This window comes from Marseilla massiliensis (assembly GCF_016899955.1).
GTDB lineage: Bacteria > Bacteroidota > Bacteroidia > Bacteroidales > Bacteroidaceae > Prevotella > Prevotella intestinigallinarum.
Genome location: NZ_JACJJL010000013.1, coordinates 1 through 57,671, shown reverse-complemented (window position 1 = coordinate 57,671; position 57,671 = coordinate 1). Strand labels below are relative to the sequence as shown.

Genomic DNA, 57,671 nt, shown 5'->3' with positions numbered 1-57,671 from the left:
CTCGCAAGTGTTGTCGTATGTCTGGGAAATTATCTTTGGCGACATCTCTTTTACAATGCGCATGACCGAGTTCATCATCACATACGGGAAACTGAATTTTACCAGCTCTTCAACCTGCCTGGTAACTATGGTTGAATCTGCAATTGCGGCGGCGGCGGCCGTGCGGTATGCCACTATCAGTCCGCCGGTTCCCAGGTTCACCCCTCCGTAATACCTGATGACGACAACAAGAACGTCGGTCAGTTCATTGCTGTTAATCTGGCCCAGTATCGGCTTACCGCCTGTCCCGCTTGGCTCTCCGTCGTCATTGGCCCTGAACTGCAGCCGCTCTGCACCCAGCATATAGGCATAACAAACATGTCGGGCATCAAAATATTTTTTCCGATATTGCTCAATGATGCCTTTGACCTCGTCAACGTCGGACACATGATGGGCGAAAGCGAGGAACTTACTCCGCTTTTCGGAGTAATATCCCTCGCCTATTTTCGCATCGTCGATTGTCAGATACTCATCTACCATCACGACAATTTATGTACAACCAGCCCCGAACGAAGCTTTGGCTCAAACCATGTAGCTTTCGGGGGCATTATTTTACCACTGTCGGCAATGTCCATTATCTGCTTCATTGACACAGGATACAACGCCAGCGCTATCCGCATCTCACCGCTATCTACACGGCGTTTCAGCTCATCGAGTCCACGCAGGCCACCGACAAAGTCGATACGCTTGTCGCTTCTCAAATCCTTTATGCCAAGTATTTTGTCGAGTATGAGACGGCTTGATATGTCAACGTCGAGCACCCCTATCGGGTCGGCATCGTCGAACGTACCCGGCTTGGCCACAAGACTGAACCAGTGGCCGTCGAGGTAAAGCGAAAACTCATGCAACCGAGACGGACGGTAGGCGTCGGTGCCTTTGTCTTCAACTACGAAATCTACAGACAAAGCCTTGAGGAACTCATCTGCAGTAAGACCATTCAAGTCTTTTATCACGCGGTTATAGTCAAGAATGGTAAGCTGCGATGCCTGGAAGCACACCGCCATGAAGTAATTGTATTCCTCATCGCCCCTGTGGTTGGGATTCTGGCGAGCTTTCTCTGCACCGACCAATGCCGCAGCTGCCGACCTGTGATGACCGTCGGCAATATACAACGACGGCATCTTGGCAAACTCCGCCGTAATGGCTTGCATGTCGGCAGGGTCGCTAATTACCCAGAACTGATGGCGGAAGCCGTCGATGGGAGCAATGAAATCATACTCCGGCTCTGTGGCAGCATATCTGTTTATCAGTTTGTCGAGCACCTCGTTGTCGGGGTATGCAAAGAACACGGGCTCCATGTTGGCGTTTGTCGCACGCACATGCTTCATCCGGTCTTCCTCTTTGTCACGCCGTGTAAGCTCATGTTTCTTTATCACACCGTTGAGGTAATCGTCTACATAAGCCCCGACCACAAGCCCGTATTGGGTCTTGCCGTTCATAGTCTGGGCATAGATGTAATAGTGCTCGTCCTTGTCCTGCACAAGCCATCCGTTGTGTTGGAATGCCTCGAAGTTCTCGGTGGCCTTACTGTAAACACGAGGGTCGTATTCACTCGTGCCGGGTTCAAAATCGATTTCGGGCTTAATAATGTGGTAAAGGCTCATTGCGTTGTCGCCGGCCTCTGCCCTAGCCTCTTCTGAATTGAGCACATCATACGGACGCGACTCTACTTTCTCAACAAGTTCCTTGGGAGGGCGCAATCCCCTGAATGGTTTTATCGTTGCCATAAGCCTGCTATTTATTTACCTGGAAACGGGTGTCACCTGTCGCAAAGAATGCATTTATCTGGCGTGCAGCAGCGATGCCGGCATTGGTGTTTGCCTCGGCTGTCTGGGCACCCATCTTTTTCGGCGTGCTGAAATAGCGGCCCTCAAACTTTGCAAAGTCTGCATCTGCATCTGGCTTTATGTCTGTAATGTACTTCAAGTCGGGGCGCTCTTCCATAAGTTTCAGCAATCCGGCCTCGTCGATCACTTCCTTACGGGCTGTGTTGACCACAATGCCCCCCTTCCTCATCTTGCCTACAAGGTCATGGTTTATGCTGCCCTTTGTCTCAGCCGTAGCCGGGATATGGAGCGAAACGATGTCGCACAGCTCAAACAACGCCTCCTGGCTGTCAACAGCCTTCACGCCTGCGTCTTCAATTGCAGACTTGGGGCAATAGGCATCATAAGCATAAATGTCCATGCCGAAGCCCTTGGCTATGCGCGCCACGTTGCGCCCGACATTGCCAAACGCCAGTATTCCCAACTTCTTGCCAAGCAATTCGGTGCCCGACTTCCCGTTATAGAAATTGCGGACTGCATAGACCAACAGTCCAAAAACAAGCTCCGCAACAGCATTCGAGTTCTGTCCGGGAGTGTTCTCAACCACTATATTCTTTTGCTTGGCGTATGCAGTGTCAATTGAATCATAACCAGCACCGGCCCTGACCACAATCTTCAATTTCCCGGCGGCATCGATTACAGCCGGCGTAACCTTGTCGGAGCGCACAATCATAGCGTCGGCATCCTTGACAGCATCCAACAGCTGAGACACGTCAGCATACTTTTCCAACAACACACACTCGTTGCCTGCACTTTCAATTTCTTCCTTGATGCCTTTCACTGCCTCAGCTGCAAAAGGCTTCTCTGTTGCTACCAGTACCTTCATAGCATTTGTGTTTTGAAATTAAACTATAGTGGAGCCGCAACAGTCACATATCCCATGCCATGTCCTGCCGCGACTCCACATATTTTATATTGCCCGTATCGGGCCGGTGAGTCAATGGCTTGCCTCAAATTCCTTCATGCACTGCACAAGCGCATTGACGCCCTCTATGGTCTGTGCGTTGTAGCAGCTTGCACGGAATCCGCCCACACTGCGGTGGCCCTTGATGCCTACCATGCCCTTTGACATGGCATACTCCAAGAACGGCTTCTCGAGTTCGGCATACTCATCGTTCATAACGAAGCAGATGTTCATAAGCGAGCGGTCTTCCTCCTTAACCGTTCCGCGGAACAGCTTGTTCCTGTCTATCTCGCCATACAATATTTCTGCCCTCTCGTGTGCGAGCTTGTCCATAGCCTCGAGGCCTCCGTTGTTCTTCAACCAGCGCAGGGTTTCGAGAGCGCAATATATCGGCACCACGGGCGGAGTGTTGAACATCGACCCCTTCTCAACGTGTGTACGGTAATCAAGCATTGTAGGTATCTGGCGCGGAGCGCGGCCCAACTTCTCGTCCTTAACGATGACAAGTGTCACGCCGGCCATTGCCAGGTTCTTCTGTGCGCCGGCATAGATGCAGTCATACTTGCTTACATCCACCGGACGGCTAAATATATCTGAAGACATATCGGCTATCATCGGCACCGGAACATCGAGATCTGTGCGTATCTCGGTGCCGAAGATAGTGTTGTTCGTAGTCACGTGCAGATAGTCAACGTCGGTAGGACACGACCAACCTTTCGGAATGTAGGTAAAGTTACTCTCTGCCGACGAGGCCACCTCGACCACCTCACCGAAAAGCTTCGCCTCTTTTATGGCCTTCTTCGACCAAGTGCCTGTATTGAGGTAGGCAGCTTTCTTAATGAGGAAGTTGTAAGGCACCATGCAGAACTCCAATGAAGCGCCACCGCCCAAGAACAAAACGGAATAGCCCTCAGGTATCTGGAGCAACTCCTTGATAAGTGCTACAGCCTCGTCTACTACAGGCTGGAAATCCTTTGCCCTATGGCTTATCTCCATGAGCGACAGACCAGAGCCGTTGAAATCGAGACATTGCTTAGCTGTATTCTCAATAACTTCCCTCGGAAGTATTGACGGACCGGCATTAAAGTTGTACTTCTTCATGTTGCTGATAGTTTTTTAGTTAATGACTACTTTGATTTCTATCTGTGTGCGAAGATACGCTTTTTATTTCATTCGGCAAAATTATTTCAGAAGAATATTAACATACTGCGAGCTTTTTATTAGTGTCTTTGTAACCTCTCACCCTGCTGTAGCGACTGTGTGCGCATACAAAAATTAATATTTACAACGTGCTTATGCACAATGTCAAAAATCTGGCCTTAAATCCTCAAACAGGCCACTTTGATAGACCAAACGGCACGAACGTGCAGACGAAACGGGCCGTATGGCAGCATAAAATGACCCGAAACACAACGCATTGTGGCACAAGCTGTTATGCCAACAGGCCGGAATGGTAATAATATATTACAACAAACCCAGGCTAGACCGCACGGCCTGGCCTGGGTAAAACATGCAGCGGGCAGGGGCTTACCTGACCACCTCGACTATAGTCTTGATGCCTTTAATCTTTTCTCCACCGGCCATTGAGAGCACTTGGCCCACCTTTTCACGGCTGACGGCCACATAGCAGTAGCGCTCCTTGACGTCAATCCTACCGATGGCGCTGCTGTCCAATCCGCCTTTCTTGCAAAGGAACCCGACGATGTCTCCCTTGCTTATCTTGTCTTTCTTGCCTTTCCCTATATATAATGTCTCCATCTTGGGCTGTGGCACGCCGGGCATTTGCTCGGGCAACGTAATAGGTGAGCACTCTTTTTCCACAAAATCGGGCAAGCTCTCGTCGGGCGACAGAATGAAAAACGACTTTCCCGTAGCATCCCAACGGGCCGTACGGCCAACCCTGTGTATGTACGACTCCCTGGTAAGCGGCATGTGGTAGTGTATGATATTGTCGACATCGGGAATGTCCAACCCTCTCGATGCCAAGTCGGTTGACACAAGCACATTTGCACTCCCATTGCCAAACCTGTACAAGGCGGCCTCACGCTCGGGCTGTTCCAATCCTCCGTGGAACGCGCTCACGCCAAAGCCCCGGCCGCGCAAATAAGACGCCACGCGCTCAACGCTGTCGCGGTAATTCAGGAATACCATGCTGCTCTGCCGCCCAATCGTGCACAGCAGGTTGCCCAAGGCCTCCAACTTGTCCTTGTCGGCGCTCTTGAGACAATACTGCTCTACGCGCGAAGATATCCCTCCCTCGGAATAATCAACCTTCGCCACGTGGCGCGCGTTTACGAAGTCGGGTATCCTGTCGGCGTCTGTGGCCGACAGCAGGAATCGCCTCCTCACCCCCGAGAGCCTTTTTAGCAGCTTTGCCATCTCATTATGGAAGCCCATTTCAAGGCATTTGTCAAACTCGTCAATCACAAGGAAGCGCGCAGTGTACGGCGAGAGGTTGCCTTTGTCAAAATGATCGTTGAGGCGGCCCGGTGTGCCAAACACCACATGGGGCGCCACCTGCCTTATGACGCGGTGCTCGTCCATGGCCGGGCGGCCGCCATAGCAGCACACCGTACGTATGTGCAGGCCGAAACGGCCCATTACTTCAGCCGACTGCAACGCCAGCTCTCGGTTGGGCACTATGACCACAGCCTGCACCGCGTCGGACGACACATCTATCATACCGGCCAACGGGAGCATGTATGCAAGCGTCTTGCCCGAACCTGTTGGCGACACTACCACCACGTCGGCATCGGTACCGTTCACCTCCCGATAGGTGTCAAGCTGCATCTGGTTTAGCCGGGCCATCCCCAGCCTATCCAGTATCTGTTGTATTTCATTAGTCATATTCTATGCTTTTACAGTTCAAGTTCGTAAATCCCGGTCGGTGTCTTTCGCTTCAGCACCACGAGTTCGGCCTCGGCTGCCGCATTGCACGGGCTGTTCTTCAAAGCTGTCTCCACAGTCTTCCGCGCCAGCTCCGGGTGGTTGTTTTCCTCACTCAGATGGCAAAGCCATACGGCGCGCAACTTCTCGGTGGCATTTTCAGCAAGGGCACATGCGCAGTTGCCATTGCTCAGATGGCCGGTGCCGCTCGATATCCTGTGCTTCAAGTACTGAGGGTATGGCCCACCCATTAGCATGTCGTCGTCATAATTGGCTTCCATCACAATATAGTTGGCATCGCCAATCTGGGTTTTCATCTCTTCTGTGACACGCCCTGCATCTGTTATGATGCAAAACACGGTGTCGCCATAAACGATACGGTAGCCAACGTTGTCCAAGCTGTCGTGGGGCACCTCGAAAGGGGTTACCTCAAACTCGCCTATCTTGACCGTCTGGCCTTTCTCCAGGCAACGCACCATGCCGCGAGGCACTTTCTTCTGCACGCAATAGTTGCGCTCTATGCCCTCATGCACTTTCTTTGTGGCATACACCGGCACCTTAAGGTCGATGCTCATGGCACCGACAGACTTTATGTGGTCGGCATGGTCGTGTGTCACAATTATATTATGTATGTTTGCAAGACTAAGCCCATATTCCCTGAAATGTTTCTTCAGGGTGCGAAGCCCGAGCCCGACGTCAATAACCAAGCCATCGGTAGGGGTAAACAAATAATAGCAATTGCCACTGCTACCACTACCAAAGGATATGAATTTCAGCATTTCCAATCAATTTAATACAGATTATCATGAATGTGTCATCAAACAAACTGCGCCGTATTGCCCACCTCACGCCTTTGCAACCATCGCCATACAATCAAGTGTGCGATTGCTTACAGCATACAGTCAGAGACACAGCCATATCAAATGCAAAATTAATCAAAAACGCTGTAATGGCCAAATTAATTTACAAACTTTCCCTTAAAGATGTTTTTCTCGACGCCTACAATCAAATAAACCATAAAAAATGCGTATATTTGCACTATGACTTCATATTTTGACAAGGCAAAGGCAGTCGTGGCGATGGCCATTGCTGCGGGGCTGCAGCTATCATGCAGCGGCATCTCGGGAGACGAAAAGGAAATGATTGAACACGATGTGCTTGGGTTCTCCGAGGCATATTTCAACTTTGACCTTAAGGGAGCGGCAAGCTACTGCACTGACGACAGCCGGAAGTGGATTAGCTATGTGGCATCTAACATACAAGAAAGCGACATTGAGGCTATGCGGTCCAAAGAGTCTGACGCAACGGTAAGCATCGTCGACATAAGCTTCAACAATAGCGACTCCACCGGCACTGCGCTTATAAAGGTAAACAACGCCTTGGTGCTCGATACGATTGGAAAGCCCGGGCACACCGTCGACGAGGCGCACTACAGGCTTGACTTTATATGCAAAGAAGGCAAATGCCTCATCAGAATGGCAGGCCCACTGCGAAATGAAAGGTGAGGTCGCGGCTTAACTTGGGATAGGCTATGGGATAATGGTCCTTGCCCTCGTAAGCTGGGTTTATAGCTTTCATTCCAAAGTCGAAGCGAAGTATGAAGTAATCAAAGTTCAATCGCAACCCCAAGCCATAGCTTACAGCTATCTGCTTCCAAAACTCGTCTATCTTGAATTGCCCTCCCGGCTGGTCGTCATAGTTGCGCAAAGTCCATATATTGCCTGCGTCAATGAACAAAGCCCCATTCAGTTTCCAGAACAGATGGGCCCTGTACTCCATGTTTATGTCTATCTTCATGTCACCGGTCTGGTTAATGAAGTCGATGTTACCGTCGCGCCCGACAAACCGGCCCGGCCCCAGGCTTCGCACACTCCACCCCCTCACGCTATTGGCGCCACCCGAAAAGTAGCGCTTCTCAAACGGAAGGATGGTGCTGTTGCCGTAAGGATAGGCTATGCCAAAGCCAAAATGCCACACCAACGAGTTGTTGTAGTCAAACCGTATGTTGCGAGTGAAGTCGAAATCGCCCTTTACATATTGTGCGTAAGCGATGTTGAACAACTTGTATTGGCCCTGTTCGTTCTTTGAAAACCCGAATGCCTTTGCCCCCAGCCCCAGCACATTGCCAGCGCTTTCAATGTTAGCCTTAATGGCATAAAGCCCGTTATTGTATGTATACCCAAGCCCGAAGCGCATTATGAACAGGTCTTCATAGTTATACCTAAGTATCGCGTTCCTGTTGCTTTCATCCTCGAGGTAGTCGCGCCGGAACGTGTCTGATATCCAAGGCATGAAGACATAGTTGAGATCAATGAGGTCAATCTGGTACCGGTCGTGGTGGTTGGCATCGCTCCACTTGTACCGCCACGCAACGGAAAGGACGCGGCGGTGGTATTCGGGTCGGTTTTGCAGGTCGTAGAGGAATGACACTTCAGACGTGGCCGTTGTGCGGCGGGTAAAGTTTCCCGACAGGAAGGGGGCTATGAACCGCGGGAACAGCAGGCGCGTCTCAACGCTATACTCTTCGAAATTCTCGTTGGCATAGCCCTCCAAGCCCCGTATGGCTTCGTAAGCCCCGCGCAACTCAACGCTCAACACCTCGGAGCCACGGAACAGATTTCGGTTCTGGTAAGTCAAAGAGGCCGCGGCGCCCAAGTCACCCGCCGTGTTGGTTCCTTCGGGCTGAAAGCTTATGGTGCTCGGCTTGTTGGTGCTCACCTGAATGTCGCAATCGAGCAACAGGCTGTCTGCATTCTCGCGAAACCCAATGTTTGTATACTTCACGGCCTGCAGTCGCCCGAAATGCCCGTAAGTCTTCTGCAAGTCTGCCGCTGAGTAATATTCTCCTGTGCGTATGAAGGTATTGTTTTCCAGCACCGACTGGCGCAGGCGTATGCGCTCACCGTCTGCGTTGCCACTGTAAAAGTTCACACTGCGCACCTTATACCGAGGGTGCAAAGAGTCTGTTCCGGCCGTCCCCCTATAGGGATGCAGCACCAGCGTGAGGTCTATCGAGTTGGCGCCGCCCACTGTATCAGCCTCATAAGTGATGTAATCCTTGTTGAACTTGTAAAAGCCATTGTCCACAAGCATGTCTGTGATGCGTTTCCTTTCGTTGTCAAGGCTCTCGACCCTAAACTGCATGCCGGGCTTAAGGCCTTGGTTAACGCTGTCTTCAAGACAAAGCAATTGCGACACCACGGGGTCTTCGACCACATACTTGATGTCCTTTATGTTATAAGGCTGCCCGGTGTGCAATATGTATGTGACGTCTATCTTCTTGCGTTTTTTCTTCGTTGCCACTTCAACGGATGCGCCAAGGTAGCCTTCGTTGTTGAGCTCCGCCTTTAGGTCGGCAGCCGAACGGGCCGTGCGAAGCGAATCGAAAATGACCGGCGGCTCGCCCATCGACTTGAGCACACGGTTTATCCACTTTGTGGTGTCGCGCCCGGACAACGAATATGTAGCCAAAGGTATCTTTACAGTGGAAAACCATCTTGAGTTTCCGTTCTGCCTTACTCGCGCCTTCATCTTGCCCATATCGATGCTGCCATGATTGCCGTCGACCTCTACCTCAACCTTGTCAAGCAGATAACTTCCTTCAGCGACATACTTTATCTCTGAGCATGAGCATAGAGCGGCAAACAGAAGAATATAATATATGTGTACCTTACAGCGCATTAAAAAAACGATTGGAGTTGCAAAGTTAAAACATTTATCGTAACTTTGCTGAAATTATTTGTTTATTTTTTGTAAAGCTGACAATTATGTTGGAAAAGAACTTGGTTAAGCTCATACGCTCGCTCGAACAAAAGAAATACCGCAAACGCCACAACATGTTTGTTGCCGAAGGCCACAAAGCCGTGGGAGACATGATGAAACGGATTGCCCCCTACAAGATACTGGCCACCGACGAATGGGTATGCCCAGTGGCGCAGACAAGGGCAAACATAGTCAGGATAAGCGAAGAGGAACTCTCGAAGGTCAGTTTCCTGCAACACCCGCAACAGGTCATCGGGCTATTCCCAATTCCGGAGGAAAAGGGAACCGGGGCGCTCGACCCGGAAAACAAGCTGACGCTGGCTCTCGACGGGGTGCAAGACCCTGGAAACCTTGGCACCATCATCAGGCTGGCCGACTGGTTTGGCATCGACGACATCGTTTGCAGCCAAACCACAGCCGACGCCTACAATCCCAAAGTTGTGCAGGCTACCATGGGAAGCCTGGCCCGGGTGAACATCATCTACACCGACCTTGGCGCGCTGCTAAGGCAATATGCAGGCCGGGTGCCCATCTACGGCACGCTGCTCGATGGCGAGAGCATATACAAGGCAAGCCTCGGGAGGCATGGATTCATTGTAATGGGGAACGAAGGCAACGGCATCTCCGAGGACATACGCACCTGTGTCAGCGAAAAACTGCTAATACCCAACTTCAGCAAAACCGACACGGCAGAAAGCCTAAACGTTGCGATTGCAACGGCCATAACGTGTTCGGAGTTCATGAGAAGGCAATAAAAAACGATTAATTGTCTCACGACAACTAATCGTCTATAACCTTAATAATCTAATACCATGAAAAACACATTGCAAAGATAAGTATCTTTTTCAACATAAACAAACGTTTACTTCAATGGTTCCCCATGCCTTAACACTATTTAAATGATGTTCCATCCCAATTAAGCGTTATTGACTTATCAAGTGGTTTTACCTCAATCTTACGGTCTGTGAGGAACACCGGGATGGTCATTTTTATTGTCATGGAGTTGCTTGAGGGCGACAATTCTGCCTCTTTGCAAACACTTGCCGACACGGCCGGAAAGCCATCCGACACGAGCGAATCTGATGATAAGCAATTATTTACCTTATCTGATTGCAACGGGTCGGGCAAACCATCCACCGCTTTCCATCGGGTGGTATAATAACTGACCACGCTCTCCCTGATGCTGTCGCCGTAGGTGGCTACGAGGCACACCAATGTGCTGTCGGCCCCGCCATTGCCTGAAGCGCAAGGCAAAAGGCGCATCTCGACCGTGGATGCCGGAGTGAGCGTCAATCTCAGGTAGTCGGTGGTTATGGTGTCGAGCCTCGACGTGCCACCAAGGCCATTCTCTACTTTTGCCTGCATCTTGGAATCGATGAAGTCTATCATGTCAAGACGATTGTTCTCCGACAAATATCCCAAAACGGAATCGGGCATGTGCTTAAAGACGTCTCTCATGTCCTGTCGTTGTGCCGCTGCATCGAAAGTGGAGAGCACAATGGCAACAAGAACCAAAATGTATTTCATACCTAAATGTCTTAATTTTCAATTAATGTTGTCGGGCCGATGGCGCATCATGCTGATTTACAACAGCTTGCAAAACGGCCCGTTTCGTGTCTCAATATGGGCCGAATCGGAGTGCCAAACAGCCCGTATTGCCGGCCCAAACGGCTTGTATGGCTGCTGTGGGCCACTCTGCCTGCATCGAAAACGTACCGCGGCAACGCTGTTCAACGGCAACGCTCATTCGCCCGCAGAAAGATGCATCATCATCACGGCCACCATGGCGGCTGTCTCTGTGCGCAGACGGCTCTGTCCGAGATGCACCGGCACATATCCCGCATCGACAGCCATGCGCACCTCGTCGGGAGTGAAATCGCCCTCGGGCCCTATGAGCACGGTCACAGCTTCCGACACATCGCGACCGCAAAGCTCGTCGTACAAGTAAGTGCGCGGTATCTCCTCGTAGCAGTGGGCTATGAACTTCATGCCGCCACGAGGCTCGGAAACGAATTTGCGAAACGCTGCCATGTCGTTCAACACCGGCTTCCATGCCTTGCGGCTCTGCTTCATGGCCGACACAAGAATCTTTTCGAGCCTGGCCGGCTTTGCCACCCTGCGCTCCGAATTGTCGCAGTTTAGCAACGACACCTCGTCGACCCCAATCTCCGTCACCTTCTCCAGCATCCATTCGGTGCGGTCCATCAGCTTTGTCGGGGCCATCGCTATGTGGTAACGCCCATGCCATTGCGGGAGCTGAGGCATCTCTTCCACCACCCTGTATACACAATGATGGGGCGACGCCACAGCCACCTCTGCCTTGAAGAAAGTGCCCACCCCATCCATCAGCACCATTTCGTCGCCGGGCTTCATGCGCAAAACGCGCACGGCGTGGGATGCCTCGTCAGCCGGCAACTCGGTGGCAGAGGCAGCGTCGGGCACATAAAAATATCTTGTCTCTTTCATATTGTCACTCTACGTCAATGCCGGTCTCTTTCCGGCGGTTAAGCTCGTCCTGTATCTGCGAAGCCAACCGGTAGTCTTCTTCCGAAATGGCCTTCTGCAGCTCTATGGCCAACTTTTTCGTGTCAAGAGTGTTTATCGGTATGGCCAACCTGTCTGCATGGCCCGCATAGGGCATGCTCTGCACGATGAAAAGACTTTCCTCCATCATCATGGGTATGTCGCCAACCAACGACAGCAGTATGGCGTCGCTTATCCGTATCGGGTATTCCCGCAGCGTCTCGGTGTCCTGAACCACAGTCTTGTACTCACCGTCTGCCAGGTTGTAAACGCAAATCTCAAACTTGCCCATGCCCACATTGTCGCGTAACAACGACACAAGCACTTCGGGCAACAGGCGCTCAGACACACCCGGCAAGGCTTGACGCAAACCTATCTGATACTTCATCATGCCGTCGCAAACCACGCTTAGGGCCCTGTGCTTGCCTGCGTCGGCCAACTGAACCACGGCCATGCCTTTGCCACCAACCACCTCGGATATGCCGCAATAAACCAAACGCACCTTGTTCATCGGGCCGTCTTATTGCTTTCGGGGTGGAACACCAATGCGAACATGACGCAGACCACAAGGGCATAGCCGGCAAAGATGAACCAGCATGTCTGCCAGTCGCCCACCAGGTAGCCGTCGGGCGTCCAAGAACAATAGCGGTTTATTATGGCGCCGGCAGACAGGGTGCCGATGGTAGCGCCCAGCCCGTTGGTCATAAGCATAAACAACCCCTGGCCCGAAGCCCTCATGTCGGGTGGGCATTCGCTGTCGACATACAGTCCGCCTGACACATTGAAGAAGTCAAATGCCACCCCATATACGAGGCAGGACAGTATGAACAGTATGACGCCGGGGAACGACGGGTCGCCAAGGCCGAAAAAGCCGAAACGCAATACCCATGCCACCATGGCTATGAGCATGACTATCTTTATGCCGTAACGCTTAAGGAAAAACGGTATGAGCAGTATGCCCAACGCCTCGGCAACCTGAGAAAGCGAAACGAGCATGGTGGCATTGTTGGCGCCAAAGGTGCCGGCCATCTCCGGTATGCCCTTGAAACTGGTTATGAATGGTGTCGCATAGCCGTTGGTTATCTGCAATGACATGCCCAAGAGCATTGAGAAGATGAAGAAAAGGGCCATGCGCCTGTCCTTGAACAGGCGGAACGCGTCGATGCCGAGCATCTCGGCCACCGAGCGCGATGGCTTTTTCTCTATGGGGCATTGCGGCAATGTCATGCAATAAAGGAACAAGACAACGCTCAGCAAGCCGGATACGAGAAACTGCATATATGTGTACTGGAACTTGCCGGGATTCTCGTCGAGGGTGAAATGGAATCCGTTGGCATCAATGGCTGCGCAATTCACAAACCACATAACGACAATGAAGCCGACTGTACCCAAGACTCTGATTGGCGGGAAGTCCTTGACCGTATCCAGGCCGTGCGACTTCAGTATGCTGAAAGCCGTTGTGTTCGACAATGCCAAGGTGGGCATATAGAAAGCAACGCTCAATGAATAGACTGCTATGAACGTGGCCTTGTCGGGCATGACGTCGTTTCGCCCGATGAAAAACAGGGCTATCATGCTCACACCGGCAAACAAATGGCACAGCCCAAGCAGACGCTGAGGCTGAATGTATTTGTCGGCCACGATGCCCATTATCGTAGGCATGAAGATTGACACGATTCCCTGAATGGCATAGAACCACGAAATCTCGGCTCCCATGCCTGCCCGGCCAAGATAATTACCCATGCAGGTAAGGTAGGCGCCCCACACTGCAAACTCGAGGAAATTCATGATGGCCAATCTTGTCTTTATTCTATCCATATCCTTATTCTATTGGTTTTCCGTTGTAATATGCTCTCAACACGCCATGTGCGTCGGTCTTTATGACGGCCGTCCCGCCAAGCCATTCGGTGTATGCCAGCTCGCCGTCAATCTCATAGCAGCCAACCACCACTCCTCCTGCAAGCTCTATCGCGCACAACCCAAGCTCGCCTGCATCGGTGATTGCCTTGTGCACCGCTATGCGCCTGCGTCTTCCTGTCATCGCGCTCTCAGTGGTTGGGCTTTCAGCAGGGCTGGCCTCTTGGGCATAGTGTCGGCCAGCTTGGCGCCGGTTGGCACTGCCCTCACCTGCATAGTGTCGCGACTGGCCCGCACACTGTCTGTGGCCACGGTGGCCACAGACACTTCTTCCGGGTGGAAGCGCACCAACTGAATCTGGCTGATGAACATCAGCTTGAGCGTATGCGAGTTGTCGTCACCCCTGTTTAGGTAAATAAAACCTTTCATGGACTTTATGCCGTGGTTACGGTCTCCCGGAACCCGCAACTGTGATATGCCCGAAACACCCACGTGGCATGAATATGCCGCAGTGCTGTCGTTGTCGTAATGCACGGCAATGTAGGCCACGCCGTCTTTCGTGCCCGACTGGTAGAGGAAGTCGGTCATGAAATTAAACAGAAACGAATCGCCGCGCTTGAATGTCGAATCGGCCTTCAACTCGAAGGAAAGCCTGTTATACGGCGCCACTGGCATGAGCACGGCCGACGGTGACTCGCGCCAAATGTCGGCCGTATCTCCGTCTGCCTTGAGCTTTGAATACTTGTTTATATCGCCGACCGAGGCCCCAAGGCTCATGGCTTCGTTGCCAATACGCTCCGACAACTGGACGTAAATGCCATACAAGCGGTCGGCGTTGGAATAATAATATACCAACGACGAGTCAAACTCGGCCTCGGTGACGCCATGCTTCTTGAGCACGGCGTAATAATAAACGTTTTTGTTATAAGAGTTCTTGTCATAGCTCAGACCTTGCCCGGCCATTGCCTGCGTGATATAGTAATCGTACAAGATGTCTTCCATCTCGTCGGGCTGGATATACTCATCAGGCACTGTGGGCTTGCACGACAGCACTAAAACCGTCAGCAACAAGCACATGGCTAAATGCGCCAACGGCTTACGGGATGCATGTTCACGGCTGGTCTTCATCTATTTACATCCTTAGGCTTTAACGAAATGTGGCTGATTTCACGGCGATAAAACAGGAGCAACCATACCACCCCCACGCTGATGCTTGCGTCGGCAACGTTGAACACGGGGCTGAAAAACACGAAATCCTCTCCACCAACCATCGGCATCCACTGCGGCCACGTGGAAACTATCAGCGGAAAATAAAACATGTCGACCACCTTTCCGGTAAGGAACGATGCGTAACCCGAACCGAATGGCACGAAGTAAGAGGTGTAATCCACTGATGATGCATTGAAAATCAAGCCGTAAAACATGCAGTCGATGATATTGCCGATGGCCCCGGCCATTATCATGGCAAGGCAAACGACATAACCGGTGCGGGCATGCTGCCTGACCTGAAGATGCAGATAATAACCTATGAACGATATGGCTGCAATCCGAAACAACGAAAGGGCGACTTTGCTGCCTATCTCCATGCCATACGCCATGCCGTTGTTCTCGATGAAACAAATCTTGAACCAATCGGTTATCGTGATGGTCTCATGAAGTGTCATGTGGGTTTTGACCCAGATTTTCAAGACCTGGTCAACTAAAAGAATGGCTATAATGATAAGTATAGCCATTCTTCCTTTCGTCAATACACCTTTATTTTCACTCATTTCTTACGGTTCTGCTTCGACTCGACACTAAGTGTTGCATGAGGCACAGCACGCAAGCGTTCCTTGGGGATGAGCTTGCCTGTAATCCTGTCGACACCGTAAGTCTTGTTTTCAATACGTACAAGCGCAGCCTCCAAGCCCTGTATGAACTTCTGCTGCCTGCTGGCCAGCTGGATGAGCTCTTCCTTGGTCTGGGTGGCACTGCCCTCTTCAAGTATCTTGTATGTTGGGGAAGTGTCGTCCACATCGTTTCCATCCTGATTCATAAGCACGCTCATCATCTGCTCATAGTCGCGGCGAGCCAATGCAAGCTTGTCGTTAATGATAGCCCGGAACTCTTCAAGCTCTTCGTCGCTATAACGTGTCTTCTCTGCCATAATAGTATTGTTATGTTTGTTAAGAATCTAAACTTTCTCCACCTTTATATTGGCTTTAAGGTCGTCAAGGTCGAACTCAGCACCGTCATTGGGCGCCAATGTTATGCCGTCTGCCAGCACCTGTGTCCTGATGTAATCGGAATACTCGCCTACCGAGGCCTCTATCCTGGTGTCTGGAGATATGAACACATTGATTCGGTCGGTAATTTCCAGGCCGTTGTCTTTGCGGAGATTCTGGATGCGGTTGATGAGTTCGCGGGCCAATCCTTCGTTGCGCAACTCGTCTGTAAGCTCAACCTCGAGGGCAACGGTGACATTGCCATCGTTGCTGACGAGCCAGCCCGGGATGTCTTCGCTTATGACCTCGACGTCGGCAACGTCGATATTAACGCTCTGGCCGGCCACCGACAGTTCAAGATACCCTTCGCTCTCAAGGCGGGCTATGTCGTCCTGGCTCAATGTGCCCATGGCTGCCGCAATGTCTTTCATGAGCTTTCCGTATTTCTTGCCCATTGTCCGGAAATTGCACTTCACCTTCTTGACAAGCACACTCGAGCCTTCTGCAAACTTCAAGTCCTTTACATTGACTTCGTTGAGAATCAAATCCTTGACCGCCTCGATGTGTTTGCGCTGCTCATTGTCCACCGCCGGTATCATAATCTCCTGCAGTGGCTGGCGCACTTTTATGTTCACCTTACGCCGCAAGGCCAATACCATCGACGTAATCTTCTGTGCCAGGCCCATGCGGGCTTCCAGTTCCTTGTCGATGAAGCGCTCGTCGGCCTCGGGGAACCTTGCCAGATGGACAGAGCAAACGTTGTCGCGCTTTGTCACTGCTATCAAGTCAAGATACAACTGGTCGGCATAGAACGGAGCAAACGGGGCCAGCAACCTTGCCACGGTTTCAAGGCAAGTGTACAGAGTCTGGTAAGCGGACAGCTTGTCACGGCTCATCTCCTTGCCCCAGAAACGCTTGCGGTTGAGGCGGACAAACCAGTTGGACAAATCGTCATTAACGAATGAATCTATCATTCGGCCGGCCTTGGTCGGGTCGTAGCCGTCGAGCTCTGCCGTAACGTTCTTTATCAACGAATGCAACACCGACAATATCCATCTGTCAATCTCCGGACGGTCGCACAAATCTACGTCGGGCTGCGAATAATCGAAGCAATCCACGTTGGCATACAGGCTGAAGAAAGAGTACGTATTATACAATGTGCCAAAGAACTTACGGCGAACCTCGTCGACGCCCTCGGGCGAAAACTTGAGGTTATCCCACGGTTCTGAATTGGTCATCATATAGAACCTCACCGGGTCGGCGCCATATTTCTCAATCATCTCGAAAGGATTGATCACGTTGCCGACATGCTTGCTCATCTTGTTGCCTTTGGCATCGAGAACAAGACCGGTGGAAATAACATTCTTGAATGCCACACTGTCAAACACGAGGGTGGCTATGGCATGCAATGTGAAGAACCATCCGCGGGTCTGGTCTACGCCCTCATTGATGAAATCGGCGGGGAAAGCCAACTTCTTATCAATCAATTCCTTATTCTCAAAAGGATAATGTATTTGTGCATAAGGCATAGAACCGGAATCGAACCACACGTCGATAAGGTCGCTCTCGCGCTTCATCGGCTTGCCGGTGCTGCTCACCAGCACAATATTGTCAACGTAAGGACGATGGATGTCAATGCGGTCGTAGTTTTCCTTTGAATAGTCGCCGGGCACAAAACCGTTGTCCTTAAACGGGTTCGACTTCATGACGCCGGCCTCGACGGCCAGCTCCATCTCGTCATACAGTTCCTGCAGGCTCCCGATGCATTTCTCCTCGCCATCCTCATCACGCCATATAGGCAGCGGGGTGCCCCAGAAGCGAGAGCGCGACAAGTTCCAGTCATTCAGGTTCTCAAGCCAGTTGCCAAAGCGTCCCGTGCCGGTTGACTCCGGCTGCCAGTTGATGGTCTTGTTCAGTTCCACCATGCGCTCCTTGCCGGCTGTTGAGCGTATGAACCAGCTATCGAGCGGATAGTAAAGTATAGGCTTGTCTGTACGCCAGCAATGCGGGTAATTATGCACCTGCTTCTCGATGCGGAAAGCTGTCCCGGCCTGTTTCATCTCCATGCATATCACGATGTTCAGGTCTTCGGCCTTGCTCGCGGCCTTCTCGTCATACTTGCCTCCGACGTTGAACTCTGGCTTGTAAGCATTCTTGACATAGTCGCCTGCATGGTGTCCGTAAGCCTCGATATCAACACAGTTGCCCACAAAGTTGGCATCAAGTTCGTCGATATTGTAATATTTGCCTTCCAAATCTACCATAGGGCGTGTCTCCCCTTTCTTATTGATAAGGAAGAGGGCCGGTATGTGAGCGGCTGCGGCCACATGGGCGTCGTCGGCTCCAAAGGTCGGTGCAATGTGCACAATGCCGGTTCCGTCCTCTGTTGTGACATAATCGCCAGCTATCACGCGGAAGGCCATATCGCCAAGCTCTACGTAGCGCTCCTTGCCGTTTTCGCTCTCAAAGACCTTGTCCGGATGCTCGGAAGCATAGTCGTTGACAAAGGCGGGGGCGTGCTCGCCAACCTTCTGGCAGGGTTTCACCCACGGCATGAGCTGCTCATACTTTATGCCGACGAGCTCACTGCCTGTATAAGTGCCCACTATACGGTACGGAACGACCTTGTCGCCGTGGCGGTAGTCTTCCATCGGCCTGTCCTTGCCCTCGGGAGACAGATAGGTGGCGAGGCACTCTTCTGCCATGATGACAGTTATTGGCGCATCGTTGTAGGGGTTGTATGTCTGGACAGCCACATATTTAAATGTCGGCCCTACGCACAATGCCGTGTTTGAAGGCAGTGTCCACGGCGTGGTTGTCCATGCGGCAAAGAATGCCTCTCCCCATTCCGTCCACTCATTCCGTGGGTTGACCACCTTGAAAAGTGCCGTCGTGGTGGTGTCTTTCACGTCGCGGTAGCACCCCGGTTGGTTGAGCTCGTGCGAGCTGAGCCCGGTGCCCGCTGCCGGAGAATATGGTTGTATGGTATATCCCTTGTAAAGCAACCCCTTGTTGTGCAGCTGCTTGAGCAGCCACCAAAGGGTCTCCATGTACTTGTTGTCGTAAGTTATGTATGGATTGTCGAGGTCAACGAAGTATCCCATCTCCTCCGTCAGGCGACGCCACTCGGCAGTAAACTTCATGACATTCTCGCGGCACTTGTGGTTATAGTCCTCTACGGAGATGTATTTGTCGGATTGCTTGTTGTCGATGTCAGCCTTGGTTATCCCAAGCTCCTTTTCAACGCCAAGCTCAACGGGCAGTCCGTGTGTGTCCCACCCGGCCTTGCGATGAACCTGGTAGCCCTTCATGGTCTTGTATCGGTTGAAGGTATCTTTGATTGAACGCGCCAAGACATGATGGATGCCCGGATGTCCGTTAGCCGAAGGCGGGCCTTCGAAAAATATGAATTGCGGACATCCTTCACGTTCATCGACGGACTTATGGAAAACGTCGTTCTCATCCCATTTCTCAAGTATATCCTTGTTTACCTGAGTCAGGTTCAAGCCTGTATGCTCGGCGAATTTCTTTGCCATTGTCTAATTTTCTTAATTGATGTGTGTGAGCCGCAAAGTTAATATATTTTTTTTAGGCAACAAAATAAAATTATCATTTTTAATATAACATATATTATGTTCCGCCGGTCGGCTTCGCCTTTTGTTTGGTTTGGCCCATCGGGCCATGTCCGCCCCCAACCGAAACACGGTCATTTACCGGCGCGCATTTGCCAGAATGCTGTGACACAGAAGACGGACACATCGATTGTGTAACACTTTATGACAACTTGAACAAAGATGCGCAACAACCACTATAACAGGCTCTTACAAAATGGCTTGTTTTGACATTCAAAACAGGCCGTATTGAGTAGTAAAACAGGCCATTTGGCAATTCGAAACGGGCCTGATGACACTGCAGCATCATTATCGTGGTAAAACGGTGACGCCCGTTGTAAATAAAAATCAATGCTTGGCATGCACGCCTGCTGGCGGGTGCCCAAAGCCGAAAAACAGACCGGGCCCCCACAAAGGCACTCGTCGAGTCATGCCATTGAGGAGGCCCGGAACCAATGTCGATGCCCTATGAGGTGGCGGCGGATCACCACCGGCTCTCAGCTCACGCCGTGCGCATCTGGCGCAACAAATCCTTCTGGCGCTCGTTGAGGCCGGTCGGCAACTTCACGTTGTATGTTATTATCAAGTCACCAAACGTGCCGTCGCCCCTGTCATACCCCTTTCCACGCAACCTTACCTTGGTTCCGTTCTGGGTCTCGGGCTTCACTTTCAACTTTATCTTGGCTCCGTCTTTCAACTGTATTATTATTTCGCCGCCAAGCAAGGCTGTGTACAAGTCGATGTTCACGTTGGCGTTCATCTCGCCGGTATGCTGCCGCGTACCGCCGAAGTCGCCAAAGCCATGAGTGCGCTGGCGGCCCTTGCCGCCAAACAGCTGCTCGAAAAACGAACTGAAGCCACCTCCGCCCATTCCGCCAAAGCTGCTGAAGTCGAAGCCATCAAACGCCGAGCCGTCGCCAGAATACTGGTACGAGCCGCCGCCGGCTGCGTTGTACGCATCGGCGTTGCGCCATTGCTCGCCATACTGGTCGTATTTCTTCCGCTTTTCAGGGTCGCCTATCACGTCGTAAGCTTCGTTAAGGGCCTGAAATTTAGCCTTAGCCTTAGGGTCATCCGGATGCAAGTCGGGATGAAACTGCTTGGCGCGCTTGAGGTATGCGCGCTTAACATCCTTCTGTGGAATATCCCGGTCAACGCCGAGAATCTTGTAGTAATCTATAAATGCCATAATTTTTTCCTCCTTGTTTTCATATGCCATAGCTGCAAAAACTATGCCCGGCAACGCAAGGCAGACAACTTTTTCAGTCAAATATTATGACTTAACGAACAAAAACGCAGCAACCAGAAAAACAAGAAGTGCTGTTCGACACATCATAAAAGAAATGTTTCGAGAAGCAAAACAAAGTTTCGCCCCCCGAAACACAATGAAACACGTTGAACAATCTATCTTATAGTATTTGCTTGTAAAGCCCGATGATGTCTTCTTTAGTCACCTCGCGCGGGTTGCCCGGCGTGCAGACATCGGCAATAGCCTGCTCTGCCAGGGCAGGGATGTCCTGCTCCGTTATGCCAAGTTCGGTGAGATGCTGAGGTATGCCCACCAGTTTCGACAGGTCTTCAATGGCCTTGCAGGCTGCATCGACGGCGGCGTCGACATCCATTCCGTCCTTGTAGACACCGCAAGCCTTTGCAATCTCCACATACTTCTCCTTTGCGGCAGGGGCGTTAAACCTCATCACCACCGGCAGCAGCATTGCGCATGCCACACCGTGGGGCACATCGTGAAGCGCACTCAACGGATGGGCCATACCGTGGTCTACGCCAAGGCCCACGTTAGAGAAGGCCATGCCTGCAATATACTGGGCAACGGCCATTCCATTGCGTCCCTCGGGGTTTTGTGGCTCGTTGACTGCTATAGGCAGGTATTTGTATATCATCTCTATCGCCTTTATCTCAAACATGTCGCTCATCTCCCACGCGGCCTTTGTGATGTAGCCCTCAATGGCATGAGTCATGGCGTCCATTCCGGTGGCTGCGGTAAGAGACTTGGGCAGCGAGTACATCAGTTCGGCATCGACAATGGCCACTGCGGGTATGTCGTTAGGATCGACGCACACCATCTTTTTGTGGTTGGCCTCGTCGATGATGACATAGTTGATGGTTGTCTCAGCCGCTGTTCCGGCGGTTGTGGGCAGCGCTATGATAGGCAGGCTCTTCTTCTTAGTGTCGGCAACTCCCTCGAGCGACACGATGTCGGAAAACTCGGGGTTGTTGCATACTATTCCTATGCCTTTGGCTGTATCCATGGCCGAGCCGCCACCAATGGCCACAATGAAGTCGGCACCAGCATTCTTGCAAGCGTCAATGCCGTTCTTGACGTTGGTAACCGTAGGATTTGGCTTCACATCATCAAAGATTTCGTAAGGAATCGAGTTGGCGTCAAGCTCATCAAGGACCATCTTGGCCACTCCAAATTTCATGAGCCCCTTGTCTGTTACAACCAATGCCTTTGTGAAACCAAGACGCTTAACCACACCGGCAAGCTCCTTGCGTGCACCCGGGCCGAAGTAGGACACTTCGTTCAAAATAAACCGATTTACCATGATTTTATATCCTGTTAGTTAAAAACACGTGCAAAGGTAAACATAAAAACAGAGAAACCAACATATAATACGTGTAAAATCGACCCTTCTAACCGACTAAACAGCTAAAAGGGCCGATTTATATTGAACAGCGGAAGCAACTGCCATGTCTACTTGGCAAATTGCTCTTGTACCGCCATTACATGCCTAACTCATCAATAGTTCTCTGCACGCACCTGGAAATAGCTCTGCGGGTGGCTGCACACAGGGCATATCTCGGGAGCCTGCTTGCCTACCACGATATGGCCGCAATTTGCGCACTGCCATACTGCATCGCCGTCCTTAGAGAACACTTTCTTGTCGCGCAGGTTCTTCAACAGCTTGCGATAGCGCTCCTCGTGCTCCTTCTCTATGGCTGCAACGCCTTCAAACTTCTCTGCAATCTCTATGAATCCCTCTTCGCGGGCTTCCTTTGCCATGCGTGAATACATGTCGGTCCACTCATAGTTCTCGCCGTTTGCAGCATCCTCAAGGTTGGCTTCTGTGCCAGCTATTGAACCGCCGTGCAGGTACTTGTACCACAACTTGGCATGCTCCTTTTCGTTGTTGGCTGTCTCTTCGAAGATGGCTGCCATCTGAACAAACCCGTCTTTCTTAGCCTTCGACGCGAAATAGGTGTACTTGTTGCGCGCCATCGACTCACCGGCAAATGCTTCCATCAGGTTCTTCTCGGTCTTTGTGCCTTTGAGTTCCTTCACAACTTCCTTGAACTTGCTTGCCGGGGCCTTGCATACCGGGCACTGCTCAGGGGCCTCATCGCCTTCGTGGATGTAGCCACACACTGTACATACAAACTTCTTTCTCATAACGCATTTGATTGTTTAATGATTAATACTTTGGTTTATTTACTATTCAGACTTTGCACATTCTGCACACAAGCCCTTATAATACAACTGAACTTCGCTTACAACATTGCCATCGAGGCTTTCGCCTGAAGGCAACTGGGGCACTGCCATGTGCTCCATGTCTGATATCTTGCCGCATTGCTTGCAATAAAAGTGCGCATGGGGAACTATGACCCCATCGTAGCATACACGATGATCGTCAATGGTTATCATCTGGGCGGCCCTTTTTTCAGAAAACAAGCGCAGTGTATTGTATACCGTTGTCTTGCTCAACGTAGGGCACTTCTTGCACAAGTCACGGTACACTTCTTCCACTGTAGGATGTGTATGGTGGCTGAGCAAGTAGTCCATTATCAGCAATCGCTGGACCGACGGCCTGAGGCCACAGTCTTCAAGCCTCTTATATGCATCTTTATCTTTCGCAACCATCATTGTTTTCCTTATGTTGACACAAAGGTATATCATTTATTTTACATGGCAAAACAAAATTGGATAAATTACAATTTAATCTTGTAATTTATCCAATTTTAAAGCTACTACAGGGTGTCGGGCCTGTTTTTATACTATAGTAAGACTTGAAAAACGGCTTAAGCCGTAAGTCGTCCTAAAGCAAATCAGTTGGTCTTGTAAACCTGCTTGACCTTCTTCAGTCCGTCGGTTGTGGCAACCAATGTCACTTTACCGGCCTCTCTTGTCGACCGCAATATCACTGTTGCAGTGCCTTTGTACAAACGGCGCTTGTTTCCTACAGTCAGTTCTTCGCTGTTCATGTCGCCGTTTATAACGCCAACGATTTCAGCCGGGCCTTCAACAGTAAACGTTATGTCGTTCTGTGCCCCCTGAACACGGCGGCCTTTCTTGTCGACCGCACATATCCTGACATGCTGCAAATCCTGTCCGTCGGCCTTCCATGCCTCATTGTCGGGCGTTGCCTGAAGGGCAACGGCATCCGTGGTGGTCTCTATCTTATGGCGTGCCACAACCTTTCCGCCCTTCTTTGCCACAGCCTCAATGTAACCGGGCTCATACTTAACGTTGTCCCATTTAATCTTGTTGCGGCCCTTCGGATTGGTTGTATTCTTCTTTACGCCTATGCTTTTGCCATTTACCAACAGTTCCACTTCGTCTGCGTTGGTGTATGTATACAACGACAATGAGCTGCCGGGCTTGCGGTTCCAGTGGTCAGACATGCGCTGCGACCCAACCTTTACGTCGTTCCAAACAGTGTTGTCGTCACCATCTATTATGCCGATATGAACCACAGGGTCGTCTGGTTTGAACATGCTCCAAAGCAAATAGGCAATGGGCTTTGGCTCCAGCGATACGTCGAATGCCCCCTGCACCCAACCTTTTGCCGGCCAACCATTGGACTCTCCCAAGTAGTCTATCATGCCCCAATAAGCCAGTCCGACCACTTTGTCGAGGTCCATCTCAAAGAAGTTCGGGCCCATCATTGCCGTATTGGCCTCGCTCTGATAGAAAATCATGTTGGGGAACCGGCGGCTGTCGCCCGGGAAATACATGTATCTGTAATTATACGAAGCAATGTCTGTCTCCAAGGCGAGCGGAGCCGGCAGCGAGTCGGTCTTCAAGTTGCGACCCCGCGGATGCATGGCAACAGTCACGGGACGCGTATTGTCATACCTATGGAGCAGCTCGCGCTGCAGCCTGTAGGGCGTAACCCCCCAGTCGGCAAACGGCAACGACCAGTACTGCTGAAGCTCATTGCCAAGGCTCCACATCACGACAGACGGATGGTTGCGGTCACGGCGCACGAACTCGGGCACGTCGTGCTGCCACAAGTTAAGCCATTCTGTACGCCCGCCGGCATATTGCGTGAGCCATTTGTCATACAGTTCGTCGACCACGAGCATGCCATACTTGTCGCAAAGGTCAAGGAACGACTTGCTGTATGGGTTGTGCGACGTACGGATATGGTTGAAGCCAAACTGCTTAAGCAGCTGTATGCGCTTCTCCATGGCACGCGGATAGGCCGCGGCACCGAGCGCGCCGAGAGTGTGGTGGTTGGCGTTGCCCTTGAAAAGCACCTTCTTGCCATTGAGCTTGAAGCCAAACTCCGGTGAATACTCAAACCAACGAACCCCGAAATTCTCGCATACTTGGTCGGCGATGGTACCATCCGGCCTTAAAATAGAGACTATGGCCTTATACAAGTGAGGCGTCTCGCAGCTCCAAAGCCTTGGTGAATTGATGGTGACGCTGTCAACGATGTACTCATTCACCTTCTGCCCGCGGTTGTAAGGAATGTCATTTGTCACATCGGATACGGTGTTGCCGTCGCCGTCGACAATCTTTGTGTTCACCTTAAAGTCCTTCACGCGGAGGTAGCAAGCCATCTCTGCCTGCACCATCACCGTGGCCTGGGCCTCGCTCACCTTAGGTGTAGTAATATAAAGAGGGTGCCTCGTGAAGTGTTGCTGCGGGTCGGTGACTATCAGGTTCACATCGCGGAACAGCCCGCCGCCCGTGTACCAACGTGAATTTTCCGGGTTTTGCGTGTTCGCCTTCACTGCGACAACGTTGGGCTGGCCAAACTTCAACAACTTGGAAACATCGATGTCAAAGCCGAGGTAACCATATTCCGTTCCGCCAACCCGCTCGCCGTTAAGATAAACGTCGCCCACGAGCATTATCCCTTCGAAGTCGAGCAGTATGCGCTTTCCCTTCCACGCCTCATCGGGAGTGAACGTCTTGCGGTACCATCCTATGCCCATCTCCTTGAAGCCACGCGAACTTAGCCTGCTCTTTACATTGCTGGCAATGTCGCTGTTGTCGGCTTTCTCACCCTTTGCGGGTGCAACCCACGGCTGACTGATCTGGAAGTCGTGCGGCACAACGACGCTTTGCCATCCGTCATCATCGAATGACACGCTGTGTGCATCCGCAACATCACCGGCATGGAAGCGCCAATCAAAGTTGAAATTCTGGACAATGCGTGAATTGTCCGCTGCGGCCAACGGCATGATAGCCATCAAAGCCCAAAGAACAAATGTTATTCTCTTCATATTAATTAATAGAAATGTTGCCAAAGCAAGCTCTCTGCCTCACTGCAGAGACTTAGGAACCAAGGCCATGCCAAGGCATGTGAAAACGTCCCTAAAACAATGTTTCGGCAAAGATAACAATAAAATGTCAAACAGAAGATTAACAAACGGAATATTTGCAAGCAAACGTTTACATCAGCTCCGATTCCTCATTATTATATATATAATCACCGGTGAGCCGATGATTGGGGTAACGGCGTTGAGCGGTATGATGCCCCCGCCACCGGGAAGCACGCAAAACAAGTTGCACGCCAAGGCCACCACCGCCCCCATCAAGACGGTAGAGGGCAACAGTATGCGGTGGTCTGACACAGGTATAAGCAGGCGGGCGATGTGCGGAACCGCCAGGCCTATGAACGAAACGGGCCCGCAACACGCTGTAACTACTGCCGTGAGCAAACCTGTGATGACCAAAAGCCAATTGCGCACTCGCACGACACTAACGCCAAGGTTCCTTGCATAGCCTTCGCCCAGGAGCAATAGATTGAGCGGTTTGATAAGCAGAACCGCACCAACCATGCCGGCAATGATTATCGTTGCGAACGCCGGCAGCTGGCGCATCGACACTCCGCTGAAGTCGCCCATGCCCCAGACGACATACGACTTAACCCCCTCTTCTGTAGCGAAGAAGTTGAGCAGTGAAGTGACCGACGAGGCAAGGTAGCCCACCATAATGCCTATTATAAGCAGCATGACATTGTTGCGCACCACGATAGAGAACAGAAACACTATGGCCATCACGGCCATTGCACCGGCAAATGCAGCCATGACCACGGCAACAAAGCCTGTGGTGGAATAAGAACCCACCGTGACTGTGCCGCCGAAGAGCAGCAGCGCCAACGCCACCCCCACCCCGGCACCGCTGCTGATGCCGAAGATGGACGGGTCGGCCAACGGATTGCGGAACGCCGTCTGAAGCATCAAGCCGCTAACGGCCAGTGCCCCGCCGGACAACATGGCCGTAATAGCCTGTGGCAACCTCGACTCGAGCACTATGAACGCCCAGCTCGGCTTGGCGGCAGGATGGCCGAGCAACACCGAGACGACCTCGCCTGCCGGTATGTCTACCGCCCCGTAAACCAAGTTCAACACGAAAAGCAGAGCCGCCAGCGGCAGCATCCACAAACAGCGAGCCACACCCTTGACCATAATGCGCGCTTTATGAAGTTTACTCCGCCACGGGATGGAAATAACGCAGGCCATGCAGGCCCGTCATCTCCGAGTGGAACATCTGAATGAAATCTGCCAGGAGGAAATCCGGCCGGAAAGGCGTCTCCTCGTAAAACGGTGTCTCATCGACGTTGCAGCCAAAGCATTTGTGGGTGCCCACAGCCTTAAGCTGACCGTAACCATGAAACTCCGACTTCAGGGAAGAATAGGTTGCCGGACGGTTTCCGCTGTACCTGAAGGCCCACACATCAGCCTCTCCGGCCTTCTCGAGCACGGTCTCAAAAGGCAAAGCCAGACTGCCGGCATCGGCATTTTGACCAAACGGATAGACGCCGCCTGCGTCTGCAATCATGCCACCGAGGGTGCTGCGCCCACCCGGCACATACCACACCGAACCGGTCTTCTTGTCCATCAGCACCGTCGGGTGGGTTTGCGCCGATGCAGCCAGGGCCTTCAACGCACCGTAGCTGCTGTCGACCACGGCAAACAGCGAGTCGGCAGAAGCCTCCCGCCCCATCAGCATGCCGAAAAACCTCATCCACTCTGCCCGCCCCAAGGCTGTTGGCTCCATATACTCGGCGCATTCGATGACGGGAACGCCGGTCTCCTCAAGGCGACCATAGCCGCCGGAGTTCTCAAACGGCGACACCAGCACGGCATCGGGGGCGGCGTCCATTATCCGCTCCACAGCCGGACTCATCGAGCTGCCGACGTCGGCCACCTTGCCTTCGCTGCACAGACGCCGCAGCATCGGATTGCGAACATACTGCACGTCGGCCAGGCCTACGATGGTCTCCGTACGGCCCAAGTCCATGACCAGGCCGGCGTGGACAACCGAAAACGGTATCACCCGTTGCAGGGGAACACGCACCACCGTGCCTTCGGGCACATTGCCGGGCACACTGCCGCCCCGAGGCACAAGGACATACTTATGCAACACCTTTCCCTTGTGCCACGGGTCGGATATGCTTACCTCCGTATAGCCATCGTGCCTGACGGCATGCAACAGTCTGGCATACTTGAAATCGACAGTGTCGCCAGCTGCTTGTGACGACGGTTTGGTACCGCCGCCACAAGCAGCAAAGCCTACAAGGCACATCAGTGCCGCAAAAAGTTGTAATATTCTCATTTATTTTACAAATACCTTACGTACGGTGCCATCAGACATCTTCACTATGTTCACACCCGGCACTGGCGACGACACTCGCTGCCCGCCCATGGTGTAGCGCTCAGTCTCGACGGCATTCGACGGCCGGCTTACAGCCTTGTCGGCGACAGACGACGTCTCATCGGGTGTGCCGCCTAAATTATCCATGCAAAAATAGCCCGGGGTGGTCATTCCATATTCATTGTTATGCGAGCTGCTTACAGCAAAGCCAAGCGAAGTGACCTTGCCCAGCGAGGTCAGGTCTACCCACTGCCAGTAGTCCAAGTAGCCGCGGGCGGCTTCCGACTCGGCACGGTAGTCGGCAAGATAAACCTCTACCTCGGCCGTGCTGCCGTCAGCATGATAGCCCGTTATGGTGAGCTTGCACCAGTCGCCGGCCTCAAACTTACCGGTCATGCCGTCGCCTTCAAGGTAAGCCTTGACGTTGTTGGCAGTGTTGGTCACATAAAACCCGCTCAGCACCTCGCCTTCGGGGCGGTTCAAAACCTCTACGACCTCGCCGTAGGGATATGCCACCGCATAGTTGTCCGAGCCGTCATAGCCGTGGCCTACGGCACTGTTATACTGGTCGTCGTAACCATTAAACACAACCGATGTCTTGTTGGAAACGGCAAAGCCCGACCAGGAGCTCCATGTCACATTATAAGTGTTGTTGAACCGGAAAGAACCGCTTACTACGCTGTTGGCATAAGCCACCGACCCGTAACCGCCGTCGGTCTTTACGCCCGTAGTGTCTGAGCCGTTCCAATATCCGTCTGTTCCGAGGGCCATTTCCTCGAATGTGGCAGCCTGAAGCGGCGAAGCCATGATGGCGTCGAGCGATGCCTGCAGGTGCAGGTCTTCTGCCCCGGTCACCTCAGTAGACGTTTCGCCAGTCCATCCACACACTTGGTTGATCCCGGTGTAAACGCGGACGAAATCAACGAAATCTATGCTCACCGGATTGCGCCCGGCGTCTACTGCCCAGTCGATGTCAAAGCTGCAGCCTGCAGAATCGGTGTTGGCCACATTGTCTACATATCCGTAGCGCAAGGCATCGCGCACCCAAAACTCCGACGCACCCGAAGCACGGTTGTAAGCGTTGTCGGGCAGCAGTGTGCCACTGAACTCGAGAGGGCTTTCAAGCCACAGAGGGAAGTATTCCTGCCGGTGGAACGCGTTCCTGTCAACGGTGCCGCTGTTGCCCTGGTTGTCTGTCCATGGCACGTTGTTCATGGCATCGAGCGAATAGGTTATCTCATATCCGTACACCACCTTGCCCACACTGTCGACGTCGGCACTGCCCGCCAGCTCATACCACTCGTCGTCGGGCAACCCGTTGTGGTTGGCATCCTTAGACACCATCACTATGCCCGGCTCGGCTCCGCTGCCAATGGCATTGCCGCTGATGTAAATGTCTCTCTGCCCGCTTACGTTGGCAATGCTGTGGTCGAAGTGAAACGTGACATAGCCTCCGTAAGCCCCAAGGCATATCATGCCGCGCTTGTTGCCCGCAATGGCCTCGGTACACTTTGCAACCATTGCCGCTGCGTCGTCGCCTTCTTCATACTTCGGCATAGTGTTTACAAACTGTCCGGGTGCAGGCACATACTCGTCAACAGCCTTGATGTACTTACTGTGCTCGGTTACGGCATCCATGCGCTGTCCGTAAGACACGGAAGCCGCTGTCGCAACCATAGATAATAATAGTAACTTTTTCTCCATATACTGTTTATATTACACCATATACTAAAATGATTAAAAATAAGCGAAGCGGTAGCATAACCGATGAAATTAGTTTACATGGCGCCAACCGGGCCGCCCCTGCAACCTGCCGGGATTGCCAAAAGCGCCGTACGGCATTGAGACAAGGGCCGTTTGGCCGTATGAAACGGCCCGTTTCAGGCTGCGAAACAGCCCATATTGCAACTCGCTGTCTGCCAGCGCATTGCATGGCCAGGCCAAGACTGCAATCAATATTGACAATGGCCGCAGGCCGGCCGCGCTGGTTTTCACTTATATACAAATGCAGCATGACCGGGTATGTCGCCTGTCCACACACGCCACTCAAACGTGCCGTCGGCACGGAAGTGATAGAGCTGCCCGCTCGACAGGTAGTCTTTTGCATCCATTACATAAAAGTCGCGGTCTTCGGGGTTGACGATTATGCCATAAGGCAGAGTTATATCCGAAAACTCCGGGGCCGAAGTGAGCGACGAAGCCAGCGGCTCGGCCCTGGCCACATCGACTATGCCATGCCCTATCTTGTTGCTCGAGGTCTCATAGCTCCACTCTACACCGATATAGTAAAGCGAGTCGCCGACGATGCAAAGGTCTGACACGGGTATGTCGAGCGTGTCGACAGAGGCCGACGTCCCAGCGGCATCGAGCGTCAGACGGAACAGGCGCGACGGCTCTGTCCAGTAGTCGCCACGCGACGTTGCCCACAAACGCCCGTGCCTGTCGGCCCTGAGGCGGTGCAAGTTGGGCGCAACCTCAATCTTGCCCTCCTCAGTGAACGAAGCCAAGTCGACCACGCTGACCGTCTTCTCGCGGTGGTCGAGCAGGTAACCGCCACTGTTGGCCACATAGAGCTTGCCTCCGAGCACGGCCATCTCCTCGGGCTGGTAGCCCACTGTGACCGAATCGACCTTTTTGTAGCTTGCCGTGTCAACCTTGTAAACCCGCCCGAGGTGCTCGGTTCCGCCCACCTCGACAGGGCCCACATACGAACTGACATAGGCGAAAGCCCCGTCGAAGGTGACATAGCGGCAATTCGGTATGTCTATTTTCGCCACCTTGCGGCAAGAGTCGGCCGTGGCCACCACCACCATGTTTGAGCAGTTGATGACCATCCACATCCTGTTGCCGTTCACCTTGATGTCATTGCCTACGTCACCCAGCTCCTTGACCTCGGTGGGATTGCGCTCCGGGTATATGTTTCGATGGTAAACCACATTCGACCCGTTGCCCGACAAGTCGAGATAGTCAACCGATGCCTTGTTCGTTCCCATGTTTCCCTCGCAAAGCACATACATGCCCACGATGCTGCCACCCACAGAGTTGCCCCCGGTGTCTTGTGTGTCGGAGGGGATGACGAGCTCGTCTTCGCGGCATGCAGCCACCGCCAGAGCGGCCATAAGAATGAATATTGCCTTCTTCATCACAGATTTATATGCTTTATTCCACATTAGATAGTTATTTCAACCGACGCCGCATAATTGCGCTTTGGCATCGGATAGTTGAGTATCACGTCATAATCCTGGCTGAACAGGTTGTTTACCTCTACAGCAAACCTTGCCTCCACCTTGCCGATACGCACCCTGTAAGTCAGCCCCAAGTCGCTTGTATACCATGGCTGGACATGGTTTACGGGTATGTTTTCCTGCTGGCTGTAACGCTCGCCAACGTAAATGAAACTGTAATTAAAGTCGAGCCCCTTGTAGCTCAAGGCTATTATGGCCGACCCGCTGTGCCTTGGTATATATGGAATCTGGTCTTCGTAATATGACAGCGATGGCGAAGTGACGTCGTGCGCTTGCTGGAATGTGTACTGCAAACGGGCAGACAGGCCCAGATGGCGCGCCGGCCGGATGTCGGCCTGAGCCTGCACGTCGACTCCCGCTATATGAACCCGCCCGAGGTTTAGCATGGTCCACCGGAACTGCTGGCCCTTGGGATAGGCCACTACCTTGTCGTGGACGGTGTTGTAATAGCCGTCGGCCTGCAAACTGAGGCGGCCAAGCCACGATGGCCCCGAGTCTGTTGAGAGCACAAAGCCAAGGTTGTACTGTATGGCCGTCTCGGGCTTGAGCGACGCGTTGCCCACTTCGGTATAGTAGAGTTCGTTGAACGTGGGCATGCGGAAACTTTTCTTTGCAAACGCCCGCAATGCGAACGCAGGCGAAGAAAAGGGGTAAACGCTTACGAACGCAGCCGGGGTGACCATGCTCACAGCCGAACGCCCGGCCTGGTTTGTGGCGTTGTCTTTCACAAACGTGCCCAGCAGGCTGCCCTGCACCTTCACCACCTTGCCGTCGTAGGCCGTTGCCACAGATACGTAATGTGAGTATCGGCGGGGGAAAACAAAGTTGCGCAGGTCGGAATTGAGCTTGTTCCACTTGAAATCATAGCTCACCGAAGCGCTCCAACCCTTCAGTATCTCATACACATTGGCCAGCGACACATACACCTCCTGCTGCTTGTAATAGTTGTCTATGAGCATGGTCGTAGTGTCGTTGTTGACATAGTGCGTATCATAATAAGCGTATTTTGCCGTCAGGCGCGAACTGAACCGCTCAGAGAATTCCTTCCGCAGGCTTCCCTGAAAGAAGGTGTTGTGGTCCCACTGGCGCTCCCCGCGCCGCCATACGTTGTTTACAATGGCGCCGGGTATGCCTCTTTCCGAGTTGTATGTGTAGGCCTTGAACATCCAGTTGCCGCCATTCATCATCCCATACAGGTTGGCCTCGGCCCTGATGGCCCACATGTCGCCGTTCTGGCGCACGGCAGTGGTGTCGTAGGCCGTTGTCCCGTCGGTGTTGCTGCGCCTGTAACGGAACTTGTATTTGCCCGTCGCCGTCAGTGCCCCGACGCTCACCGACGAGCTGACGGCACTCGACAGGCGCTGCTCGTAGAGCGACGAGAAGCTCCACACTTCGCCACTCGACCCGTACTTTACCTTCGTCTTGAGGTTGTAGGGCTTGCCGGCGGCAAAGCTCGGGGCCTTTGTGCGTATGTACACCGAGCCAGCATTGCCGAAGTCGCTGGCCGGTTGGAAGATGGCACTCTTCTGCCCGTTGTACAGCGCAATCTCCTCGACGTTGTCCAAAGAGAACTGTCCGAGGTCTACCTGGCCGTTCTGCGCATTGCCCAACTCCACCCCGTCGTAATACACCCCGAGGTGACTGCTGCCCATGCTCCTCACGTTTATGGTCTTTATTCCGCCCACCCCGCCATAGTCTTTAATCTGTATGCCGGAGAAATATCTCATGGCATCGGCCACCGAATAGCTGCCAAGCCGCTCCAGCTGCTCTCCGTTGAGGCGCTGGGCTGGTACGACATCGCGCCCGGAAGGCTTTGACACGACCACCACTTCACGCACATGCTGGACGCTGTCGAGCCTCCCGTGTGCGTGTTCCTGCGAATAGCAGCAAGATATGGCGGCACTCATAAATGCCAACACGTATATTCTCATCCCAACAAAAGGAAATAATTGATTCTCTTCACAAGCCTTTTCCGCGAGGCATTGATGAAGAACAACTCCGCAATGGCAGGTCTTCTGACTTAATGTCCGGACACAAACGTCTTCCCGATTGGCTTAGATGCAGTCAGTGACATTGTTGTTTGTGACCAATAAGGACAAATCACAGCAGCGGGACTGTCGGGGATTCTCACCCTGTTCCCATTTTAATCACAGTCTATAGTGAACCTATTGCGGTGGCAAAGTTAAGCATTTTATTCCACATAATGAAATGATATGGGCAAAACATTAGCCGCGACAGCATATTTGAACGTACAAAGGAGCCGCCCTGCCGGCATGGCAGGGCGGCTCAGGACGGGCCGCCATGGCAGCCACCCACTATTTCATCTCTGCCAGAATCCTCACTATGCGCTCGGCCGTCCTGCCGTCCCAACGGTCTGGCAGTGAGCATTTCTTCCACTTGCCGGCCACCATTTCGCCGACGGCCTGGCCCAGCCTGACGGCATCTTCGCCCACAAGCACGTTTGAACCCTGGCTCACCGTCTCGATGTGCTCGGTGTAACTGTTGAGCGTTGCGCACGGTATGTTGTTGAAAGTTGCCTCTTCCGCCACATTGCCCGAGTCGGTTACGATGCCCATGGCATGGGCCGAGAGATAGCCGAACTCAAGGTATGGCAACGGCTCGATGGCAAAGAAAGACCCTGACGGCAGCCCAAACCCGGCCACAACATCAGACGCCGGCTTGCGCAGAGGTGCAACAACGGGCACATCTCCGGCCGCATCGACCATGGCAACGAGCATGCGTTTCAACTTGCCTTCATCGGAAAGCAATGCCTTGCGGTTCAGCGTGAACAGCAAATACCGGCCTTCGGATATGCCCAGGCTGTCTATGACAGCTGGCCGGCGCAAGCGTGAATGGTTGAAGCGGAGCGTGTCCATGAGTATGTTTCCCACCATGTAAATCTGCGACATGGCGACTCCCTCGCGCGTTACTATGCTGCTCGAGCCGGCCCCGGCGGTAAAGAGGTAGTCGCTCAGGCCATCGATGACAAGCCTGTTGATTTCTTTTGGCATGTTGATGTCAAACGAACGCGTGCCTGCCACGAGGTGGGCAAGCCTGACGCCACACTTCTTTGTAACAATGGCAACGGCCATGGTAGAGGCCAAATCGTCGACCACTATCACCACATCGGTCTTGTTGGCGGCAAGATACCGCTCAAACTCGGCCATTACCCGGCCCGTGAGCTCGTTGAGGCTGTCGCAATCCACTCCGAGATACACATCGGGCTGCGATATTTGAAGGTCGGCGAACAACGTCTGCTCGAGCGTGGGGTCATCGCTGCGGCCTGTGTACACGAGCCTGAAACTGATGTCAAGGCCATTCTGCCTGGCGTTGTTTATTGCCCACATGATGGGTGCCACCTTTATGAAATTAGGGCGGGCACCTGCTACGATACAAATGTTTTGCATATCTTGTCAGTTAAATTTACACACTGTTTCGGTTTACAAAAGTAATAATAATATCGCAATGTGGTGACCTTTAAGGGCAGAAAATCGCCTTGGGGGATAATTTAACGAAAACAACGGAGACAGACTTCACAGCCTGTCTCCATATCATTAAAACTAAACAAATACTTTATGAATCTCAAAGTCGGGAGATCAGAGTTTATCTTTTATGCTTTCTATCCATGCGTCAATGCGCTCGTCGGTCTTGTCTTCTTCGTTGACGTCGTCGAGGGCAAGGCCCACAAACTCGCCGTCGACCACCGCCTCGCTGTCTGAAAAATTGTAGCCGGCGGTGGGCACACGCCCGATGAAGGCGGCACCGCTGCCCTTCAGGCCATTATACAACTCGCCCATGGCACTAACGAATGTATCGCCATACGACTCGCAATCGCCGCAACCAAATATTGCGATGGTCTTGCCCGAGAGGTTGGCGCCCTGAAGCAATTTCAGACCATCGTACCAATCGTCCTGGAGTTCGCCCGCACCCCATGTCGACGTGCCTATTATCAGGTTGTCGTATGAATCGACCACGCCCGCATCCAGCGTCTGCACGTCGATGGCCTCTACCTTGAGCTTGCTTGCTATCTTCTCTGCGATAGACTGGCACGTGCCGGTAGACGAGCCGTAAATAACAATTGTCTTATTCATCTCTATTCTGTCTATTGGTTAATGTTCCTTTTTACGGTTGCAAAGTTAGGGCAAAACGCTCACATCCACAATACCCAATAGTTGGTGTTTTGCAGGAAGGCAAAACACAGTGTATAATACAATTGGATTAACAACAAATAGAACAGGAACAGCGCGGAGGCTTTGCTTATACCCAAAACCAACGACCTGTAGACTCCAGACACCGATACAAACGCCCCCGACACCACGCCGTAGACCACCGAGACAAGTATTGTGCCGAAGCAAACCAACGGAACCAGGGCCGAAGCGAACGGAGAAGGGAAGAGCCGCCCTGTGGCGCTCAGGAGCACGGCATGGGGTATCAACGACAGCAAAGCGACGACACCCAGATAGACCACGGCCGTGCACAGGGCCGTGACGACGGCTATGCGCTCGCGGTAACGGATGGCACGGCCCGGCGCCAACAGCCGTCCGATGCCGCTGCCGCGGCAAGTACCGTAAGCCATCGACAGCAGCAAGAGCCACGCCAGGAGCGGCGAGGCCAGGAATTCGGCATAATGCCCCATCAGCCACCTTATCCCTTCGCCGCTGAATGCGCTGCGCACGCCGCTCTCGGGCAGCAGCACGCTGACAATCCACGAGACCAGGCAGAGCAGCATCTCGGCCACGAACAGGGCCAAGGCCGCGTATGGCAACACCTTAGTCTTCATCGGGGTGCAGGTTGTCGATGTCGATAATGCCCAGTTCGATGGCCCTGACCACCAGGCGCGTGGCATTGACATTGGCACCGCCGTTGCCGTTGGGAAAGAGCCGTTGCACCAAGTCGTTCTGGCGTTTTTCCAAGCTCTTTACCCCAAAAGGCATGCGCCTAAGGCCCGCTATCTGCTCCTTGGTGTAGCCCAAAGCCAAATGTCGCAGGAAGCGCTCGTCGTACTCGTCAATCTCGCAGTCTACCACGGCTTCCTGCTTTGCCACCTGCTTGCTGACCGTCTCCTTGAAACGCTCAACTATCCGCTGCAATATTGGCTCGTTGAACACCAGCCGCTTGCCCTCCATGACGCTGCGCACATCAGACCGTGTGAGCAGTTCACCGCTCTTGAGTATGATGCCGTCGGCCCCTGCATCGAGCACGTCGACCCACAGTTTCTCGTTGAGTATCTCGCCTGTAAATATGAGTATCTTCACGTTGCGGTACAGTTCTTTCGTGCGGCGGCATATCTCCACACCTATGGTGGTAGAGCCGTTGAGCCCCAAGTCGAGCAACACTAAGTCGGGCTGCTGCCTTTTCACCAACTGCCAGTAGCCGGGTTCGCTGTCGGCCGTGCCTATGACGTCGGCCTCGGGTATGTCGGTACGCAGTATTCCCTCGGTGCCCTTGAGCTCCAACGGCACGTCTTCTACTATTATAACACTAAATCTGTCCATCTTCGCATTTATATTACTTGTTGATAATTGTGCGCCGGCTATGCCACCAAAGGCCTCGGAACCCGGCATTTATGTAAAAATTATTCGCCACATCTACCTCGATGCCTATCGGTCTGGGCCACAGCCATTTGCCAAACGGGGCATCCTGCATTGCAAAATCGCCCGTATTAGGGCGCCATACGGCCCGTCCTGGCGGGCCAAACGGCCCTTCCCGCCCACCAGCCATTGCCGGTACTGCCAATGCAACCTGCTGTGTAGCCTATTTTCAACCGCGCCACCTGCAGCATGGCGGCACAAAAGTGCAGCAGCGCCAGCGCCTGCTTGGCTCAACGCCTTGGCAGGGTGATTTCGATGGCGACCCCACACTCTGCAGGGAAGGCCGCCATGCCGCATCGCCTGCGGCCTGTGGCCTCTGAATGCTCCCTCACTATCTGCCGGCACACCAGGTATGGGATGTTGTCTACCGAAGGTGTGAACATGGCCCCAACCTTGCCGGGCTCGACGCCGGATATGCTGACTACGAACACCACGTAGCGGCCGTCGGCAGCATCTTCGCCGACTCTGACACCAGCAAAGCCTTGCTGGCGGCGCAGTATCTCGAACATATACTCGAGCGCCCCGACGTCGCCGAGCACGCATACATCGGCAACCGACGGGCCGAGCAGTTGCCTCACGCTCACCGACCCGATGGACAGGCCGGTGTGGGCCAGCTGCCGCATGGCCTGCAGGCTGAGCGTAGAGTATATCTCGCGATAGTAGGCCACGAGCTCGCGCATCACTTCAAGGTTGGCATCGCGACCGGCCACCAGCGCGCTTATGCGGCTCGGGTAATACATGGTCTCATGTTTCAGCGTCGAGAGGCAATTGTCAAGAACCGAGTTGGCCACGTAAACATTGTCTGCCTCGTATTCAATGCGGTGCAGCTCGTCGTCGGCCAGTTCTATGTCGGCGCGCCACTTCTCACCCGTCTCGATAGACTTTGTCAAGGCATCCTGTATTTTGCTGACAATGGCTTGGAGGCTGTCGGGATACGACTCCCTGACGAGCGACTCCATACGGCTTAGCTTCTCGGCCGTGTCAGAGTCGCCGAGCAGTATTTCATTTATCGACTTTATGCGCTCTACGCAGAAGCGGTAGTAAAGCCTGTGCCTGTAGTACATGAAGTAATAGGCCGGCAATATCATCGCAAGCAATATTGACAGCAGTATTACGGCAATAGTCTTGTTGACCTTCGACTGCGACATTATGCGGCAGTAATCGGCAAGCGTGCTGTCGGCAGACATTTCCTTGAAGAGCTGAGTGTAAGACCGGTTGTTGAAATGGTATGCCTCCCAGTCGTGCAACGCCAGCGAAGCCACTGCACTCTCGTTGCGTATGTCGAGTATAATGTTGTAATTGGTGGGCACGCTGTCACGGTACCAGCATATCTCTGCCGGCAGCCCATGGGTTGCCCCGACCAGTTGCATCCACAGACTGCCGCCGGGCCTTACCTGGCTGTAGTGCCGGTTGATGTGGCTTATGCAAGAGTCTGCGTAGCCAAGGGCCATTGCGTAGTCTCCCCTGATGTTTGAAAAGTATGCGCTGTCGGCAAATGCGGCAGCCACAGACAACTCTGACCCCGCCCTCGAACCGGGCCTACCGGCGTGGTGGCCGATAGCCCAGACACCGGCAACGGCGGCCGGCAAGAGGGCGGCCAGAACGCACAACTGGCGCAGCTTGCCCTTGGGCAGCAGGAAGGAGAAACGGCTCCCGCGCCCGGGTTCACTCTCGGCCTTGATGGTACAGTCGTGGAAGGCCTGGCTTACCTTACGGTATTTCTCCATTATTCCCCAACAATTCATGAGCCCGAAGCCATGGCCTTCATGCAGCTTATAGTCGAATATATGCCCCAACTTGTCTTCGGCAATGCCGCAACCGTTATCCTTGACCGACACTTCGACAAGGTTGCCGCGGTCGGCGGCCTCAATAACGACCCTTCCCCCACGCCCGGTGAACTTGCGGGCGTTGTCGGCCAGCGTGTTGACCATGAAGAGGGTGAGTGTCTTGTCGGCCTTGACCACGAGGTCGGTATCCTTCACGCAAAGCTCTATGCCGTTCATGGCAAAGGCCGTGCGGCTCTTGCCCACCAAGGCGAACAGCGGCATCAGCGAAAAGCTTTCAATGTGCAGGCTCAACTGTCCGCGCCGCAACTGTATCCAATGGGTAAGCACATCGTTGTATTCATTTATCTTGTAGGCCAGCTCGGACACGTAAGTGTAGCGCCCCTCACGCACGGGCAATGGCTCGCAACGGCTTGACAGATGGTCGAGCTCGTTGATTATGCGGTCTATGAACGGCACTACGGCACCTACGAGCGACAGCTTTGCACGGTTCTCTATGTTCTGGCGGGCATACTCTTTCCTGCGCAGCAGGCACACTTGCTTCTCCTCGTCGATGGCCTCACGCTTTCGGCGCAGTTCCTCCATCTGCACCGACTGGCGCTCATGCCACTCACGCAATGGCACCAACAGTTCGTCAATACTGCCACGGGCCTTCTTTCTGCGATACAGATGGTCAAACAGCCATAGCATTACCAACAGCAGCGCAATGGCAAAGATTACCGCAACAATCATCACATTTAGCTGCTCTACCGTTTGACTTAACATGCCGGCACGCGACTCCATATACCGGTCTTGCCTGGTCTGCTCCTGCAAATCGAGGTAGATGTTGCGGTTGTAGTCGCTTGCCGGCTTGTCGTCGAGGCCTGAATAGACTATGCTCAGCTGCTCGCGGATGCTCGCCACGAGGTCGGGCGCCTGCTGTATTTGCTGGTTGGCCAACGATGCCTCAAGGCAGGACAGTGCCGACTGGTAGTCGTCATCGGCAATATAGCACGATGCCATGGTACGATAAGCCCCCGCAACCTGGTAAACATCTCCGTAAGAAGCAAACAACCGCTGCGACTCTTCGGCCAGTTCAACAGGCATTATGTCGTCGTCAGACCCAATATATTCGGCAAACAACTGTCCTACCGACGGCGAGTCGGCATTTGACTCCGACTCCAACATCAGCTCTGACATTGCTTCGAGCGAATTTGCCAGAAAGAAATCATAACCGTTCTGCGACGCTATGACGTAGCACTCCCAAAGGCAGTCGAACTCCTTGCTGCGAGTCTGCTCTGCCGTTGGCTCCACAATGATTCCGCCCGAGCCTATGTTGTACAGGTAGTTCAGGTATTGGGCAGTGTCGTTGTGCATCACCTCGTCTGCATCCACGTATAGCAAGGCATTGGCAGCAAGGCTGTCCAAGCCTACATAATAGTAATATGCCGAACTGACTATGGCATACTCTACCTCGGCATACAGCAAACGGCGCTGCAGGCGCGAATCCAACTGGTCTCGCTCTTCGTTGATTCTGAGCAGCCGCGCCCTGGCACTCTCCCTGCTGTCATAAAAGCTTCGGTTGTCTGACTTCCGCTGGCGTATACGCATACGCAACACGTCGGAGACAAGCAGTTCTACCTGGTTGTCGGTACACTTCTCTACTCCGTCGAGCAATTCTGTCGCCTCGGCATACTCCATGCGCATGATATGGACAAAAGCCAGGTTGTTAATGGCTTCGGCCTTGCCGTCGCCATACTTGCCCGACAAGCCGTATGCCCTGCGTGCGTATACCTCTGCTGAATCAAGATTTCGATAGTGATAGGCATAAGAAGCATCATTCAGCCTGTCTACCTGCTGCCTATCGACACATGAACAAGCTGAGAAAAGCAAAAGGCTCCATAGGCACAACAGCCACACGGAGCCTTTTGTCGTAACAATATTATGCGCGTGCCTTAGCAATATAACCAAGAGCCTCCACGCACTTGTCTGTTATGGCCTGCCAATTGCCGGCAGCCACCACGTCTTTCGGGAACAACTTTGACCCCATGCCAACGCAGAACACACCTGCTTCTATCCACGATGTCAGGTTGGCTTCGTCGGGCGACACGCCTCCCGTTACCATCAGCTTCGACCATGGCATGGGCGCGAGCAAACCTTTAACGAGCTTCGGCCCGAGCACGTCGCCGGGGAACACCTTGCAAAGGTCGCATCCGGTCTCCTGGGCGGCACCGATTTCCGACACGCTGCCGCAACCGGGGGTATAAGGAATCAGGCGGCGGTTGCATATCTTCGACACTTCCGGGTTGAACAACGGGCCTACCACGAAGCAAGCTCCAAGCTGGATGTAAAGTGCGGCAGTGGCCGGGTCGACAACCGAACCGACACCGAGAGCAAGCTCGGGGCACTCAACAGCCGCATACTTCACCACTTCGGCAAATACGTCCTGGGCAAAGTCACCGCGGTTGGTAAACTCAAAAGCACGTACACCACCATCGTAGCAAGCCTTTATCACCTTCTTTGCCACCTCGGCATCTTTGTGGTAAAACACCGGCACCATGCCTGTCTGGCCCATCTTTGCCAGAACTGCCATCTTATCAAATCTTGCCATTTCTATATAGTTTTGAAACTTCTTAATCCATTAACGCTGAACACGACCACTGGCATCGCCACCGGCAAGTGCCTCAACCTCTTCCTTGCTGACCATGTTGAAGTCGCCGGGTATGGTATGCTTCAAGGCCGATGCAGCCACGGCAAACTCCAATGCCTTGCCTTGGTTGTCAGGGTAGGTAAGCAAACCGTGGATGAGACCACCCGAGAAAGAGTCACCACCACCGACACGGTCGATTATTGGCATAATGTCATAGTGCTTGCTCTGATAGAACTCCTTGCCGTTGTAAATCAGAGCCTTCCATCCGTTGTGTGTGGCAGACAGCGATTCACGCAATGTAGAAACGACATACTTGAAGCCAAACTCTTGCATCATGCCCTTGAAAATGCCGTAGTAGCCCTCGGCATCGGTCTTTCCGCCCTCGACATCTGCGTCTGGCTTGAAGCCAAGACACAACTGGGCGTCTTCCTCATTGCCAATGCAAACATCAACATACTTCATCAATGGTTTCATGATGCTTTGGGCTTTTTCCGACGTCCAAAGCTTCTTGCGGAAATTAAGGTCAACAGAAACGGTCACACCATGGCGCTTGGCAGCCTCGCATGCAAGCTTGGTCAGCTCTGCAGCCTTGTCGCTGATGGCCGGGGTTATGCCGCTCCAATGGAACCAATCGGCCCCTTCCATAATCTTATCGAAATCAAAGTCCTGAGGATCGGCCTCGGCAATAGAGCTGCCGGCACGGTCGTATATCACCTTTGAGGGGCGCATTGATGCTCCTGTCTCAAGATAGTAGATTCCGACACGGTTGCCGCCGCGAGCTATAAAATCTGTGTGGACACCATAACGGCGCAAGGCATTGACTGCGCACTGGCCTATCTCATGCTTCGGCAACTTGGACACGAAATACGCATCATGACCATAGTTGGCGCAGCTTACTGCCACATTGGCCTCGCCTCCACCATAAACGACATCAAAAACATCACTCTGTACGAATCTCTTCTGACCAGGAGAAGACAGGCGGAGCATAATCTCGCCTAATGTTACAACTTTAGCCATCTAAATAATTTTTATGATGATTGTTCAATATATGTGTTTCTGTTTCCGCCCACAAAAATAGTATTATTTTCTCAAATGGGAAAACAAAACAAGCAAAAACTTCATTTCTAGGGAAATTTTTGTAAAACTTAGTGAATCAAGCGCAACGCTTCTTTAATTGAAGTTGGCAAATACGAGAAATCAACAAATACGTTAACAAAACACAGCACCTGTTGTTGGGAGAATCCAACCAGATACCGACACAAAGAAAAACGCATGTCATGATATGACCCAAAATGCACGTCAAGGCAATGAGATTGTATCCTGCGAAACAAGAAACAGGCAAAACAGGATTTACGGTTAATCCATATTGATAAACAAAGCCAAGCATACAGGCCAGCTTCAATTTAAGGTTTAATTAACGACAGAATGCCGATGGAATAACAAAACCTGACTTGAAGACACTGGCAATGCTCCTTCCACCACCCGATATGAACAAACCACCGAGGCCGCGGCACACGGTTAAGCACACTGCCACGTCGCCATCATTATAAATAACATCCGCCGCCCCATAAAGAAACTTGCAACAAAACATAACAAAGGAAACATAAAAAGCACCTGGGACTTGGGATAACGATATATAAAAAGGTGGAAGCCATGCTAAACTTCCACCTATCTTAGAATGTCGGGGCGACAGGATTCGAACCTGCGGCCGCCTGGTCCCAAACCAGGAGCGCTACCGGGCTGCGCTACACCCCGAACACCTTAGTTACTAAAACAATGCATTTGCTTTTGCGAGTGCAAAGGTATATATATTTTCTTTAATACGCAAATTATCGGGTAATTTATTTTATTATATTTTGTTCCCTAAAGATTTTAGCCAAAGCCTGGACGCCGCGTTCAACCTGTTCTTCCGTATGTGTAGCCATCAAGGCAAACCTCACCAGCGTATCCTGCGGTGCGCAAGCCGGCGGAATGACAGGATTGATGAACACGCCGGCGTCGAATGCCAACTTAGTAACAAGGAAAGTCTTGTCTACATCGTGCACATACAAAGGAATGATAGGACTCTCTGTGTCACCTATTTCAAAGCCTTCCTCACGGAAACGGCGCAGAGCGTAATTAGTGACCTTCCACAATGCCTCAATCCTCTCGGGCTCCTGCTTGAGTATGTGCAAGGCTTCTAAGGCGGCGGCAGTTGCAGCCGGCGTATTGGACGCGCTGAATATATAAGTGCGGCAAGTATGCCTGAGGAAGTTTATCGTGTCACTGTCAGAGGCGATGAAGCCCCCGATGCTTGCAAGCGACTTGGAGAAAGTGCCCATAATGAGGTCAACCTCATCGGTAAGCCCGAAATAATCGCACACTCCCCGACCCTCTTTGCCAAACACGCCAAGGCCATGAGCCTCGTCAACCATCACCGAACAGTTGTACTTATGCTTAAGCTCAACAATCTCAGGCAATTTGCAAAGGTCGCCCTCCATTGAGAACACGCCGTCAACAACAATCAGCTTCACAGCCTCGTATGGCAAGGTCTTAAGCAGATTCTCAAGATCTTCCATGTCGTTATGCTTATAATGCAGCTGCTTGGCAAACGACAAGCGACGGCCATCTACAATGCTCGCATGGTCACGATCGTCACATATTATATAATCTCCACGGCCTACTACAGCAGGAATGACACCGGCATTGACAGAGAAACCGGTCGACAGGCACAGGCAGTCATCTTTGCCCTCAAACTCGGCCAGCTCCTTTTCCAGCTGTATGTGCAAATCGAGGGTGCCATTGAGGAAACGGCTTCCCGCACACCCTGAGCCATACTTGTCGAGCGCAGCCTTGGCTGCGTCGATTATTCGCTGGTCGCCGGTAAGGCCTGTATAAGCATTTGAGCCGAACATAAGAACCTTATGCCCTTCCATCTCAACTTCCGTGCCCTGCTTGCTGGTTATTGCGCGGAAATAAGGATACACGCCTGCCGCCATAAACTTCTGGGGCTCACGATAATTCTTGTACCTTTCTTGTAATTGTCCCATCTTTGGTTATGAATTCTTTCTTTTTTACACAGGCTGCAAAATTACATATTTTTTATCAATGAATGCCTGTTTTGAGTAAAAAAAACCAGTATTTAGTGATTTTTTATACCGCGAAGCAGTATTATTACAAGGTAAATATGTAACTTTGCATAGAGATGGTTCAGAAGAAAGAGATAGTATTCATAGTCAACCCGCGCTCAGGAACGCACGGAAAGAATGAGATTCCACGCATAATAGGGGAGTCCATTGACAAGGGCGCGTTCAACAGTCAAGTCATATTCACAGAATACGCCGGCCACGCGGCCGAGATTGCCAGCCGTTGCGTGGCGGAGAAGACCGACATAGCAGTGGCCGTAGGCGGAGACGGCACTGTGAACGAGGTGGCCCGCTCACTGGTGCATTCGGACACGGCGCTCGGCATAGTGCCGTGCGGTTCGGGCAACGGCCTGGCCCGCCACCTGAGCATACCCATGGACATAAAGAAAGCCATTGCTATAATAAACAGGTGCAACATCGAGGCGCTTGATTACGGTGTGATAAACAGCATGCCCTTTTTCTGCACATGCGGCATGGGGTTTGACGCATTCATAAGCCAGAAATTTGCTGAGGCAGGCAAGCGGGGCCCGATAACATACATGGAGAACGTGCTCAAGGAGGGTTTGAAGTACAAACCCGAAATCTACGAAGTGGAAGACGACACTCAGGCAACGAGGCACAAAGCGTTCCTCATTGCATGTGCCAACGCGTCGCAATACGGCAACAATGCATACATAGCGCCGAAGGCCACCATGACCGACGGGCTGATGGACGTAATCATAATGGAACCGTTTACGGCATTCGACGCTCCGCAAATAAGCATCGACATGTTTAACGGGACGCTCGACAAAAACTCAAAGATAAAGACGTTCAAGGCCAAGCGCATACACATTCACAGAAGCCAACCGGGCGCCATACACTATGACGGCGACCCTATAATGACAGGAACTGACATTGACGTGCACATTGAGGAGCGGGGAATAAAGATGATAACCAACCCCGACGCCACCGAAGGCGAGAGGTTGCCAAACGTGATACTCAACGTGTTCTCTGACTTCTTCAACAATCTCAACAACGTAAGGGAAGACCTTGAGAAACAAAGCAAGAGGATACACGCCATCAACAAGGCCTTGCTAAAGAGGCTGACCAGAAACTGACAAGCAACTTATGGACACTACCGACTACAGTGAGATGCTGCCCGTGGTAAACGAACAGGGCGAGGTGACCGGCAAGACAACAAGGAAGGAGGCCCACGGCAAACTCAGGCCCCTACACCCTGTGGTACACCTGCACGTGTTCAACAGCCGGGGAGAACTGTACCTGCAGAAGCGACCTCAATGGAAAGACGTGCAGCCGGGAAAATGGGACACTGCCACCGGCGGGCATGTAGGCTACGGCGAGAGCATCGAGAACGCCTTGATGCGCGAGGTGGCCGAAGAACTCGGGATAACAGGATTCGCCCCCGTGTTCCTCGGTCGCTACACCTTTGAGAGCGATGTGGAACGCGAACTGGTGCATGTTTTCCGCACACTGTACGACGGCCCGGTAACACCCGACGCCAACGAACTGGACGGCGGGCGCTTCTGGTCGGCCGAAGAGATAGCCGAAGCCATGGGGAAAGGTGTGCTGACCCCAAATTTTGAATCAGAATACAAACGATTTTTCCTATGCAAACAATAATAGTAGCCATCATAATATCGTGCGCCACGGCCTACCTCGGATGGCGCGCTTACACGGCAATCAGGAATGCCGGCGACCCGTGCCACGGTTGCAAGGGATGCGCCCTGCGCGACCAGGCCCGTCGGGCACGCAAAAAAAACGGCCGCAAGGCTCCCGGATGCTCGCGCGCCATTGTGGTGCCGGCCAACAACAGGCGCACATTTAAAAATTCATAAACCCATTGTTTGCATGCACACTGCATGCAAACAATGCCAAAGGCCACACGCCCCACCGGCCCAATGACCAATGATTGGGGTGTTTGTCATGACTGCAAGGCTGCAAAGCTGTGGCATGGCAAACATCCGGACGGCATGCGCCGGGCGGCTTTCAAGCGTGCGCACGCCCCTGCCCCCGGCATATTCCCACTGGTTTGTGCAACCGTGGTGCACAAAGGCCACCACAGCATGTTTCACCCAAAACGTTCGCTTGGCTCCGGGTGCCCGCTCTGACATACATGTAATGACGGCAAGACACCGACATCACACAGGCGGAAGCATGGCTATCGCCCTTCCCCCTAACTGCCGGCAACAACTCCGGCTAAACCTAAGGACTGCCATAACAACAACACAATTGAACCGCTTTGTGGCTCCGACAGCCTATTGGGGATTGCCGTCAAAAGCGGCACTAATTGTCACTGCGATTTATTCGCCACCACAGAACGGGCCGTTTGGGAACTCAAAACAGGCCGAAACGGCATGCCGAACGGCCCATACGGCAACACCAAACAGCACAAAAGCCCAACCGTCTGGCTGCCAATAGATTACGCGAAGCCTCAACAGCAAAGCACAAGACAGGCAAACAGGCTTGGAAGTATAGTCCTGGCACCAACAGGAAAACCATGGAAACAACTGTCAAGCAACAACACATAGTGGACGACAGGGCAACGCCGACATTCCGGGACTGACGCGGGCACGCGCCCCGACCAAAGTCGTGCCAAACGGCCCACCACTGCCCCGCCCCACATCAGACCGCGAAAAATGGCATCATCAGGCTTGAGCAACACGCGCCAATGGCTCAGGCCGCCACCAGTACGGCGGGAAACGTACCACAGCAACGCCACAACAAAACGGAATAAGGCGCGGCACGCCTATACATTAAAGCCATTTCTGTATATGCCGCGGCCACACTGGCAAGCCCAACAAAAGGCAGCCCCCGGTGCGGCCGGCAGAAACGCCAGGCCACACCGGGGGGCGACAAGCCACAAGGGCCATTGGGCTGACGGCCCGAAAAAACCGTCACTGCACAATCTTCTTCATGTTAAGTTCTGAAATCTTCATGTCGGGCGACACCTTCGCCTCTACCTTCAGAGTGGTAAACGCATTGTTGGCCGGGTCGGTGTGCTCCAACTTTTGGTCAACAGAGAACGTGACGCTATAGCCGTAAGCACCGTCGGCCGCCGGAATCTTCTCTATCTTCCAGTCGTTATTCATCCTGAACGACATCCGCGTGATGTCGGCCTGAGAGTGCATGCGCTTCATGTATTCTATCACATCCACCTTGGTGGCATCGGCCTTATGCAGGAAACTTGTCATTATGTTTGCCAGACACGCGGTCACACCGTCTTCATCGTTGGCTGCCAACGCCGTGAAATACCCGGAGAAAAGACTGCTAACGTCTTGCTTGTCCTTGTCGGTAACCTGCTGGGCGTCAAGTTCCTCAAAGCGTTTCTGCGCCTCGTAGACATAGAGTCCCTCAGCGTGGTTCTCCATATAGGCCTTGTATGCCTCGACGGTATTGTCCTCGGTGGCCGCAACCCAGTCGAGAGAGTCAATCTTCAACTTGGCCTCAACCAGGTGGACGCTGTTGGGGTGCATCTTGACATAACGCTCTATTGCAGCCTTCGAACCACTGGCAACGGCGTTGTCCCACTCGGTGTCAACCCTCTTCAGGTTGTCGAGCCTGGCCGACACCGAATCGCGGTGTGCGGCGGGGGCGTCGGTATATATGTCGAGGAAGTTGGCCAACACTGCCGGCTCGTCGCTTGCCATGGCATTTTGGTAAGCCTCTATCTCGTTCTTCTCTTGCGTGTTCTGATAGAAATACATGCCCCCGAACACCACGAGCAGGGCTATGACAAACGCTACGGCCACGATGGTGGTCACCCGTCGGCCCCGTCCATTGGAACCACGCGGCCTGCCGGCGTCTTCACGGCCGTCAGACTCATACTGAGCCACCACCTGCACCACCTCCGAACCATCAGCCTGACTGCCGGCCGGGGCCACGGCGTGGCCGGCAAACTGATGATGGCAAGCCTGACAACTGTCAGCTTCCTTGAACACAATCTCTCCACACTCCGGGCATTTTTTTATGTTGCCCTCAATCTCAATACCACAGTTCGGACAGGTCTTTGCGTGGTCGCTGACCTGGTGGCCGCACTCCGGACACTTAATAATTGCCATTACTGATTGAATATTTTTTATGTTATCACTCTTACTATCGCTGTCGGTCAGTGCCTGTAGCGTATTTCCCGCAGCCCGTGCTGCCCCATGAACCGGCTCTTGTCTATATATCCGCTGACGCCGACGATGCGCCCCTTGCCCGTATACTGCCACATGGTGATGTTGCGCTCATCGGCAAGCACCGGCTCTTCGTCGGTATACTGGGCAATCATCAGCTGGTAATCGTCAATCTTGCCCACAAGGTGGCGGTTGTAGAAATTGGTGAATGTATACAGCAGCGGTTTCTGCTTGTAGGCCTTCTCGACAAGTTCGAGAAACTTGAATAGCGAGTCACAGAACTCATCGGTAGACAGCCCGCTCGTTGTCTCAATGTCTATCATCGGTATGAGGTCTTGCTCCCCCGGCCTACATTGCACCTTGAAGTTCTCAAGTTGCAGCGCCTGGTCGGTCTTTGGGCGGTAGAAATGGTAGCTTCCAACTTTCAGGCCGTACTGGTGGGCGAGCACAATGTTGCTCTCATATCTCTTGTCTATCCAGTCGCCCCCCTCGGTTGCCTTCAGGTAGACGTATGCCATCTTTGTGTTCTGCCCCACCGTCTCCCAGAACACCTCGCCCTGGTAATGGCTCAAGTCTATGCCGTGGATATGGGCACATGTGTCTTCACATTGCTCAAAGGCATCCTGGGCTCTCGCGCCTAACGACAGCAGCAAAACAACAAACAAAACCAATCTATTCATCAACCGTAAATTTTTAGATGCAAAAGTAGGCAAAAAATCCGAGAATGGCCACGTGAGCAGAATAAAATAAAGCGCTCTAAAGCTAACATTATGAAATATTTGCGAAAACCATCCGCCCCATGAAGCATTGCCGGCACATGCACACAAAAACGCCGCCACCGGCCACCGGCGGGCATGGCGCCCTGAAGCCATGAGGCGCAGCAGCTTTCGGGGCACGCGAAAAAAGAAGGGCGGACGCCCGGCAAGGCCGCGAAGGCCCACAGGCATCCACCCCACACAAACCCCAAATATACAGTAGGCACAGCAGGCAGGTCAGTTGCCTGCGAGGTATTCCATAACCTTGCCGCTGAGCAACATTAGCGACACTTCACACATCTTGGTGTCATACTCAGCGGCAAGTATGCTTTCTTCAGACTCGAGAAGGCTGTTCTGGGCCTCACGGAGCTCAAAGCCCGAGAGCTGCCCCTCAGAGAATATGTAATACGACAGGCCATAGTTGGCAACGGCCGTCTCGTGGTTTTCACGCTCTTTCTGCAATATCTGCAAGTTGTTTTTGTAAGCCTGCCAGTAATTGTTGAGCGATGCCTTCAGCGACAGCTTGAGGTTTTCGCGCTCGAGGTTGGCATACTCAATGTCGAGCTGTGCATTGTTTTTCTGCATTCGGCGTTTTCCGTCGAAGATGTTGAAGCCAACGGTGACGCCGGCACTGAGCCCCCAGTTGTCGCGCTTCTTCGTTGCGGCCAGCTCGTAGCGGTTCATGGTATACCCATAGCCCACATTCAGGTTGACATAGGGGTAGTCGCGCGACATCACTTTCTTGTATTCAGCCTGCACAACAGCCGAATTGTTGTCGGCCAGCAGCAGCGAGGAGTTGGTGGCCAGAGTCGACCTCCACAAGTCTTCGTATTGCAGGTTGGGATTGACGTCGATAAGAGTGTCATGCACATTTATGAAAGCCGTGACGTCATCGTTCGACAACAGTTCGTTGAGATTGATTCTCGAAGTGTTCAATGCCTCGAGTTGCTTCATATACTGTGCGCTGTCGGCATTGAAATACACCTTGGCCTGCAGGTAGTCGGCAAGCGAATACGTTCCGATGCTATAGCTTATCTGCACGTTGCGGAAACGCTCACGCGACAGCTCCATGTTCTTGCGGAAATTCTCAAGGCGTATTTTCTGCTGAATGAAATTATAGTATTCCGTGATGACAGATGCCACATAGTCTTCGACAGTCATCCGCGTCTCGAGCTCCCCCTGCTGCTTCATCAGCTGCAGTTGCTTGTAATTGGTCCATACGCTGAAGCCGTCGAACACAGTCCAGTTTAGGTCTACCCCTACGTCGAGGGTGCCGTCGTAAGCATTTTTTTCAGTCGTGGCAATCCCGGTGGCACGCGATGTTGACCGCGAAGTGTGGAAGTCGCCGCCATACGACGCACTCAGGTCGACGGTGGGCAGCAGCCCTGCGGTTGCAGGGGTGGCGTTGTTGTCGCTCACCTGCTGCCTGTTCTTGACCATGCGTATGGAGAAATTGTTTTCCAATCCCCTTGCTATGCAATCCTGCAATGTTACCGTGGCCTGTTTTGAGCCCTCTTTCTGCTGGGCAACAACCGGCACGGACATACACAACATCAATGCAATTACTATCTTGTTCTTCATTTTTTCTTGTTTTTAGCACTCTGGTTGGTTGAGATGTAGCTATATACAGCCGGCACGACATACATTGTCAGGAATGTAGACACAAGCATTCCGCCCACCACGGCCACACCCATGGCAATGCGCTGGTTGCACCCCTCGCCCGTGGCAAAAGCCAGCGGAACCAGGCCCAACACCGTGGCGGCGCTCGTCATGAGGATTGGCCTCAGTCGCTGCAAGGCCGCCTCACGCACAGCCTGCATCTTGTCTATTCCGCCATGCTGCTTCTGGTTGGCAAACTCAACGATGAGGATGCCGTTCTTGGCCACAAGGCCAATCAGCATGATTATACCTATCTGGCTGAATATGTTCATCGTTATGTCGCCGAAATACATGAATATCAGAGCCCCGGTGATGGCCAACGGCACAGTGAGCATTATGACCATGGGGTCTTTGAAACTTTCAAACTGGGCCGCGAGTATCAGGTAGATGAGCACCAAAGCCAGTATGAAAGCAAACATCAGGCTCGAGGCACTCTCGCGGAAATCCTTGGAATCTCCGGCCAACGATGTCCTGAATGTGTCGTCGAGCACATCGGCCGCAATCTTGTCCATCTCGTCAAGCCCCTCGCCTATGGTCTTGCCGTCGGCAAGGCCGGCAGAAATGGTTGCCGAGACGAAACGGTTGTAACGGTAGAGCTTAGAGGGTGCAGTGCTGTATTCCAGTTCGATGAGGTTGTCCATCTGTATCATGCGCCCGTCGCTGCTCCTCAGATATATCGACCTTAGGTCGGCAGGCTTGTTGCGCTGCTGCCTGTTTATTTCGCCCAATATCTCATACTGCTTGCCGTTCATGTAGAAATAGCCCATGCGCTGGCCGCTCAGGCCGTACTGCAGCGTCTCTGCCAAGTCACGGGTGCTCACGTCCATGACGTTGGCCTTGTCGCGGTTGATGTGTATTCGAGCCTCGGGCTTGCTGAACTTCAAGTCGACATCTGCCATTTGGAAAGTCGGGTTCTCATATACTTTCTCCATAAACTCGGGCAGCACCTTCTCAAGTTTCTCGATGTTGGTGGCCTGGAGCACATATTGGATAGGCATCTTCGACCTGCGTCCGCCAAAAGACGATTGCTGCTGGACAAACGCCCTGGCCTTGGTCTTTTTCTGCACGGCCTTCGAGAGCTTCTCCGCCACCTCCATCTGCGTATAGTCACGCTCGGCCATGTCTTTGAGCATGACCTGTATGTTGCCGCTACCGTCGGACACACGGGCCACTACGGCTTGCGCGTCGGGCACGATAGAGTCGACCACCTGGTTGATGTCTTCGGTGTAATCACGCAAATACTCGTAAGTAACGCCATCGGCCCCCCTTGTGTTGATGGTTATCATCGAACGGTCTTCCAGCGGGGCCATCTCCGAAGGTATCTTCCCCCACAAGAAGAAAATGAGCCCAATCATAACCGCCATCACAGGAATAACCCACACACGGTGGCGCAAGACAAAGTCCAACGAGCGCGAGTAGGCGTTGTTCATGCCGTCGAAAAACGGCTCGGTCATGCGGTAAAACGCATTCTTGCGCTTCTGCTGCTTAAGCATCTTGGTGGCCAGCATCGGCGTAAACGTCAGGGCCGCAAAGGCAGAGATGATTATTGAACCAGAGATGACCATGCTGAACTCACGGAACAGTCGCCCCGTAGTGCCCTCCATGAACACTATCGGGAAAAACACGGCCACCAAGGTTATCGTGGTGGACACCACGGCAAAGAATATCTCTTTGGCGCCTTCTATGCCTGCCTGCATGGGTGGCATGCCACGCTCTATGCGTATGTATATGTTCTCGGTCATCACAATGGCATCGTCGACAACCAGTCCGACGGCAAGCACCACAGCAAGCATGGTCAAGACATTGATAGAAAAGCCCATCAGATACATGACAAAGAACGAGCCTATCAGCGATACAGGTATGACGATGCACGGAATGAGAGTGACGCGCCAATCGCGCAAAAACAGGAAGATGATGATGATCACGAGCACGAAAGCCTCGTAGACCGTCTTTTCAACCTCGCTGATAGAAGCACGTATGAACTTGGTGTTGTCAAAGCCATAACTATAATGCACGTCATCGGGCAGGTCTTTTTTCATCTTCTCCATGCGCTCGTAAACCGCATCGGCAATGTCTATGTGGTTTGCTCCAGGCTGGGGGATAACCACAACGCCAACCATCGGCACCCCGTTCATCTTCATGTAGCTCTTGATGTCGGCAGCGCCAAGCTCTGCCCGCCCTATGTCACTGAACCTGATAATCTGGTTGCCCTCATGCTTAATGATAAGGTCGTCAAACATCTTGGCCGTGTTCATAAGGCCCATAGTGCGTATTTCCAGCTCGATGGTATTTCCCTCGATGCTACCCGACGGCAGTTCTACGTTCTCGTTGTCTACCGCATTTTTCACATCCATGGGCGTTATGCCATACCCGGCCATTTTTATCGGGTCGAGCCACAAGCGCATAGAATACTTCTTCTCACCCCAGATGGAAACGCTGCTGACATCGGGGATGGTCTGCAACTGCTCCTTGACGGTCAAGTCTGCTATCTCGCTCAACTCCAACAAAGGGCGCTTCTCGCTCTGCAATGCCACCATTAGAATCGGAGATGCATCGGCGTCTGCCTTAGAAACAGTTGGCGGGTCACAGTCGCGAGGCAAATACCTCTGCGCCCTCGAGACCTTATCGCGCACGTCATTTGCAGCCGTCTCCAAATCAACCGACAAATCAAACTCTACCGTTATGCGGCTGCTGCCTTGCTGGCTCACGCTGGTAAGCGACCGTATGCCAGGTATGCCGTTTATGTTTTGTTCAAGCGGCTCGGTTATCTGGTTCTCTATGACGTCTGCATTGGCTCCGGCATAAGAACATTGAACCGAGATTATCGGGTTGTCTACCGAAGGATACTCGCGTACACCAAGATAAAAATAACCTATGACGCCAAAAAGCAAGATGATTACGGTCATCACGGTTGCAAGCACCGGCCTTCGTATACTTAACTCTGAAATATTCATAATACTGACACCCTTATATTTAGTCGACCCTGTCGAGCACGACCGGCAGGTCGGTACGCAACTGCAATGTTCCTGATGTTATCAGTGTGTCGCCCACTTCCAATCCGGAAAGCACCTGTACCCTGTCTTCCGTACGCAAGCCCAGCTTCAGTTCGACAGGCTGGGCCTTGCCAGACTTGTAGAGATACACCTTGTCTTTACCCATCTCTGGCACTACTGCCTCTGCAGGTATGGCTATAGCGTCTTTTATTTCCTGCTTCTTGAGGTTGATGCTGGCATAACGGCCGGGTGAAAGCAAACCGTTGGCATTGGCATACAAGGCCCTGACAGTAAGGGTATGGGTATTCATGTCTATCACAGACTCTTTTGCATAGACCTTGGCAGGGAATGTCTGCAAGAAGCCGTCGACCGAGAAGTTCAACGAGATGCCCGGCTTCATGTCCTTGGCATAGCGCTCTGGAACGGCAAATTCGACCTTGAGGGGCACATATCTGGTCAGCTTGCTGACAACGGTCGTAGGAGAAGCATAAGCACCCACGCTTATCTGACGCAGGCCTATCACACCATCGAAAGGCGCACGCAATTCAGTCTGCTCTATCTGTGCCTTGACTGCATCAATCTCTGCCTTAAGCGTTGCCAACTCGGTCTTGACCTGCTCATAGGCCTCCTGGCTCACCGCATCATGCTGGAGCAGCGTGCGCTGTCTGTAAACGCGGTCGTTTGCAAGTTTCAATTGTGACGACAAACGGCGCAGCTCTGCCCTCAGCACCTTGTCATTAACCCTGGCCAACAATTGGCCTTTTTTTACATGGGCTCCTTCCTTGAACATAATCTCGACAACTTGTCCGGAAGTCTCAAACGATAAATCAACCTCCTCGTCTGGCAGAAGCGTTCCTGTCACCATTATTTCATCAGACAGCACTCCCTTTTTAACCCTCATTCCGTTGACGTTGAGAACCTTTTTCTTGCCCTTACTGCCCGCTTCAACCTTATCTGCCTGGGACAATTCGGAATTTTGTTTCGGCATCTGCGAATATATTCCCCAGCATACCAAAGCACAAACAATAAAGGCCACAAGCCCCCATTTCACTTTTTTATTCATCTATACTTATTTTTTGTTTTGTTTTATTCCACTCTAACAAGATACAATCAACACTAACATAACCTGCCCAAACAACAGTTATATGCATCGCCTTCACGACAAAAGGCATGTCATTGACAAATCATGATAATTGTAAGCGTTTTAGTTTTGTCTACAAAATTAATATAAATAAGCTAACGGGAAAACAGACTTTGGTATTTTTAATATAAATAAAGATTAAGAAATACTGAACAATTGATATGTAAATATGAAAACATTACAGCCACATTCCGAGCAAGAACACACAAAATAGAGATAGACTTATTACAAAGAATAAGACACTCGAAATCCCAGTAAACTCGCACTGTCATTGGTGGACGTCAACTCAACTGTGTCAAGTCGCTTCTCCGTTATGCATTAACCTCGGTCGGCGGGACGCGATTTTTAATCGCGTTTCGGCGACTTGGTGCACGTAGTAGCCATCCTCGGCTATTATATGGAGTCTCCCGACATTGTATAGCACCAGCAATGCAAATTTTGCAGCAGGAGCGCAATCTGCACCCACACCATCCAAAGGATTGTCTTGTATCGGAGAGAATCTTTCATCATTCACTGCAACAGGGTCTGCCACTGTAATCAGGCAAAGTCGCAAGGAGTAACCGTCGCTTGGTATGCCACATCCGGGGTGGAGACAGGAACACCGCCTACTTTACAGAAACGACTTGGCAAATCACGGGTGTTATACTGAACTTGCCTTTCCTTTTTCTGCAAAAATACTGTTTTATGGCATAAAGTGTGCCTTCGATAAGATGTTTTTTGCGTAAAGTGTTGGTTGATTGGGCGTAACGTACTATTTTTGCATTTGAACCCCGCTAAATCATTGCGCTATGGTTACTGATATATACGAGAAAATTAACGAGTGGATGGTAGCACATTTCGCGTGGGCACAGGCTCACCCGAAATACGGGTTGCTGTTTGCGAGCGGACTGCTTGCCCTGTGGCTCACGGGGTTGTTGCTGCGATGGAAATGGGCATGCGAATGGCAGTTCAACCGTGCCAAGACTTGGATGTTTGACGGCTGCTCGCCCGAGACGCGACGCAGGATTCAGATTGTGCTGGTCGGCATAGCGTTAGTCGCCTGCCTGACGATGTTCTTTGTGTGGGAATGAGGGAGTATTTGCAACACCCTCACCCTCCAGTGATTATAACGGAGATTCTCATTGCATTCTTATGAAAAAAAGGTTTGTAGCGTGCCTAATATACACGCACGTTCAAGACCTTCCCGTCAAGTAGTTCCACGTAGCGGTTGTCCGAGAATCTCCATGTTTCGAGCGTCCCGTCTTGCCTTTTTATCTCTGTCTTTCGATAAGGCTCGCCCCATGCGGCAATGACCATCTCGCGTGTCATGCCCGTGTCCACCTTGCGGAATGCCACCTGCTTACCGTATTTCTTGCTGTAACGTTCCGTCAGTGAGGTGATGCGGGCGGCACTCACAAATTCATACACCTCGTCGCCACCTATGGAACAGGCTTCCACACGAACTTCGTCCGCCCCCTCCATGAGCAGGAATGCGCCGTCGCTGTTCATCTTCAAACCGACATCCACGCAGCGGTATTCCGTACCTTCGGGTGGTGTTATGATTTGTCCGTCCTCGGTTTCTACCCGTTTGGCAAGTGAGAGGAATGTCTGCCCGATGTATCTTTTCAGCTTCTCGTAGAATCCCAAACAGGTCATGCTGAGAGGGTAAAGATATGGATTGTAGTAGATTTCTTCTCCGCTTTCCTTTTCGCGCAGCAGCAGGCAACAGCCGACTGTGAGGTAATCACTCTCTGTCCAGACTTTCAGCACCTCATAATACTTTCCCACCACCGCTTCGGCAGGGGTATTGCCCAGCCCGTCATCCTTGTATACCTGTCTCCCGCTCCCGGCAAGGAAGTTGCCCGTGAAGAAAGTGTCGTAATACCCCCGGCTGTCATTCCTTGCCCCGTGCATGTAGAGGGTTTGTCCGGGCAAGGCGGCAAAACTTCGCTCTTCCACGTTCGTCAGGCTGTCGTAAGGCTGTGCGTTTTGCACCGTATACTCTTTCAAGCCACTGTTCCGAGTCACGATATTGAGTTGCGCCTCCGCATACAGGCTGTAACTCAAGAATGCCATGATGGCTAAATTCGTTTTTCTCATTGCTTATTGTTTATTTAACGTGAGTTCGACGAATTCACGTTAATGTTAAGGCAGATAAACCTCCTTAAAAGTTTCATCTGTTTGTTAGCAAC

The 57,671-nt window shown here is 52.5% G+C and carries 46 protein-coding genes, 1 tRNA gene and 1 riboswitch (1 of these 48 running past the window's edge); of the genes, 6 read left to right on the top strand and 41 right to left on the bottom strand.

Annotation, left to right across the window (positions count from 1 at the left end):
- The 6 genes from H6B30_RS08940 to H6B30_RS08915 all read right to left on the bottom strand — a co-directional run.
- A protein-coding gene (locus tag H6B30_RS08940; protein ID WP_205109718.1) for an IMPACT family protein crosses the window boundary here: on the bottom strand, positions 1–519 show its 5' portion. The gene continues 72 nt to the left of window position 1, outside the view; 519 of the gene's 591 nt are visible here — the first part of the coding sequence; the start codon lies at positions 517–519; the stop codon falls past the left edge of the window.
- Positions 519–1,766, bottom strand: coding sequence for a DUF1015 domain-containing protein (locus H6B30_RS08935; protein ID WP_205109717.1), 1,248 nt, complete (start codon positions 1,764–1,766; stop codon positions 519–521). The genes H6B30_RS08940 and H6B30_RS08935 overlap by 1 nt, the downstream gene beginning before the upstream one ends.
- A 7-nt stretch (positions 1,767–1,773) precedes the next feature.
- Positions 1,774–2,691: a 3-phosphoglycerate dehydrogenase gene (locus H6B30_RS08930; RefSeq protein ID WP_205109715.1), complete on the bottom strand. Its 918-nt coding sequence runs from the start codon at positions 2,689–2,691 to the stop codon at positions 1,774–1,776.
- Positions 2,692–2,802: 111 nt separating this feature from the next.
- A complete protein-coding gene (gene serC, locus H6B30_RS08925; RefSeq protein WP_205109713.1) occupies positions 2,803–3,870 on the bottom strand; it encodes a 3-phosphoserine/phosphohydroxythreonine transaminase in 1,068 nt (355 codons plus the stop codon).
- A 426-nt stretch (positions 3,871–4,296) separates the two neighbouring features.
- Entirely contained in the window at positions 4,297–5,616 is a 1,320-nt protein-coding gene (locus H6B30_RS08920) for a DEAD/DEAH box helicase (RefSeq protein ID WP_205109711.1), read from the bottom strand.
- A gap of 11 nt (positions 5,617–5,627) precedes the next feature.
- Entirely contained in the window at positions 5,628–6,434 is an 807-nt protein-coding gene (locus H6B30_RS08915) for an MBL fold metallo-hydrolase (RefSeq protein ID WP_205109709.1), read from the bottom strand.
- 261 nt (positions 6,435–6,695) lie between these two features.
- Here H6B30_RS08915 and H6B30_RS08910 point away from each other — a divergent pair, with 261 nt between their 5' ends.
- Entirely contained in the window at positions 6,696–7,160 is a 465-nt protein-coding gene (locus H6B30_RS08910; RefSeq protein WP_205109707.1) for a hypothetical protein, read from the top strand.
- Here the strand turns inward: H6B30_RS08910 and tamL are convergent.
- Positions 7,126–9,336 carry a translocation and assembly module lipoprotein TamL gene (tamL, locus tag H6B30_RS08905; RefSeq protein WP_205109705.1) on the bottom strand — a complete coding sequence of 737 codons (2,211 nt, stop codon included), beginning with the start codon at positions 9,334–9,336 and terminating at the stop codon, positions 7,126–7,128. The genes H6B30_RS08910 and tamL overlap by 35 nt on opposite strands.
- An 86-nt stretch (positions 9,337–9,422) precedes the next feature.
- Between tamL and H6B30_RS08900 the strand changes: the two genes are divergently transcribed.
- Positions 9,423–10,172, top strand: coding sequence for an RNA methyltransferase (locus H6B30_RS08900; protein ID WP_205109703.1), 750 nt, complete (start codon positions 9,423–9,425; stop codon positions 10,170–10,172).
- A gap of 136 nt (positions 10,173–10,308) precedes the next feature.
- On the opposite strand, the gene H6B30_RS08895 is transcribed toward H6B30_RS08900, so the two are convergent.
- The 28 genes from H6B30_RS08895 to spt all read right to left on the bottom strand — a co-directional run bounded on the left by H6B30_RS08895 (position 10,309) and on the right by spt (position 44,741).
- A complete protein-coding gene (locus H6B30_RS08895; RefSeq protein WP_205109701.1) occupies positions 10,309–10,944 on the bottom strand; it encodes a DUF3256 family protein in 636 nt (211 codons plus the stop codon).
- A gap of 216 nt (positions 10,945–11,160) precedes the next feature.
- Complete coding sequence (locus H6B30_RS08890; RefSeq protein ID WP_205109699.1) at positions 11,161–11,883, bottom strand: 16S rRNA (uracil(1498)-N(3))-methyltransferase; 723 nt, start codon at positions 11,881–11,883, stop codon at positions 11,161–11,163.
- Between the two features lie 4 nt (positions 11,884–11,887).
- A complete protein-coding gene (locus H6B30_RS08885; protein ID WP_205109786.1) occupies positions 11,888–12,451 on the bottom strand; it encodes a UvrB/UvrC motif-containing protein in 564 nt (187 codons plus the stop codon).
- Positions 12,448–13,758 carry an MFS transporter gene (locus H6B30_RS08880; RefSeq protein ID WP_205109697.1) on the bottom strand — a complete coding sequence of 437 codons (1,311 nt, stop codon included), beginning with the start codon at positions 13,756–13,758 and terminating at the stop codon, positions 12,448–12,450. Before H6B30_RS08880 ends, H6B30_RS08885 begins: the two co-directional genes overlap by 4 nt.
- 4 nt (positions 13,759–13,762) lie before the next feature.
- Complete coding sequence (locus H6B30_RS08875) at positions 13,763–13,981, bottom strand: hypothetical protein (protein ID WP_239483811.1); 219 nt, start codon at positions 13,979–13,981, stop codon at positions 13,763–13,765.
- A complete protein-coding gene (locus H6B30_RS08870) occupies positions 13,978–14,865 on the bottom strand; it encodes a DUF4296 domain-containing protein (RefSeq protein ID WP_205109695.1) in 888 nt (295 codons plus the stop codon). Before H6B30_RS08870 ends, H6B30_RS08875 begins: the two co-directional genes overlap by 4 nt.
- Positions 14,866–14,921: 56 nt before the next feature.
- Complete coding sequence (locus H6B30_RS08865) at positions 14,922–15,566, bottom strand: lipoprotein signal peptidase (RefSeq protein ID WP_205109693.1); 645 nt, start codon at positions 15,564–15,566, stop codon at positions 14,922–14,924.
- Complete coding sequence (locus tag H6B30_RS08860) at positions 15,563–15,943, bottom strand: TraR/DksA family transcriptional regulator (protein ID WP_205109691.1); 381 nt, start codon at positions 15,941–15,943, stop codon at positions 15,563–15,565. The genes H6B30_RS08865 and H6B30_RS08860 overlap by 4 nt, the downstream gene beginning before the upstream one ends.
- A 27-nt stretch (positions 15,944–15,970) precedes the next feature.
- The gene (ileS, locus tag H6B30_RS08855) at positions 15,971–19,537 is read right to left on the bottom strand and encodes an isoleucine--tRNA ligase (protein ID WP_205109689.1); all 3,567 of its coding nucleotides are present in this window, start codon (positions 19,535–19,537) and stop codon (positions 15,971–15,973) included.
- A 577-nt stretch (positions 19,538–20,114) separates the two neighbouring features.
- Positions 20,115–20,801 carry a DnaJ domain-containing protein gene (locus H6B30_RS08850; protein ID WP_205109688.1) on the bottom strand — a complete coding sequence of 229 codons (687 nt, stop codon included), beginning with the start codon at positions 20,799–20,801 and terminating at the stop codon, positions 20,115–20,117.
- A 220-nt stretch (positions 20,802–21,021) separates the two neighbouring features.
- On the bottom strand, positions 21,022–22,176 hold the full coding sequence (gene fucO / locus H6B30_RS08845; protein WP_205109686.1) for a lactaldehyde reductase: 1,155 nt from the start codon (positions 22,174–22,176) through the stop codon (positions 21,022–21,024).
- A gap of 194 nt (positions 22,177–22,370) precedes the next feature.
- Positions 22,371–23,021 (bottom strand): rubrerythrin, encoded by a 651-nt coding sequence (gene rbr, locus H6B30_RS08840; protein WP_205109684.1) that lies wholly within the window; start codon positions 23,019–23,021, stop codon positions 22,371–22,373.
- Between the two features lie 42 nt (positions 23,022–23,063).
- Complete coding sequence (locus tag H6B30_RS08835) at positions 23,064–23,525, bottom strand: Fur family transcriptional regulator (RefSeq protein WP_239483809.1); 462 nt, start codon at positions 23,523–23,525, stop codon at positions 23,064–23,066.
- Positions 23,526–23,674: 149 nt separating this feature from the next.
- Positions 23,675–26,086, bottom strand: a complete 2,412-nt coding sequence (locus H6B30_RS08830; RefSeq protein WP_205109681.1) for a glycoside hydrolase family 2 TIM barrel-domain containing protein — start codon at positions 26,084–26,086, stop codon at positions 23,675–23,677.
- 174 nt (positions 26,087–26,260) lie between these two features.
- On the bottom strand, positions 26,261–27,274 hold the full coding sequence (locus H6B30_RS08825) for an iron chelate uptake ABC transporter family permease subunit (protein WP_205109679.1): 1,014 nt from the start codon (positions 27,272–27,274) through the stop codon (positions 26,261–26,263).
- Between the two features lie 19 nt (positions 27,275–27,293).
- Positions 27,294–28,424 carry an ABC transporter substrate-binding protein gene (locus tag H6B30_RS08820; RefSeq protein ID WP_205109677.1) on the bottom strand — a complete coding sequence of 377 codons (1,131 nt, stop codon included), beginning with the start codon at positions 28,422–28,424 and terminating at the stop codon, positions 27,294–27,296.
- Positions 28,425–30,167, bottom strand: a complete 1,743-nt coding sequence (locus H6B30_RS08815; RefSeq protein ID WP_205109675.1) for a DUF4465 domain-containing protein — start codon at positions 30,165–30,167, stop codon at positions 28,425–28,427.
- Between the two features lie 287 nt (positions 30,168–30,454).
- Positions 30,455–31,606, bottom strand: coding sequence for a YncE family protein (locus H6B30_RS08810; protein WP_205109673.1), 1,152 nt, complete (start codon positions 31,604–31,606; stop codon positions 30,455–30,457).
- A gap of 26 nt (positions 31,607–31,632) precedes the next feature.
- Positions 31,633–33,615, bottom strand: coding sequence for a TonB-dependent receptor plug domain-containing protein (locus H6B30_RS08805; RefSeq protein ID WP_239483807.1), 1,983 nt, complete (start codon positions 33,613–33,615; stop codon positions 31,633–31,635).
- Between the two features lie 81 nt (positions 33,616–33,696).
- Positions 33,697–33,893: riboswitch (cobalamin riboswitch) on the bottom strand.
- Between the two features lie 130 nt (positions 33,894–34,023).
- Entirely contained in the window at positions 34,024–35,115 is a 1,092-nt protein-coding gene (locus H6B30_RS08800; RefSeq protein WP_205109669.1) for a UDP-N-acetyl glucosamine 2-epimerase, read from the bottom strand.
- A gap of 189 nt (positions 35,116–35,304) precedes the next feature.
- The gene (gene fldA / locus H6B30_RS08795; RefSeq protein WP_205109668.1) at positions 35,305–35,799 is read right to left on the bottom strand and encodes a flavodoxin FldA; all 495 of its coding nucleotides are present in this window, start codon (positions 35,797–35,799) and stop codon (positions 35,305–35,307) included.
- A 59-nt stretch (positions 35,800–35,858) separates the two neighbouring features.
- A complete protein-coding gene (locus H6B30_RS08790) occupies positions 35,859–36,488 on the bottom strand; it encodes an AbgT family transporter (protein ID WP_205109666.1) in 630 nt (209 codons plus the stop codon).
- A complete protein-coding gene (locus H6B30_RS08785; RefSeq protein WP_205109664.1) occupies positions 36,478–37,203 on the bottom strand; it encodes a DUF5932 domain-containing protein in 726 nt (241 codons plus the stop codon). Before H6B30_RS08785 ends, H6B30_RS08790 begins: the two co-directional genes overlap by 11 nt.
- Positions 37,204–37,529: 326 nt before the next feature.
- Complete coding sequence (locus tag H6B30_RS08780) at positions 37,530–40,955, bottom strand: ATP-binding protein (RefSeq protein WP_205109662.1); 3,426 nt, start codon at positions 40,953–40,955, stop codon at positions 37,530–37,532.
- 49 nt (positions 40,956–41,004) lie between these two features.
- On the bottom strand, positions 41,005–41,673 hold the full coding sequence (locus tag H6B30_RS08775; protein ID WP_205109660.1) for a bifunctional 4-hydroxy-2-oxoglutarate aldolase/2-dehydro-3-deoxy-phosphogluconate aldolase: 669 nt from the start codon (positions 41,671–41,673) through the stop codon (positions 41,005–41,007).
- Between the two features lie 30 nt (positions 41,674–41,703).
- Complete coding sequence (locus H6B30_RS08770) at positions 41,704–42,729, bottom strand: sugar kinase (protein ID WP_205109658.1); 1,026 nt, start codon at positions 42,727–42,729, stop codon at positions 41,704–41,706.
- A 664-nt stretch (positions 42,730–43,393) separates the two neighbouring features.
- Positions 43,394–43,467: transfer RNA gene (locus H6B30_RS08765), tRNA-Pro, on the bottom strand.
- 86 nt (positions 43,468–43,553) lie between these two features.
- Positions 43,554–44,741 (bottom strand): serine palmitoyltransferase, encoded by a 1,188-nt coding sequence (spt, locus tag H6B30_RS08760; RefSeq protein ID WP_205109656.1) that lies wholly within the window; start codon positions 44,739–44,741, stop codon positions 43,554–43,556.
- A gap of 155 nt (positions 44,742–44,896) precedes the next feature.
- Between spt and H6B30_RS08755 the strand changes: the two genes are divergently transcribed.
- Genes H6B30_RS08755 through H6B30_RS08745 form a run of 3 tightly spaced genes read left to right on the top strand, consistent with a single transcriptional unit; the run spans position 44,897 to position 46,672 of the window.
- Positions 44,897–45,934 (top strand): diacylglycerol/lipid kinase family protein, encoded by a 1,038-nt coding sequence (locus H6B30_RS08755; RefSeq protein ID WP_205109654.1) that lies wholly within the window; start codon positions 44,897–44,899, stop codon positions 45,932–45,934.
- Between the two features lie 10 nt (positions 45,935–45,944).
- The gene (locus H6B30_RS08750) at positions 45,945–46,457 is read left to right on the top strand and encodes an NUDIX hydrolase (protein ID WP_205109652.1); all 513 of its coding nucleotides are present in this window, start codon (positions 45,945–45,947) and stop codon (positions 46,455–46,457) included.
- Complete coding sequence (locus H6B30_RS08745; protein WP_205109651.1) at positions 46,445–46,672, top strand: FeoB-associated Cys-rich membrane protein; 228 nt, start codon at positions 46,445–46,447, stop codon at positions 46,670–46,672. The genes H6B30_RS08750 and H6B30_RS08745 overlap by 13 nt, the downstream gene beginning before the upstream one ends.
- A gap of 1,059 nt (positions 46,673–47,731) precedes the next feature.
- Here H6B30_RS08745 and H6B30_RS08740 read toward each other — a convergent pair.
- From H6B30_RS08740 to H6B30_RS08720, 5 genes are all read right to left on the bottom strand, one after another.
- Complete coding sequence (locus H6B30_RS08740) at positions 47,732–48,895, bottom strand: zinc ribbon domain-containing protein (protein WP_205109649.1); 1,164 nt, start codon at positions 48,893–48,895, stop codon at positions 47,732–47,734.
- Between the two features lie 47 nt (positions 48,896–48,942).
- Entirely contained in the window at positions 48,943–49,632 is a 690-nt protein-coding gene (locus H6B30_RS08735; protein ID WP_205109647.1) for a glycoside hydrolase family 25 protein, read from the bottom strand.
- A gap of 312 nt (positions 49,633–49,944) precedes the next feature.
- The gene (locus tag H6B30_RS08730; protein WP_205109645.1) at positions 49,945–51,288 is read right to left on the bottom strand and encodes a TolC family protein; all 1,344 of its coding nucleotides are present in this window, start codon (positions 51,286–51,288) and stop codon (positions 49,945–49,947) included.
- Entirely contained in the window at positions 51,285–54,320 is a 3,036-nt protein-coding gene (locus H6B30_RS08725) for an efflux RND transporter permease subunit (RefSeq protein WP_205109643.1), read from the bottom strand. Before H6B30_RS08725 ends, H6B30_RS08730 begins: the two co-directional genes overlap by 4 nt.
- Positions 54,321–54,339: 19 nt before the next feature.
- On the bottom strand, positions 54,340–55,422 hold the full coding sequence (locus H6B30_RS08720) for an efflux RND transporter periplasmic adaptor subunit (RefSeq protein ID WP_205109641.1): 1,083 nt from the start codon (positions 55,420–55,422) through the stop codon (positions 54,340–54,342).
- An 866-nt stretch (positions 55,423–56,288) separates the two neighbouring features.
- Here H6B30_RS08720 and H6B30_RS08715 point away from each other — a divergent pair.
- Positions 56,289–56,570 carry an Imm17 family immunity protein gene (locus H6B30_RS08715; RefSeq protein WP_205109639.1) on the top strand — a complete coding sequence of 94 codons (282 nt, stop codon included), beginning with the start codon at positions 56,289–56,291 and terminating at the stop codon, positions 56,568–56,570.
- Between the two features lie 85 nt (positions 56,571–56,655).
- Here the strand turns inward: H6B30_RS08715 and H6B30_RS08710 are convergent, their stop codons facing one another.
- Complete coding sequence (locus tag H6B30_RS08710) at positions 56,656–57,579, bottom strand: hypothetical protein (protein ID WP_239483796.1); 924 nt, start codon at positions 57,577–57,579, stop codon at positions 56,656–56,658.
- Positions 57,580–57,671 lie beyond the last annotated feature (92 nt).

Coding starts and splice junctions, on each gene's coding strand:
- H6B30_RS08935 (WP_205109717.1), bottom strand. CDS start 1,766: ATGGCAACGATAAAACCATTCAGGGGATTGCGCCCTCCCAAGGAACTT.
- H6B30_RS08930 (WP_205109715.1), bottom strand. CDS start 2,691: ATGAAGGTACTGGTAGCAACAGAGAAGCCTTTTGCAGCTGAGGCAGTG.
- serC (WP_205109713.1), bottom strand. CDS start 3,870: ATGAAGAAGTACAACTTTAATGCCGGTCCGTCAATACTTCCGAGGGAA.
- H6B30_RS08920 (WP_205109711.1), bottom strand. CDS start 5,616: ATGACTAATGAAATACAACAGATACTGGATAGGCTGGGGATGGCCCGG.
- H6B30_RS08915 (WP_205109709.1), bottom strand. CDS start 6,434: ATGCTGAAATTCATATCCTTTGGTAGTGGTAGCAGTGGCAATTGCTAT.
- H6B30_RS08910 (WP_205109707.1), top strand. CDS start 6,696: ATGACTTCATATTTTGACAAGGCAAAGGCAGTCGTGGCGATGGCCATT.
- tamL (WP_205109705.1), bottom strand. CDS start 9,336: ATGCGCTGTAAGGTACACATATATTATATTCTTCTGTTTGCCGCTCTA.
- H6B30_RS08900 (WP_205109703.1), top strand. CDS start 9,423: ATGTTGGAAAAGAACTTGGTTAAGCTCATACGCTCGCTCGAACAAAAG.
- H6B30_RS08895 (WP_205109701.1), bottom strand. CDS start 10,944: ATGAAATACATTTTGGTTCTTGTTGCCATTGTGCTCTCCACTTTCGAT.
- H6B30_RS08890 (WP_205109699.1), bottom strand. CDS start 11,883: ATGAAAGAGACAAGATATTTTTATGTGCCCGACGCTGCCTCTGCCACC.
- H6B30_RS08885 (WP_205109786.1), bottom strand. CDS start 12,451: ATGAACAAGGTGCGTTTGGTTTATTGCGGCATATCCGAGGTGGTTGGT.
- H6B30_RS08880 (WP_205109697.1), bottom strand. CDS start 13,758: ATGGATAGAATAAAGACAAGATTGGCCATCATGAATTTCCTCGAGTTT.
- H6B30_RS08875 (WP_239483811.1), bottom strand. CDS start 13,981: ATGACAGGAAGACGCAGGCGCATAGCGGTGCACAAGGCAATCACCGAT.
- H6B30_RS08865 (WP_205109693.1), bottom strand. CDS start 15,566: ATGAGTGAAAATAAAGGTGTATTGACGAAAGGAAGAATGGCTATACTT.
- H6B30_RS08860 (WP_205109691.1), bottom strand. CDS start 15,943: ATGGCAGAGAAGACACGTTATAGCGACGAAGAGCTTGAAGAGTTCCGG.
- ileS (WP_205109689.1), bottom strand. CDS start 19,537: ATGGCAAAGAAATTCGCCGAGCATACAGGCTTGAACCTGACTCAGGTA.
- H6B30_RS08850 (WP_205109688.1), bottom strand. CDS start 20,801: ATGGCATTTATAGATTACTACAAGATTCTCGGCGTTGACCGGGATATT.
- fucO (WP_205109686.1), bottom strand. CDS start 22,176: ATGGTAAATCGGTTTATTTTGAACGAAGTGTCCTACTTCGGCCCGGGT.
- rbr (WP_205109684.1), bottom strand. CDS start 23,021: ATGAGAAAGAAGTTTGTATGTACAGTGTGTGGCTACATCCACGAAGGC.
- H6B30_RS08835 (WP_239483809.1), bottom strand. CDS start 23,525: ATGATATACCTTTGTGTCAACATAAGGAAAACAATGATGGTTGCGAAA.
- H6B30_RS08830 (WP_205109681.1), bottom strand. CDS start 26,086: ATGAAGAGAATAACATTTGTTCTTTGGGCTTTGATGGCTATCATGCCG.
- H6B30_RS08825 (WP_205109679.1), bottom strand. CDS start 27,274: ATGGTCAAGGGTGTGGCTCGCTGTTTGTGGATGCTGCCGCTGGCGGCT.
- H6B30_RS08820 (WP_205109677.1), bottom strand. CDS start 28,424: ATGAGAATATTACAACTTTTTGCGGCACTGATGTGCCTTGTAGGCTTT.
- H6B30_RS08815 (WP_205109675.1), bottom strand. CDS start 30,167: ATGGAGAAAAAGTTACTATTATTATCTATGGTTGCGACAGCGGCTTCC.
- H6B30_RS08810 (WP_205109673.1), bottom strand. CDS start 31,606: ATGAAGAAGGCAATATTCATTCTTATGGCCGCTCTGGCGGTGGCTGCA.
- H6B30_RS08805 (WP_239483807.1), bottom strand. CDS start 33,615: ATGAGTGCCGCCATATCTTGCTGCTATTCGCAGGAACACGCACACGGG.
- H6B30_RS08800 (WP_205109669.1), bottom strand. CDS start 35,115: ATGCAAAACATTTGTATCGTAGCAGGTGCCCGCCCTAATTTCATAAAG.
- fldA (WP_205109668.1), bottom strand. CDS start 35,799: ATGAATAAGACAATTGTTATTTACGGCTCGTCTACCGGCACGTGCCAG.
- H6B30_RS08790 (WP_205109666.1), bottom strand. CDS start 36,488: ATGAAGACTAAGGTGTTGCCATACGCGGCCTTGGCCCTGTTCGTGGCC.
- H6B30_RS08785 (WP_205109664.1), bottom strand. CDS start 37,203: ATGGACAGATTTAGTGTTATAATAGTAGAAGACGTGCCGTTGGAGCTC.
- H6B30_RS08775 (WP_205109660.1), bottom strand. CDS start 41,673: ATGGCAAGATTTGATAAGATGGCAGTTCTGGCAAAGATGGGCCAGACA.
- H6B30_RS08770 (WP_205109658.1), bottom strand. CDS start 42,729: ATGGCTAAAGTTGTAACATTAGGCGAGATTATGCTCCGCCTGTCTTCT.
- spt (WP_205109656.1), bottom strand. CDS start 44,741: ATGGGACAATTACAAGAAAGGTACAAGAATTATCGTGAGCCCCAGAAG.
- H6B30_RS08755 (WP_205109654.1), top strand. CDS start 44,897: ATGGTTCAGAAGAAAGAGATAGTATTCATAGTCAACCCGCGCTCAGGA.
- H6B30_RS08750 (WP_205109652.1), top strand. CDS start 45,945: ATGGACACTACCGACTACAGTGAGATGCTGCCCGTGGTAAACGAACAG.
- H6B30_RS08745 (WP_205109651.1), top strand. CDS start 46,445: ATGCAAACAATAATAGTAGCCATCATAATATCGTGCGCCACGGCCTAC.
- H6B30_RS08740 (WP_205109649.1), bottom strand. CDS start 48,895: ATGGCAATTATTAAGTGTCCGGAGTGCGGCCACCAGGTCAGCGACCAC.
- H6B30_RS08735 (WP_205109647.1), bottom strand. CDS start 49,632: ATGAATAGATTGGTTTTGTTTGTTGTTTTGCTGCTGTCGTTAGGCGCG.
- H6B30_RS08730 (WP_205109645.1), bottom strand. CDS start 51,288: ATGAAGAACAAGATAGTAATTGCATTGATGTTGTGTATGTCCGTGCCG.
- H6B30_RS08725 (WP_205109643.1), bottom strand. CDS start 54,320: ATGAATATTTCAGAGTTAAGTATACGAAGGCCGGTGCTTGCAACCGTG.
- H6B30_RS08720 (WP_205109641.1), bottom strand. CDS start 55,422: ATGAATAAAAAAGTGAAATGGGGGCTTGTGGCCTTTATTGTTTGTGCT.
- H6B30_RS08715 (WP_205109639.1), top strand. CDS start 56,289: ATGGTTACTGATATATACGAGAAAATTAACGAGTGGATGGTAGCACAT.
- H6B30_RS08710 (WP_239483796.1), bottom strand. CDS start 57,579: ATGAGAAAAACGAATTTAGCCATCATGGCATTCTTGAGTTACAGCCTG.